Below are 55140 nucleotides of genomic sequence, written 5' to 3'. Positions count from 1 at the left end.
ACCATTTGATCACATGACAAGATGTGCATCTACCTTAAATTTATGATTTTTATCAAAATCATTAGGGGATTCCTCAGGGCTAAGCCCTTAACAGCATTATCAATCTGTCTTGTATAAGGCTGTAACTGATGATACACCGTCAGTTCTTTTTTTAGCTCTGTCACCATAACGCTTTTTGCACCGGCTCGAAGCTGGCTTAAGGAGAGCCCATCTTTGTCATCGATAATAGTATTTAGAAATCCGTGTAGTTCAGATGAAACATGAATACGAAGCTTATTATTTAACGCCTTCTTGACCTGTTGGATAACACGACTGATAAGCTTTTGTAAGACAGTATATTTAGGGATGGCAATTCTATGCGTTGCTAGATATTCAGCGGCTGCATCGAATAGATAACGAGGCTCAAGCCAAGCTTTGCCGACCATAACAAGATGTTCGTACAGCGGCGCAAAGTGCAGACTTTCGTCCCATTTCTGATAGTTTAATAACCTCAGTATTCTTTGATATATACGGTCACGCTGCATCTTATTAATGCTGAAAGGCCTGATCCCTTTGCCTCCTTGAACTTGCGTTGAAATAAACTGCATATCGTCAAAGATGAGGTTAAAGCTAGGTGAAAGAATCACAGGCTTAGACTTAAAATACCCTAATAACGCAATGAAATAGCATCGGTGGTTCCTTAGGCGAATACTTTTCAACTCTGTTAACTCGATCTCGTTTGGCGTAAAATACAATCGTTGTTGTTCAAGTGATAATAGCGGCGGAGAATATAGATCAAGCTGCTCAGCTTTGGTAAGAATTGATAGTTCGTTTTTAATTAAATTAAGTTTAAGGGGTTGTTAACCTCATAATTTGCCATACTTTGGAGAAGTAACCCACCTTTGTATGCCTTTAAATATGGTGAGTATGGCGATTTATGTTACTTTAGAGGGGAAAATCCCTAGAACCCCTATCTGGAACGGCAAGGCCTGCTGGAACGGGATGTCGAAAACAGCTATCTGGCCTCGGATGCGGTGGATGACGACCCGATGACACCCCTGCTGGGGCACTCGATCACTTACCGTATCGCTGTCGGTTCACAGGCGGGGCGAAAGGTGTTCACTTTGCAAACTCTGCCGACCAGTGGTGATCCGTTCGGTGACGGGATTGGCAAGGTAGCCGGGTCCAGCCTGCACGCCGGCGTGGCGGCCAGGGCCGATGAACGCAAGAAGCTCGAACGGCTGTGCCGGTACATCAGCCGCCCGGCGGTATCCGAGAAGCGGCTGTCGTTAACACGAGGCGGCAACGTGCGCTACCAGCTCAAGACGCCGTACCGGGACGGCACCACGCACGTCATTTTCGAACCATTGGATTTCATTGCAAGGCTGGCCGCCCTGGTACCGAAGCCCAGAGTCAACCTAACCCGCTTCCACGGGGTGTTCGCACCCAACAGTCGGCACCGGGCGTTGGTCACGCCGGCAAAACGGGGCAGGGGCAACAAGGTCAGGGTGGCTGATGAACCGGCAACACCAGCACAACGGCGAGCGTCGATGACATGGGCGCAACGGCTCAAGCGTGTTTTCAATATCGACATCGAGACCTGCAGCGGCTGCGGCGGCGCCATGAAAGTCATCGCCTGCATTGAAGACCCTATAGTGATCAAGCAGATCCTTGATCACCTGAAGCACAAAGCCGAAACCAGCGGGACCAGGGCGTTACCCGAAAGCCGGGCGCCACCGGCTGAGCTGCTCCTGGGTCTGTTTGACTGACGAGCCTGAAGGCCAACGATACCAATCAAAATGCTGCGTTCACAGCGCCGCGGCAGGGATCCGCCGTGCTGGTTGTCGGAAAAGGAGCCGCTAGTGGGAAAGAGGAGGGTAAATTTTCAGCGTTGCTGGCTCCCCGTCAGCCGGATTGGGTTGCATCGCAGGGGTGTCGAAAGAGTCAACTGCGGTCCAAAGCTGTTGGACTTGGGTGAAAAGGGCGTTTATTCTTCCTATACGTATGATTCAAACTGCAGATGAGTTACATTTGAAAGAAAAGGTGAAAAAACCAATTGAGAAATTATTGCATGTGCTTAATGCCTCAAATAAAAAATTAATTATTCAATACCGATCATTATGAAACTATCATTAATTGTTGCCATGGATAAAAATTTTGGCATTGGTAAAGACAACGATTTGTTATGGAAATTGCCGGCTGATATGAAATTCTTTAAAGAAACTTCAACAGGTCATGTAGTAATAACCGGACGTAAAAATTATGAATCTATTCCTGAGAAATTTAGACCCTTGCCAAATCGTGAAAATGCCGTTTTAACTCACCAAATCGGCTATCAAGCACCAGGAGCTCATGTCTTTTTTTCACTTACTGAATGTTTAGAGTTCTATAAAAATGAAACCGAAAGAACTGTTTTCATCATTGGTGGGGGACAAATTTATGCAGAAGTTATGCAGCGAAACATCCTTCAAGAAATGTATATCACACAAGTAGATGGAGTGTTTGACGCAGATACTTTTTTTCCTAAATTTTCTGAATCTGAGTGGAATAGTGAAACTGTACTGAAACAGGGTATTGATGAAAAACACGCTTTTGCTTTTGAAATAAAAAAATATACACGTAAATAACTCTAAAACTTACTGTTTTTGTTGAAATGTTTTGTATGTAACGGTTTCAAAACTTCAACGACCTTACTAACTTTGCCTCCTTATGATTTTATGTATAGCTGAAAAACCTTCTGTGGCAAAAGATATTGCCGAAGTAATTGGTGCAAAACAACGCAACAACGGCTTTTATGAAGGAAATGGCTATTGGGTAACCTGGACTTTTGGCCATCTGTGTACATTGAATGAACCCCATGATTACAAAGAAAATTGGAAATACTGGAAATTGGAAGATCTGCCAATTGTACCTAAAAAATTTGGCATTAAACTAATTGATAACGATGGAGTAAAAAGGCAATTTGCTGTTATTGAAAAATTGGTAGCATCTTGTTCTGAAGTCATCAATTGCGGGGATGCCGGGCAGGAAGGGGAGTTGATACAAAGATGGGTATTGGCACCTGGTCAAGAAAGCGGGCCATACCCACCAAGTGGCCAAGACGGGCGCGGTCACCCTGATCCAGCGTTTTGGATCGGCGCTCAATCTGAATGTTCACTTCCACATGCTGTTTCTCGACGGTGTGTATGTCGAGCAATCCCACGGCTCAGCGCGTTTCCGCTGGGTCAAGGCGCCGACCAGCCCAGAGCTCACCCAGCTGACGCACACCATCGCCCACCGGGTGGGTCGCTATCTGGAACGGCAAGGCCTGCTGGAACGGGATGTCGAAAACAGCTATCTGGCCTCGGATGCGGTGGATGACGACCCGATGACACCCCTGCTGGGGCACTCGATCACTTACCGTATCGCTGTCGGTTCACAGGCGGGGCGAAAGGTGTTCACTTTGCAAACTCTGCCGACCAGTGGTGATCCGTTCGGTGACGGGATTGGCAAGGTAGCCGGGTCCAGCCTGCACGCCGGCGTGGCGGCCAGGGCCGATGAACGCAAGAAGCTCGAACGGCTGTGCCGGTACATCAGCCGCCCGGCGGTATCCGAGAAGCGGCTGTCGTTAACACGAGGCGGCAACGTGCGCTACCAGCTCAAGACGCCGTACCGGGACGGCACCACGCACGTCATTTTCGAACCATTGGATTTCATTGCAAGGCTGGCCGCCCTGGTACCGAAGCCCAGAGTCAACCTAACCCGCTTCCACGGGGTGTTCGCACCCAACAGTCGGCACCGGGCGTTGGTCACGCCGGCAAAACGGGGCAGGGGCAACAAGGTCAGGGTGGCTGATGAACCGGCAACACCAGCACAACGGCGAGCGTCGATGACATGGGCGCAACGGCTCAAGCGTGTTTTCAATATCGACATCGAGACCTGCAGCGGCTGCGGCGGCGCCATGAAAGTCATCGCCTGCATTGAAGACCCTATAGTGATCAAGCAGATCCTTGATCACCTGAAGCACAAAGCCGAAACCAGCGGGACCAGGGCGTTACCCGAAAGCCGGGCGCCACCGGCTGAGCTGCTCCTGGGTCTGTTTGACTGACGAGCCTGAAGGCCAACGATACCAATCAAAATGCTGCGTTCACAGCGCCGCGGCAGGGATCCGCCGTGCTGGTTGTCGGAAAAGGAGCCGCTAGTGGGAAAGAGGAGGGTAAATTTTCAGCGTTGCTGGCTCCCCGTCAGCCGGATTGGGTTGCATCGCAGGGGTGTCGAAAGAGTCAACTGCGGTCCAAAGCTGTTGGACTTGGGTGAAAAGGGCGTTTATTCTTCCTATACGTTGTCGGCAGCGGGCCAAAAAGGAATACGTCCATGCCCATCGAGGTGAAACCGGCTGTGAGCGCGGGTTCAAGCATATAGCCCGACAGGCGCGTATCCTTGCCGATCACGACACGATGGCGGTGGTCACCGCGACGAAAGACACGGCCAGCCGCCATGCCGACGCGCAAGGCGGTTTCCGCCGTCATCGCGCCTTCGTTGGCTTTGCCACGAATACCGTCTGTGCCGAAATATTTGCGCACCATAAGGTCGATTATCCTGTCGTCGGGTCGCCCTCAAAGGGGACATGCCTGCTGAACCGCGAATATAGAGAAATATCCCGAATGTGCAGTTAACGAATTCTTGCGGTTTCTTTCAGCGCCGCCAATACCGCCAGCCCGTCGCGCAAGGGGCGCGGCTCGTGTGTGCGGATGAAGTCAGCTCCACCTGCGGCGGCGGCAAGCTCTGCAGCGAGTGTCGCGGCCCCGACATCCCCCGGACCACGGCCTGTGAGCGCGCGCAGAAAGGATTTGCGCGAAACAGACAGAAGCACCGGCAAATCGAAGCGCAGCCGCAATTCATCGAACCGCGCCAGCACCGAGAGCGAGGTTTCGGGAGCAGCCCCCAGAAAAAACCCCATGCCGGGATCAAGGACAAGGCGGTTGCGTTTGATACCGGCACCCGTCAGCGCCGCGATGCGCGCGTCAAAGAACGCCGCAATGTGATCCATGATGTCGCCAGCGGGTGCCTCGCGCCGATCTGCCTGCCCGTCTTGCACCGAATGCATAACGACGAGTTTGGCAGATGATTTCGCCAATTGCGGATAGAACGCAGCGTCTGGAAAACCGCGAATATCATTGAGATAGGCCACACCACGCGACAAGGCATAGGCTTGCGTCGCGGGTTGATAACTGTCGAGCGAGACGGGAATGCCATCTGCCTTGAGCGCGTCCAGCACCGGCGCGATACGCGCGATTTCTGTGTCGGACGAAACAGGCGCGGCGTCGGGATTGCTGGATGCCGGACCGAGGTCGATCACATCTGCCCCCTCGGCCATCAGCTTACGCGCCTGCGCAATGGCTGCGTCTGGCGCCAGATACCGGCCTCCATCGGAGAAACTGTCCGAGGTTATGTTGACGATGCCGAAAATGATGAGCGATTTATTCATGGGGGCTTCTATAATAATAATAATCGAGCATGAGTCTCATACGGATGCTCGGGTCGAAAGGGAATCCCCAGGCGAGTAACCTGTTTGCGGTGATCCATTAGCTGCAGGAGCAGAATAGCATACATCTGGAAGCAAAGCCAGGAAAGCGGCCTATGGAGCTGTGCGGCAGCGCTCAGTAGGCAATTTTTCAAAATATTGTTAAGCCTTTTCTGAGCATGGTATTTTTCATGGTATTACCAATTAGCAGGAAAATAAGCCATTGAATATAAAAGATAAAAATGTCTTGTTTACAATAGAGTGGGATACAGACACGCTTGATATGTTTGGAGATCAGCCATGACAGATCCACTCAAAGCCCTTTTCGGCAAGCCTGATTACTCCCATATCGTAAGGGACACCACGGCCACTATCAGCATCACAGCCGCTGAAATGGCCGCTGTTTTGGAGGCTTACGACAGGGGTATAGACACGCTGGACGGCACCACCAGAACGGCGCTGGATTCCGTTATATCGAAACTCAAGGACGAGGTATGGCCATGAGCATGTATTACATCAAGACAGGTCTGGAGTACTGGAAACCCAAGGGCTACGGGTACACCAAGAGCCGCGAGGAGGCGGGGGTTTTCACCCTCAAGGACATGGAAGAATTGAACCTCGATGGCTGCACCCTGGAACGCGCCGAAGTGGCGTTCCTGGACGAGGACGGCCCCAGTCCCGACCTACCCCACCGCGTCACCCTGCCCCGCGATTGAGCGGGGCGCTGGAGGGTTTCAAAGGGGCACCCTTTGGCACGGGATATGTGTCAAAAACGGAGTTTTTGTAAACATATCCGACGTGCCTGTAAATCCGCGCGATTACTGCCAGCCCTTACACCCCGGTTGCTTAGGGTTGGTTGAAAGTGGTTTAGGGTTGGTTGAAAGTGGTTTAATGTTGGTTAAACAATGGTTTAAGGTTGTTCAAGGTTGGTTAAAGTTGGTTGAAAAGGGTTAACGGCCCCTGCTGCGGTCGCTGCGCTCCCGTTCCCGCTTGGCCTTGAATCGCTCTTTGATCTGCTGGGCGCGCTCCTGCTTCTCCTGCTCGTTCTCCTGCCGCAATTTCACCGCCTGCCGGATCAGTCCCGCTACCTGATCCTTGGATAGCCCCTTAAACGGCTCCTGAAGGGCCTGTAAGCGTTTTTGCTGCTGGGCTAGGGTTTCCCTTAGCTCCTTGGCTCTTCGCTCGTTCTGGGCGCTTACAGCGGCTTTCTCGGCCATCGGCTGCACAGACCCCATTATTTTGGCGTTCAACCTTTGCGCCACCCCTTCGACCGTCTCCACGGCTCCGAACACCTTCTCGGCCAGTGACACCCCCTTGACCTTCTGGGGTTTCAGCTCGTCAGGCGTCAGGTGTGGCACGTCTCGGCCTGCCTGCTGGATCGCCCCATAGTGGGTTTTAACTCGCTGGTGTGTGGCCCTGCTGCCCTCGATGCCCCGTTCAAGCCCCAGATCGGCCACCCGTTCGGCGTAGCTGGTCTGGTCCTGGCTCATCTTCGTCCGGTTGCCAATGAACTCCTTGGCACTCAGGCGCCCGTCAGCCGTCCGAGGCACCACGAACGCCGACAGGTGCGGGGTCAGCTCATCCCGGTGGATCGTGGCCGTGACCACGTTCTCAGCGCCGTACTTGTCGGCCAGCCACTCGGTCGATCGCTTGAAGAACTCCCGCTGCTGGTCGGCGCTTGCGGTCTGCCACCACTCCGGCGAGGCGCTCATCACGTATTCGACCGCCAGCACCGCATCCTTGCGCCGCTTCTCCGGCAACCGCTCCCTGAGCTTGCCCATCGCCTCATCGGTCGATCTGGCCGCCAGGTGATCGTTGTCCGGTGTGCGCTCCTGATCGGCGTTCGGCGTCTCGCGGTCGCGGTAGCAGTGCTGCAACGCAGCCGCCACCGTGCCCATGCTGTTGAGCTTCTTCGCCCTCATGATCGCAAACGCCATCCGTCCCCCTCCGCACTGTCAGATTGCTGCCAGCCCGTCGAGGTACGAATGTGCCTCCGGCGGGCCACTTCTTTGAAGTGTATACTCACTAGACTTTACTCCGTAAAGTACGTGACCGCTACGCGGTTGCAGCGGCCTGCGGCCTTGCTCTACGGGCTTCGCCCTGCGCCTCCCTTCGGTCGTTGCGAACACCTTGGGGCGCTGCCCCAAACCCCGCGTTCGCCACGTGGCAGGGGTGCAGGTGGCCGCGCCGCTTCGCTCTGCTCTACCTGCCCCCTTGCCTGAGCGTGGGGGTCACTCCATCACGTCAAGGGTTCGCTTCGCCGGGTGCTCACCCGATCCCTTCCGCTTCGCTCCAGGGCTGCGGCTTCCGCTCCCGCCCTTGACGCTGCCGGAACGACCCAGCCTCTGGCTCTGGGGTTGGGAACGAAGGGAGCGCAGCGACCGCAGGCCCCAGCCCCCGAGCCTCACGGCGGCGAGTGTGGGGAGTCCAGAGGGGCAAAGCCCCTTTGGGCCTAGCGCAGCGGAAACAAACCCTCTCGCCTCTGGCGAGGCATTAACTCCAAGGGAGCGCAGCGACCGTCAGCAGGGTGCCAAGCGAAGCGCCGGCGGGACGGCAGTCCCTTAGAGGAGAAGGGGAAAAATACTAAATGGGGTTTGTTGCCCATCCCCTCGAAATTAACCTTAAGCCTGTTTCTTAAACAGTAATTTGAGTGTTAAACAATTATCAAAACGTTTTAAATTTTTTGATCTTTACTTAAAATTAGGGGGCGCAAAGTTTTTCAATAACTTACATCAACTGAGGTTTATATCGAGGGGATGGGCGCAAAACCCCAATCTATTTATAGGCGCTTTTGGAGAGCTTCTAAATCAACCGACAACGTGGATGTTGATTTTGGCTGTAACACTATTATTTGTTGCCAAAGTATTTTCACGCCATATCAAAGGGAAAATAGGCGAGTGGGCTTTATCAAAAATATTAAATAAAAAATGTGGTAATAATTGCATAGTACTTGATGATGTTACTCTTGAAGTTTCCGATGGAGATACTACTCAGGTGGACCATGTTGTTATTTCCCCAGCTGGAATATTTGTCGTTGAAACAAAACATTATAAAGGCTGGATTTATGGCAAGGAATCAGATCAATTTTGGACTCAAAAGATATTTAAACGTAGCTACAAGTTTCAAAATCCGTTCAGACAAAACTATAAGCATGTGAAAGCAATTCAATCTCTTTTGCCTAGCATTCCCCAGGAAGCGTTCTACTCGATTGTAGTTATGGTAGGTGAGTGCGAATGGAGGAGTAAAAACACACCAAAGCTACTATTCACATCCGGTTGGAAGGCCGCAGATTATATTTATGAACAATCCAAGGAAAGCTCTTTTATCGACATTAATAGTGTTTATGAGAGTCTAGAGTCTGCACGTTTAGAAAAGGGGCTTAAAACTAACTTTAAGCATGTGAAAAACCTCAAAGCTAAACATCGTGCTTGAACTTAGCACTCAGGGCAGTGTAGTAGCGGTTTGCATCCTACACTGCCATCAGTCACACTCCTTTTCATGTTCTTTGTGAACGGCTCTTTTCATTGCGGCAGGGTGAACATAAAGGTTTGCTTTACTCTCATCACTATCAAGAATCTCAATATAGAAATGACCATGTTCTTCGGCCAACGCTGGTATTTGCTTCCATTTTGAAGAGTTCACAGATAGAGCAATTGGGGCTACTTGCCTCCCATTATCGTCAAAGCCATTATCAATGTGATCAGCTAACAAATAAACTCTATTCGAAACGACAGCAGTATTTTCTTTAAATAACTCACTGTAAATAGCTAACGTACTCTCAATTAAGTTGAGGAATCCGTAAAACTTTTCAACATCATTGCCATAATTATTAACAAGAGATTTGAGCCTCCACAATTGCTCTTCCAACTTGTCACCTTTCTGCCCAGCGTAAATAAGAGCTTTAATATCTTTTCTTGTCTCCTTGTATGCTGCTTTTTTGAGTAAGGATTTCAGATAACGCATAACAATCGCATTTCGCTGGTGGAGAGGCACAAACCGACGTGTATCGCTACATTCCATATAAAGGTGTAACAATGTATTGATTACTAAGTCATTTACCAATTGTGGATAATCACCTCTTTTTCTTCTCATTTATCACACCTCGCACTTAAAGAGTTGGTTTAGAACTGGTGTACCGAAAGTACAGTAATCGGTACACCTTACAACCTGTTCATTCTCGATTTAAACCATAATAACATCCTTAAATATCAGTCTGTTATGATTATTTATCTAGATGCAAAACAATCAAACTGTACCGCCATTCAATTCTAACGTATTAAAGGTACACTTGTTTGTAACTGTACCGTATTTGGCATACTATTGACGGTATACTTGATTTTTTTGAAGAGAAATGATTATGGAAAAGCGGCAACAAAGTCCTGCATTGACTTATTCAGACGTAAAAGGTGTCTGTGACCGTCTACATGCTTCCGGAGAAAAGATAAGCGGCAATCGAGTGATCGCAGAACTTGGCAGAGGTTCCAAAGGAACGGCTCTAGGCTTTGTTAGGCAGTGGCGTGAAGAGCTCGAAGCATCCCAGGCTCATTTAATGGAATCAATGGGATTCAGTGATGCATTTGCTGACTCATTTATGAAAGAGATGGGCAGGTTTCAAACTGCTATTGAATCTCGCTTTGAAGAAACGCTACGTGCTGCTAAAAGTTCCGAAGCAGAGGCTCTTTCTGCCTTAGCTGATGCTGAAAGCAAAATAGAGCGCCTTCAATTTGAAGTTCAAAAGAAAGAACAGTTGGCACAGGAACATAGCGAACAACATGCAGCGGCCAAATCATCTTGGACTACTACTGAACAGACACTGCGTGATCAACTAGAAGAAAAGAGTAGGGTGATTGTTGAACATCGAACTCAGATTGACCGATTAACCACAGACTTAGCCAAAGCGGAGATGCGTCTTGAGGACAGCAGTAAGCTGGTAGAAGAGGCTCAATCTAACCGTGAACAACTACGCTCTGAGTTAAAAGATATCCGCGAAAAACTCACCCAAGCAGAAACACAAAACGCGACTATAAGTGCTCAAAATGAAGCACTCCGTGAATCTTTAAAAGCAGAGAAAGAATCGCATCAAACAACTCAGGATAGAGTTAACCATCTTCAAGAGCGGCTTATGCAATCAGAGAAAGGGTTGGGGCGACTGGAGACAATTAGCGAAGCTCTCGATACCGAAAAAGCAGCTCACGCGGCCACTTCAAAAGCAAAAAGCAAACTTGAATCTGATTTGAATTCCGAACGCAAAGCTCATATCAGTACAAAGAAAAAATTGTCGCAACTTGAGGTGAAAGATTAGTTATGAGCGAAACTAAATTGTTTGGTGAAGCTTTTAAAATCTATAACAAACACCAGCGTGTTGTAGTTCAGTTCCAGTATACAGAGACCCAAAAGGATGAATATCCTTCGGTCACAATCGAGATTGCGCCACTTCTTGGCACTGATGCAAACTGGCAGGAAAAAATTTCCGTCCAGTTGACAAGGTATGAGCTTACCAGCTTTACTCAGGTACTGTTCGGCCTTGCTCGTTTATCTGAGGGGGCTTATCACGGTTCTAAGCGTAACAAAGGTTTCAAATTACAACATAATGGACCCGAAGGGATTTCACTATCCTTATCAGAAGCAGGGCAGGTTAAACAGTGTTTGTTTAATCCGCAAGAACGTACTGAATTAGGTTCGTTTATCATTCGACGTCTTGCTATGGGATGGAAAATGACGGTTGCTGATGTGTTGGCAATACTCCGCCAAAGCGCTTTGCTTGAGAGAACAGCTAAAAAAACAGAGAGCTAGCGTTTTGAAACCATAGCGATCATCAGCAATATTACCCACCAAGGCATAGAAAATACAATTGTGGCAGACATAATAGATACACTGTAAAGCCAATAACCAACCACCATTTCGGTTAGTGGATAATAAGCCTCGAAAATGAAGACAATCCCCGTTAATAACACTCCTACGGCTATCGCTCCCTTCCATGCGCTCTGCATATCAGCTTTGCTTGGTGTCGAGTGAAACGCCACAACGCTGCTGATCAGCATCCAGAGCCAGAACTGAGGCTCCGAGCTCACGGAAAGAATCGCAATACCAGCACCAGAAATGCCGTACTGCACAGCATAGAAAGCATCTTTGACTGGATCGCCCGTTATTCCCATAGGAATTTCTACTATGCGCCAAGCCAGCGTATCCAATAAGCCTGGAAGCATTAGCTTTGTAGTTAAGTATATGACTGCACCAGCTCCTATCAAAGGAGCAATACCAATAAAGAAAAGCCCGACATTTTGCAACGGTGACAACACGTTCCATTGATGCTCGACGTATCCCAAGCGGCCATGCCCAGCTGTGTATTCAAAAAACTTTATTTTGGTTATTCGGTGCCGAAAAAGGAACGCCGCAATAGCATGACTGAGTTCATGAATAGGCACTCCAATAGCTGCTGTAGCTAAGTACACCCCCCGGCTGGCTTTATTGCGAAGCGCAATAGGGGTTAACAACTTTCCAATAAGGTTTTGAATAATGACCACCAGCACAATGGGCTGCAAACCAACTAAAAACCATGTCAGAAATGATACGAGCATGTTAAATTACCAACCTCTTACTTGCATTTCGCATTTGCTCATCTTTGATGCGAATATACCTTTGAGTGGTAGTAACGCTAGCATGTCCCATCATATCCTTTAAGGTCATGATATCAACGCCAGTTTCCAATAAGTCGTTCGCGTAAGTCCGACGCAAATCATGAGGAGAGCAATGCTCTAACCCAGCTTCCATTCGTCGAGTTCTCAAGATTTCGTAGATTGCCTGATCTGTCATTCGACTGTCTTGTACATCATCATGTCGTCGAATTCTTGGAAAAAGAGGCCCAGGCTGTTCACCTCGAACATCATTAACCCACAATTTTAATCTTCTAAGCGTTCCGTCGGGCATAAAGGCCAATCGTTCTTTATTACCTTTACCCATAACTGTAATTGCTTGTTCTCGCCAATTTATATGGCCTAGATCTAGGGCCACTATTTCACCTCTCCTTAAACCGCAGCCTAAAAGCACCCCAAAAATTGCACTATCTCTAACTCCTTTACATCGTGAGTCTTCATCACACACTTTGAAAAGCTGGGCAACTTCATGACGTTCTAGCGCTCTCCCTTTGGGAATTCTTTCGCCACGCACATTCTTTATTTGCTTGATATGGTGATAACTTTCCATATCAATCTGCTTCATTGTCCATGCTTCAAGAGCGACGCCTTTTAACCCAGCAAGATAGGTGTTAATGGTGTCTGGAGCTCTTCCTGCATCAATAAGCAAGTCAATAATACCCTGGACATGGTGGCGTCTCATTGTCCCCCAGTCACAATGAAACATGCTTTGGTTGCCCGTCATTTTGGCTACATTATTCAGGAAGTAACCCATTTTTTGACGGCTAAGCTTTGAGCGGAGACTAAGTAAATAGGCTGATGCCGCGTTAGTTTTTATACTGCTCTTAATCTGTTCTGCGGTGATCAGCTCTCCTTGTTGTTCCGCAGTTATTATGTTGTTAGCGTGATATTCCATGTTGGTTTCTCTTCTTTTCATGCACGTTGTATCGAGAGTAGGGGCCACATTCACTGATTATTTTTTAAGCCCTAAAGCTACCATCAATAAATCTACGAACTTCTGGGATATTGTTGGTTGCTTTTCTTCTTTAGGAGCTTTAGCAGCTTGTTCATATTGCTGGATCAAGGGTTCAAACCGTACTGGATTACATAGCAATTTATATACAGTCATATTTGGGCTCTCAATTGGTTTATTGCTTTCAAAACCGAACTGATCCACCAGGTATTTAGCAACAGCTCCACTGCGTGAACGACCAAAATAGCAGTGAACGTAGATTTTATTCACTCCAGAAGAGATTAGTTGAGATATGAAATTTTTTAGTTTCTCTGCCTGTTCTGAATCAATATAAGAACAATAGCGCATTCGAAACTCATCTTTATGGATGTGGATAGCGTCTTCACTATAGCCTCCATCAAAAAAAGAATCTCTGTATATCAGCTCCCAGGAACCTAGTTCAGCTAAAGGTTTTCCCGGATCGGTGATAGAAATCATTGCTACTCCGGGCTCTGGGTGAATAGTCTCAGCCTCTCTCTGGCTAACAAAAATAACTTTTCCGTTACACATTGGCTTCTCTTCGAGTGTTCTTTTGGGACAATAAAGGGAATTTTGTCTTTGTTTTGTTAGAACAGCTTTGTATCTGGCTGTTTTTTAATTACTTTTACTCTTTGTTCGTTTGGTGCAATCTTGGTTTTGCTCGCTGTTTCACTAGAACAGTCAATACCTGCTTGCGTCTTTGGGGTGGGAATCTAATAGTTCTTTGGCCTGGCGTTCACCTTCTGCTGTATTAACTGGAAGGGTTGTATAAACACCATAATGGCGCATGTCTACAATATAGTCTCTACAGCATAGAGCTACATTATGAACTTTGCCCTCTGCATCGAGACCACCAAAGGTATGACATGGCTGAGTAAACATTCGCTTGCACTTTGAGCAACGAGCGCTGTTTTTGTTGATCACTCTACTTAGAACTTTTTCAAACTTTGTTTTATTTAGCATATGTTACCTCCAGAACCTAAGCATCTTCCGTGACCGCGTAACAAATAAAATCCATAGCTGCTCGTTAACACCGTGCTCAAGAGTATGTTTTTTCATGTCCTCTTTTAGTTTATAGAACTCCCTTTTAAACAAGACATGCCGTATAAGGGTAACTGCAAAACCAAGAGTTGAAAGTACTGCTGCTACTAGTGCCATTTCAGTTAAATCCACGATTTTCCGCCTCCGTACCTTGTTGTGCCGAAATATGAAAATAAAAGTGTGTAGGTAAAATAAAGTTTGCCAACATACAACTCTATGTAGAATAGAGTTCGCCAAAATGGATAACGCCACTGCTAAACCACCCGGTATATCATGGTTTTAGAATAGGACGGCTATCGTTCCTTTTATCCACTCAAAAAGGTGCTTATACGTGACTTTATGCCCCTCGTGCGCGAAAAGTGAGTCGCAAACTATTCGACCTTTAAATTTTACAAGCTCTACTTTGGAAAAGGTACATTTTCGTAAGTAGAGAATTTAAGGTTAATATTACACCAGTTATTGGCTGTCTTGGAACAATAAAGTTTGTGACCACATTAACTGAAGAATGGCGCAAAGAAACCACTTACCCAGATAAAAAATACAAAGACTCCATTTGGGTAAATAAAGCATACCGCTCCAAGCCCCCAACATTGATTACAGGCTGGAATCACCGACTACAGCGTTTTTGTAATCAGTTTAATTTCATTGTAACCGAAGAGGATTTCGTTGAATGCCTTGAGTCGAATCCTCGCTCACCAAGTCGTGTAAAAAAAGATGTAATTGTTGGAAAACCATGGCACATGACACCCCATCAGTTTAGGCGTACCTTGGCTTTTTACTGCATCAAAAACCGTCTAGGTACTTTGGTTGCGCTCAAACAACAATTTAAGCACCTCTACCTCTCGATGACCGAGTGGTACACCAATGGTGGCAAACTTGCGAGCCTACGGGACCTGAAAGTGGACGAGAAAGTGCAAAAGGCACTCGATGAAATCAATGCAGAAACCACCGCGAATAAAATCTTTAGACAGTGGCATTCTGATGAAACGCTATCAGGGACTCATGGCAAAGCAATCATGAAAATGCGAGGGGATGTGCCGACCATTTATAGCTCATGGGACGTTATCTATAAAGCAGTAAAGGATGGCAAATTGACACTGCATGGTTCAATGCACAGCTATTGCAAATCTGGTTATGATTGCGATATGGACGGTGTGGTCACTCCCCAGTTCTGTGTTGATTGTGGCTCTGGAAGTAGCATCATTGACGAGCAGCAGGCTAAGTGGTGGCAGAAAAAGCACCGCAGTCTAGTTGCTTACATGGAATCTGGCGAAGAAATTTCGGTAAGTGAACATAGCCACTATGTCACTCAAGTAAGAGCCGCAGAGAAAGTCATGGCTGACTTTGATATGTCCTTTACCCCTTTTGAACCTGATTTGGAGGTAGCTAACTTATGAGCAAGAGCGAAAATACACTATTAGTATTAGAGGCAGCTCTAGAGCGCATTAAACAAGGAAAACCTAAACGTATTCCCGCTCACCGTAAACTTAGTGTTAGAGCTGTCGAGGAAGAGGCGAATTTGGGTAATGGCAGTGGCTATTACTACCCTGATTTTGTTGAGAAGGTTAAACAGACCAAAGCTGAAATTGCGACAGGCAAAGGTGAAATAGTCCAACCAGAGATCCAGACTGTACGCACCAAGCTAAACGAACAAAAGCGTATCAAGCAAAACTACAAAGAGAAGTATGATACCGTTAGGCAGCAATTAGCAGACTTTGCAGCAGCTCAGCATCATCTGAATGACAGACTCGTTAAAGCTCTTAGTGATAAAGAAGAGTTAGAGTTTGAAAACACCAACCTTAGAGCACAATTGGCTGAACTGAAAAAGACGAAAATTATACAAATAAAGTAGCCTTCATCTGCATGACTTTAATGCTTATGACCTGAACTTCCAAAGGGTTTAGAAGATTTTACTTAGGTTGCGCAGGTCATACAAAAAACATTTACAAATCTAAATTATACTCTTCGCCATTTTGGACTTTTTGAAGCAAATCTACGGCATTTTGCGAGTATTTGTGAGTCATGGACTTTGCTCCCGTTTTTATCGAGAGATGGTAATTATTATCAGAGTTTTTAATGTTGACTCCTTTATCCTCCCATATCTTATTGAGCAGTTGCTCTGCGTGGTTCCAATAACTCCCCCCCAAAGCCTTAGCAACATCAGTCAAAGTGTAATCAAAATTAGCGTTTAATGCCTGAACATCAGTAAGGTGGGTTATTCCAAATAAAGTTGGTAATTTCTCAGAGTTTTCCTCAATATCCTGAAGCATTTTAAAGTTAAAGGGCAATTCCTGCTTAGGTAGATCTGAGTTTGCTAGCTGATACGTCCGAGCAAGCAAGGAACGGATAAGCCGCGGGTTTACCGTTATCTCAGGAGTGCAAGATGACAAAGCATCAAAAATCCACTTGAAGCCAGAAGCATAAATAACCTTTAGTCGAACGCTTCTCGTCGCATCAATAGTAACTAGTTGTTCTGTTGGAAGATCGCGCTTATTCTCTGAATCTGGTTCAAAACACACCATATAGATGTTTGGTATTAACTCACCATTAGGCGCAAGGATCTCGTCGATATCTGACAAAATACCTTTAATGTTGGTATCTGTAGCGCTATAACCAAAGAAAAAGAGTGGGTGTTCTGCGAAGTAAGTCAATAATTTAGCACTTAAATACTTTTTCCGCTTATTGAAGTCAGTATAGTCTTCGGCTGTAAGAACAATCGTTTCATATTGAGATGAACAGCCATGCATTTTGAGAATTTCACCGTAAGAAGTATAATTGGCTCTCACTATCTCTTGTCCAACAACTTTATGATAGTCAGGAAAAATTTTCTCTAAGGCATCATCGTAATTTGTTGTAATAATAGAGTGGGGCTTAACCTTTCTAAGTGATTCAATTTCATCTCTATAAGCATTAGCTTTAACATCAAACTTGTCAGCTAAACCATTGATATAAGAAGCCACTTCATACTTGATATAACTATCTTTAGTTACTTCAGGTTCAAACATCTCATTGGGAAACTTATCTTGCCCATCCTCCCAAGCCCACTCTGAATAAGTGTCAGCAAAAACAGATGCAATTTTTGTATTATCCTTGGCGTACTGCTGCTGATAATAAGCAAAGCGCTTTGTGATAAGAGGGCAACGCTCAGCTAAATCAAGCATTAGAGTATCCCAGCAAGGGGCATCAAAATACCTCTGAGACATGCCTGAGCCAACAAACAAAATGGGCTGCACTTGTAAATTTTCCATACAGGCTTCGATGTCTGCTTTAACAGACTCTTTATATTGCTCGTAAATCATCGATCTCCCTCTCAAATTGCACTTACCTAAGCCCTCTTAGACAGATATGCTTGTAGTTTATATTCAACCATTCTGACGCTATAGACAGTATTTTGACAAGCACATAATCTGTAGATTTAGACAGTCAAATACTAAAAAGAAAAAATAAGCAACATAAGGCATAAAACAGACTCTTTTATATGTCACTAATTATTGCATAGACACAGTTCTGGAAAGTGCTAAGGTAAACTTACTCCCCTCTTACGAAAACCAAAACAATCAATTGATTAAAAGGGGAAAATTGAACCTTGCAAATCGTAACATCTTATCGATTCCAGCGTTGTAAAATCAGACAATCATCAACTTGAAGTTATAGGGGGCGGTTTTGAGCAACACTCAACCCATATCCAAAACAGGTATGCAAGAAAAACTAAAGCAAGCGATCATCAGCGACGGGCCAAATACTCGTTACTTTCAAAGTCGGTTGCATGAATTAGCGTTTTATTATTCGCAACTCTGCGAGTATCAAACCAATATCTACGATACACACTTACAGTTTCGACCCATTCACCAGAAAGATATATCAAGAGCACGCGACCTGAGAAAACTACATTTAGCCTTATTTCATGAGTCTAAAAGCGAAGAGCTTGCCGAGATGGGGATTGATGCAAAGGAAGTAACTCAAAACATCAAGACAGCATTTGCTCAACTGACTTTGGGGAAATTGGGATGAGTTCATTTAATCCACCCGAGATCAGATATCAATACCTGAATTCACTGGGTATCACCTCAGAGGAGTTGCATGAACAGCACCGTTTAGCCTCAGCATTGATCGACAGCTTAGATAAAGGCACATTGACCAGTATTCGAAATGCTTTCTTAGACTCGACAAGAACGAGTAATGCTGGCGAACTTTTCATTAACATCGATAAGATAAATATCTTGTTGCGTACTGGCAATTCTGGAGCAGAACATTCCATGATACGCAATGGCTATGGCAGGTTAGTCTCACCTACCCGAAGTCATACGATAAATGGAGATAGGTGCATATCTGGCTTTGACTTTAAAGCATTGATTGAGGCGAGAATTCACATTTCTTCACGGAGAAATCAACGGCAAAACCTGTACCTCCGATACGTACATCAGTTGGTAGAGTACTTAATTTATCATCCAACGCTACGCGATTATCATAATTTATACGCTGATGAAGTGGAGCGATATCGACCACAACTAAAAAAATCCCGAATTGAACACTATAAAATCACACAGTGCGAATTTACTGGCGAATGCATTGATAACAACGCTAAGGTTGAATTTGCTCACATTGACAGCGTGGTAACTAACCCGCACAAGGCAATTAGCATTGATAATGGAGTAATTATACTCAAAAACATACATTCAGACATGACTCGAAAGCACATCCATACCTTCGAAGATATGTTGGATTATTGCATTGAGAATAATTACAGTATCTTATGGGCTGATAACTATGTCCGATAACGGTATCGCGTAAAAACTGTTAAAGGCAAAAATAATCGTATTCCCTTAGTCAGTTTTCTGGAAAGTGGTATCATCAGTGCTCCATTTTTAGAAAAATGGCCAAGAATCGATATTTTTCTGGAAAAAGCTAACAAGCCTTACCACTCAAACCTTTCCAGATTTATTTCAGAACCCACTTGTGTTGGTAGTTCGTACAGAGGCCAGAAAGTTTGTACACAAAGCCAAGATTGGGATAATAAAGTTTGTACAGTAGTTATTAAGGCCAACTAAAACATGGTGTTAGAGGTATGACTTACCGCAAGGTGCAGACAGAACTAAAGGGTGCAGCAAACCGATTACTCCTATTAGTGTACAAACTATATTGTACCAACTACCGCAACTAACTGATTTACTGTCCCGTTATGTACAAACTTTATTATGCGAGAACATTGGCTTGTGGCGACAAAAAAGTCCTCCCTCAGGTTGCATATTTCACCACCAGCCAATCCGGTTGGTTTTCGGCTAAAGTCTTGCGAATTATTCCACTCGGAATAATTGACCTTTGGGTGTATAATCCTACGGGGTTCTTATGGGTGAAACAGCATGTTCTTGTTAAACAATACAAATTTTGACATTAGCACTGCCGAGGAGATCCCTGAACGCATTCAGTTATTGATTGACTCATCATCTCCGCTAGAGGCAAATCTAATGACAATCGTAACTCAACGGGAAATGTATCTTGCCAACTTTTCCCGGATGAATGATCAAGAGAAATCCAATTTTGTCGCTTCGTTGACGCGCATGTTCATGCGTAACTCGTGGACTAGATAATTTTCAAGGTGTTTTGTGAATTTCTATCAGAAAGGAGGAAGTGAATATTTATTTGTCTGTGACCTGTTTAAGGAGCTTCGGAAAAAAAGCAACTTATCTCAGGCTGACGCGGCCAACCATATCGGTGTTAACCAATCTTTCATTTCCAAGTTCGAAAATGGTCATACTGGGATTGACCTATTTGATGCATTAGCTCTCCTTGACTTGTATGGTATCGATCATGTTGATTTTTTCTATATGCTTGATCAGTTTAAAAAAAAGGAGATTAGAAAAGGTGCTCTACTCGACTACTTTTTATCAAGAAGCTAAACCTAATTACTCCAAATCCCTTTCATTAGATTAAACATCGAGTAGTTTAAATTCTTGCGTTCATCGCCTTGCGGGTAAGGATGCTTGTCATGATGTTCTTTAGGCACATCTGAAAGTAAAGTGTCCATAACAAGCCAATCACAACTTATTCCTTTGCTTATAAGTGAGTCCTGGACAAAAGCTTCAAAAGCCCTGGCTAACATCTCGCTTCTTTCTATCCAGTATTTTCGCGCTCCCTTCTGGCCTGCCAGTTTCTGTGATTGATTGAAATACTTAGTACCAGAGCAAAGTTGCTTAGTAATGATATTCCTCATAAGGAGAATGTTTTTCCTGAACTTATCAGGTGCGTTTTCCATGTCTACGCCAGTAATAAACTCACTGATCAATTTACCCTCATATCCTCTAGACCTTGCCAGAAGAGCATCAACTCCGTGGAACCACTCGTGAGAAATTGCACCAGGTCCACTCCGCCGAGTCAAATTGATGATATTTAGGTCTGGCTCATAATGGGCGCTTGCTTTCCCCTGCCCCCTTGCGCCGAAAGCTATGCCAAGTTGTCCTCCAAGCCCTATCCATCCGTCTGGTATCTCTAATATATGAGCTAATACCTTGAATGCATAAAAGCTATTGTTTACAAACAGTTGACGTTCTTTGTCTGGCATAGAGCTCCCAAACTGAACTCCTCTAAAATTGAACGTGTTTATGAATTGTTCTGGTGTAACATCATAGCTGAGCTGTATGTTTCTTATCGTTTCGATTTTCTTTCTGGGGATATAGGGCGATACATCTAAATTCATGTGACAACGTAATGCATTTATAGCATCCGTTTCACTTTTGAATTTGTTAGGGAACTCTTCTGTTTCTTTATATACAAACCGTTTTCCTTGTATCGAGCACAGTCGGTAGAATCCCCCCTCGAAGGCCACCGGAAATAGGTCAACATTGTATGGCTTGATTGTATAAGGCCACCCTAATTTTGGCAGCAAATGAATTAAAGATGATTGTCGTAGCGTCAAGGCAAACGGAGTTTTGTAGGTTCTATTTTCACCTCTACCAACAGCGTACAATGGGTAAACATCTCTAATATGTTGCCTACCAGTTTTCTTAGGGATACCCATCCGACTCCGAAATCGTTCCGGTAGCAACTTTACATCATCATTGTCAGCTACGTTTTCAAACAACTCTTGCAAAACAAGTAGTGATTTTTCGTATGCGTTTGTCCATTGCTCTTGACTGACAGATGGCTGAGCTGGACGGGGGTTATTCCTCCAACCAGAATAGTAAACCGATAAATATGCGCATACTTCAACTGACAGACCATCATCACACAATTCTTGCCAATTAGGTTCCGGCCAAATTGATTTAAGGCTAATGTTTGTGTCGCCGTTATCTTTCCCTAATACCAAATGCTTCTTTGCAAAAGGTAAATACTCTCCGGTGTCGTCTAACTTGCCCATATAATAAGACTCTTGGTTCTACTATAGAATTACACTTATACACCAGAGAACACTTAGTTAACTAACGCGGAAATGCCCAATCTCGGCAGATTTATAATGCATGAACAAAGCCTTAAAAATCCAGCCTTCTTACCGATGCTTGTTCGCGTACTTGAGTTGGGTTCAATTGAAGTGCTTGGTTCATATGGTGTACTCCTTTCAAATGGGTACACCAACCCCAAGAGGGTGATGTACCCTCGTGGGTTATAAAAAGTGAATTAATGCTGTTTATTTATGGCGACCAGCTATCGCACATCAGCGCTCAAGGCACTTTCCTAAGAAACCTGTTTAGGATGCTTAGGAAAGCGAGGGGTTTCCCCCTGCGCTTTTGAACTATCCCAGGTTAACGACAGGGATACTTGCAACATTGACATTGAATACCCTGTCTATAACACTTTTTGCGAACTCAGCTACGGCGTATCCAATTGCCGAGTCCTTCTTATTTACACATATTTCAATTCGGGAAAAAGGAGTCAGGGGCAATGTTTCGCCTTCATGCTCAGAGCTATATTCAACAAGACATTCCCCATTTTCATCAGTACAAACATAAAGTTTATTGTTTTTAATCAAAAACCAGTCTGTAGCAAAACTATCGTGGTAAGTAAGACTACTAGTTTTTTTTACAACGACAGCCTGATAAAACCTTTGAACCTCTCCACCAGAAGCAATGTGTTCAACAACATTAATATAGTGGTATTGATATCCATCAATATTGCTATCGGTATCAATAATCACTTCCTGCCTTAATGAAGTGTTAAAAATATACTTAATCATTGTTATCTCCTTAGTTTTTAAGGAGAGAGCCCCTAGAGGGCACATCTCCCTCCAGGGTTAAACTGAAAAATTAATATTTATTCATTCAAAGTTAAAAACCATCGCTTCATTGGAACAGTAACTTCAATCATTCCATTACCACAATAAGCTCCCCAAAAGTTATAAGTAGTCTCAAACATATCGAACTCGAATAGTGTTTGAATATGCTTATCAGTAATGGGGTTAAATGGTCCACCGCAGCCAACATGCATCGCTATGCCATAATCTCGCATATCGAAATCATCTAGGTTTTTTCCACCCACAGAAGCTATCAAATTCTCACCTCTGATTTCACCTTCACGTAAAAGCAAGACTGCTTCTTCGTAACTCGCATATTGTGTCGTTAAATTCACAATATGGCCATGCTTAGGTTTGTGTTGTTCCGATAGTGATTTCAGTAGTTGCTTCACACTCTGAAATCTTGCGTAAAGCCCTGGCGTGAATTGTCCTGCGAAAGTTAAGTTCGGACAGATCAACTCAAGCATGTCGTCAGGTATAGAACTAAGCCCCATTTGCTTTGCAAGCGGCTCAGCTTTTTTCATTGCATCTTCAACTACCATTGGGTTTCGAAGATGTTGCGGCATATCCATAGTTATTCTCCTTTGGTGAGACGAACAGACCCATCAGGTTTGGTTCCCCTCAGTAATTAGATGGTCCGGTAGCTAAAATGCTACCGGAGTTTATTAACAATCTGAGCTGCCTGTTCTGCAAACGGCCCAGAGTAATGTATGTCCATTTTTTTTGAACACCAGACAGTTCCAATTATTAATTGGTTGAAGTTTCTGTCTTTGTAACGTTGACGCATCAATTCTAGATAGGCGCTCTCATCACCTTCCCACCCCAAAGGAGGTGAGAAGGGACAAGTAGCTTCGTTACCTGGCTCAGTGTTTACTTCTGCTAGGTTATACACGCCCATAAGCACCTGCCCTACGCGCAATAAACTCGCGGAGTGTACTAATCGGCGGGAATCCCATCTGTCCTTGAGTTACCAGGACATCGTTCCAATCTATACCTTTTGCACGAGGTGGAATGGGCAGCTTAGGTAACAGCACATGAACTGTATATCCTTGCTTTTCAAGCTTAGATTTCAGCACATTTGCGGAGCGTTCCCCTGTTAGCGACTTATCCTTATCTGCAAAGATAACGACAGTGTGGATGTCTAACTCGTCTGGAACTTCAAAGTTTTCCAAAAGAGTAGCATTCACTGTGGACCATGTAGGGATGTGAGTAGCACGGAACCCAGACAATGCTGTTTCCAAGCCTTCTGCCAAACCTAATACTCCTTCTGTTGGCATACCTAAGCGAACTGCACCGCCAGTGACACTCAATCCATCAGGAACAGGCATCATCTTTTTAGCGCATTCTACTTTGGCCTTCTTACCACTTTTGGTCAGATATGTACGATGTAAAGTAACCAAGTTTCCTTTCGCGTCTCGGATGGCTTGTACTGCGGCTGGAAATTTTCCAACCTCATTACCATCTTCATCGTAATAGGACATACTTGGGTGGAATCGCAGGCTGTCTGTCTGTTCTACTACATCATGTGCAAACAAAAGTTTGCGATTGACGAAATAGGCACGTAACGGCTCAGCTGCTGCACAGTTAAAGGGCAAACATTCATTCCAGATCTTCTCAATTTTTTCACAAAGGCGAGCATTGTAAACACGTTCGCGTTGAGCTCTCTTTTGCATTTCCTCTTGAAGTTCCATCAACCAAGGCTTTGACTGCTCAGCAAAGAGCGGAACAACCTTGCTTTCTGAATGTTCTTGTTCAACTACGGCTTCTTGGTGATGCTCAACAGGGCTACATGAAGAATGATTATCCTCATGTTGTTCTGTCGGAACATTTGAATCAGCCCATGACTCTTCGTTATAAGAACCAGGAGCAGAGTGAGAGACATAGCTGCTGTTTGAAACCTTTGCCTGCGCTACAGACTCTGGTTTAGCAGTACGAACACTCTTAGTTTTCACTTCAACCAACCACGTATTGCGATGTGTTTGAACTGGTTTCTCACCAATGATCTCTCCAGTGCCTTCTTCAAATACAGGCTGCATTACGGTAACAGCTTCACGTCCCAAATTTGTGAGAGTGACTTCATCACCATATACAGCACCGCATTCTCCGATTGCTCTTTCTAGATCAACGCCCCAAATCTTACGTTCATTGCCCGTTGATAAACGAATGTAAGCAAAATAGCTTGGTTCATTTATCGGGTCGTCCTGGTAAGGAGCTTGACCGTGAGCAATTAAAGTGCCCTGATACTTAGGGCGACGATTTGGATCGTATTTGGTGTTATTCACTTTTGCCGGAGCAGATTGCTGTGCTCGGCGCGGTGAACTTGTATTATTGGAGCTTTGCTGACGCTTGAAATGCTTTGGAGCCATCAACAAGTCACCAACTTGCTGTAGGCATTCAGTAAAATCCCACCCTCTTGCTTGGTTTAATAGCTCAAAGCCATCATGCCAAGAACCGCAAGAACAAATAGCACCACCTGTTTCGTGAGCATCTTTGAACATACGGAAGTCTTTTTTTCCACCATGAAACGGACATGTAACATGGGACTTTCCCGCTTTTTTGAGTGCTGGTTCCAGTTCAGGCATTAAATGCGCCAAAATGAAAAGCCATTGACCCTTAGCGAGGCTACGAACTTCGTCTGCTTTATAGAAATATGAGTTATCCATAGTGTTTCTCCTTAGCTGAAACCCCGACATCGAGGCTTCCCTAAGTCCCCCCGTATCAGGGGCTTTAGGGAAACCCCGACACCGGGAAAAAATAGCCAAGGAGGCTCCCCTACCGGAGATGCTCTCCCCGGCTGGGGTTTGATTTTGGGCTATTGACCATTAACTCTGCGTATGGCCTTACCCAAGAAGGATTGCATCAGGTGATTACCTGATGATTTGAAGTAAGTTAGCCAGTCGATCCAATTCCACTTAGCGTAATCATCAAGAGATGGAGGGTTAAAAGCTCCCCAAATCTTACTGTTTACGCCTTCGCGGAGAACGTAAGCTACTTTCTCGATTACTTCTTCTTTACTCATTAGAGTAGAGATTTTGCAAGGAGGCATCATAATGAGGCTCTCTGCTTGTTCATGAGTAATCTTCTCTATGGTGCCAGCGTTGATATCCACGACAAACGCTTTGGTTTCTGGTCCTTGTTCTGACCAGATCCAATACGTTATATGAACGGGATTAACGCCAAGTCCGACCGGAACGATTTGAGTTCCAGAAGGACGCAGTAACCAAACGAATTTACCGCTTGGATTGCTTTTGAAACGTTCGAGCTCTTTACCATCAATCTCCAAATTAGATTTGAAATGGAGAGGTAGTTTTTCCGCATTCGAAATTTCAAGCATACGTTGTTGCAGATGTTGCAGAATTGCAATGTTAGACATAGGTGTACTCCTACAGTTTGCAGGTACACCTGGCCCATGTCGGGTTGGTGTACCCGACTGGGTTATGAAGGGTGAAAGAGAACTTTCACTTAAATTGAATGCTGTTTGTTTTTAGCGACCAGCTATCGCGTCTTCACTCTCAATGAGAGTAGAATTCGTCACTTTCCGTTAGGTGCTCTATAACACCTAAGGGAAAGTGGGGGCTTTCGCCCCTCACTGTTAATCATCGTAGAAATATCCTTGCTTGTCACACGACTCTGATGCCGAATAGGCTTCATATCGCGCATTTTCGTTAAACGAAAATTTCAGAGGATAAGCAATTGAAGGCGGAGTTTGCTTTGTTAAACGTCCATTCCATTCATGCTGTTCCATTGTGCCAGATACTCCATCGACGGTGAACATTTCATCATAACCATTTATCTTTACAATCGGGAAGTCAAACAAGCCAAGAGCTTCTATCACCATCACCTTGTCTGAACAAGCATAAACTTGCTTGTTCTTATCTCGGTAAAAATCAAAGCCACAGCTCAGATAAACCCCTATGATCCGCAAAGTTTCGTCATCCATTCCAGATGCAATGTTCTTATCTAAGTTTGCTTTTGCCAGCCAGACATGGGCGTTGACTCCACCAAATATTCCATAGCCCTCGTAAGCATTTTCCTGTAATGGTTTCTGACCATGAGGTTGTAGTAAGTAAACAGTGCGAACTTGACGTCCAGAATATACATTCGAGATGCTTTCTTTTGAATCACACGTTTTCCAGCTAAAAAATCCCATAGTGTTTCTCCTTCAATTATTTAAATCGAAGGGGGTTGCCCCACAAGGGGAGCAAGCCCCCCTCTAGGGTTAAGTAAAAATGTTAGGCCGCTTTACGAACTAACGATTCCTGCATTTGATGATGTTCTGATATAGCATTTTTGAGCTGTATTTTACGAACTTCTGCTATGGCATTACTGACCAATTCGCGGCGGTAACTTCCATAACTTCTGTCATTAACATCTATAACCAGGCCACCTATAGATTCAGATGCTAGTTCCTCTTCCGTCTCTCGGTCGAGGATCTTAGCTTCCAACCTCAGATAGCGCTGCTTACCATCAACAATATCCTGTATTGTTTGTAATGCTAACTCTTCGTCCCAGCATCCAATATCAAAGTCATGCTCGGGATGCTCTTTAAGCTGGACTGTGTAGTCAGCTGTATTAAACTCCCAGGAAACAACTTCTTCGTATGGCGTACCTTCCACCAGCGCATAGCCTTCGGCTTCAAGCTGTTGGGATGTAGATTTGATGTCATGTTCGAGACGACCCACAAAGTCGTTCCAAATGCTTTGCCATCTAGTGATGTGCTCATCAGTCACTTCACCTGTTACCAGACCAGCGGCACGAATCGCTTCAAAATGCTCCTCAGAGAAACTTTCAAAATCGACTTCATGAAAAAGATCCATGCAGTTATAGTGGCTGTACCGATGCCCATGAGAGTTTCGCTCAATCGACATTCTGCAACATCCTATATCTGCTTCCCTTAATATTTCCAACATAGATAATGCTTCTTTACGAACCAAAAGGTTTTTTACGCGAAGTACGGCGTTTTCACCTGCTGTATTTGGGTCATAAATTCGCAGCATAAGCTTCTCTATATCATCCTCATCGAGGTTTCCATAGAAACTCATACCATCACCTTGACAGTAACTAAGGCTGTACTCGATTGTCAGACCTTCTGGGTAGCCAAGTTTTTTCAGTTGGTTATTGAAATGAGTTTTAATCATAGCTATCTCCTTGTTTTTTTTGAGGAGACACCTCCCCCTAAGGGATTGGTGCCCCCTTAGGGTTTTAATGATTTCGGATTTAATAGTTAAGCACAGATGTCCAAAAGACCTTTCCGAGCGATCAACTGATGCTCTTCAAAGTCTTCCGGTGCAGAAGTGTCATAACCTTCACCATCGCTGTAATCTGGAGTACCCAGCACGATGATGTTGCCTACAACAGGTGAATCTGCACCATGTAATATACAACCGAGCTTGATACCGCTACTGAACAGTCCTTCTTCATCAAGATAAAGACTGACTGTTTTTCCATTCGATAGCTCCCAATCAAAGCTCTGGACCATGCTACAGCCGATTAGCTTATACATAGTTTGTAATCCGTCTTCTTTTGGAATATCGACTGGAGTGCAGCCTTCTGCGGTTATTAAATAGCCTTTGTTAGTGGCCTTAGACATTGCTTCATCACAAATTGACATGGAATCCTCCAAATATGTCATTGAGGGACACCAAGGCCCCAAAGGGGCTTTGATGCCCCGTTAGGGTTTAAAGATTGGTTTACTTATACGGTCACAGCGTCGATATCTAGGTATTGGCGGCAACCTGTTTTAGGGTGACAGCGGTGGCGAAAATTGTGCTTACCACCTTGCGTACCCATGTATTGCCAGCACTCTCCAGTAACTGACTCTTCACAAACCGCGTCGCCATTATTTAATGGATGTTGGGCCAATTCGTTCCACATTTTGTCCCATTCATCTGTATTTCTTTGTACTAGTTTGAAGTCATTATTATTCATACTTCGGTACTCCCAACCCACTGCTTTCCAAGGTATGCCTCAACTCCCATACGGGCCCATTCCGAAGAGATGGTTAACATGGAAAGTGTTTCATGAGTCCAAGGTGCAGTTGGCTTGATTCGTTTGAGCTCTTTGCCTTCGAGATCTGTCAGAATAAGATCTGATTGTTCATTTCCAGCAAGAATATCTGGCTCTCCCGGACGCTGATCAGTAACAAATTTGATGTAGCAACCTTCGTCATCGCTACATGACAGCAATTTATCTACTGACAAGTTAAGTCCAGCACCGAACCATTGATCTATTGCTTCGATCTCAGGGAAATCAGATTTCAACTGAGATACAACGCCAATCATCTTGTCGAGAGCATCTTGGAACTCCAGCGCATTGCCAGCTGCCACTTCAAGTTTGCACTTGATATATGCAGCGTAGGTATCGCAGGCTTTCACCAGTTGCTGTTCATAGCCACCTGGGGCAAATGCTTCCGCGACTGCACCTTGAAGCTCCAAAGGTAGCGTGTGAATTAACTGCTCCTCAGCAGCTTTTTCAAGTCGCTCGAACTCCCTCGCCAAAGTGTCATTAGCCTTTTTTACTGGCGTCACAACATCCTGACAGAGAACTTCGGCTACATCATGTAGTGCTGCGTGGGAAAGCATTTTGGCAAGATCGACCTTGTTCCCCTTTTGGTTTGCGACATGACCAGCGAGAAGAGCAAGCAACGTAACGGTAGCACTATGCTCCAAGACTGATTCAGGCTGTACTGAATGCATCAGTGACCAGCGTTTTATCAATCGTTGACGCAAAGCAAGTGCTAGGAATCCATAGTTTGAATTTGACATAGTATCCTCCAATGAAGTTTGAAGGGTACACAGTTACCACATAGGTCCCGTGTACCCATGTGGGTTAAGTTGTGAGAGTCCTTGTGGACTGTTCTTGAGGTGTATTTTCGGCCTGACACCGAAATATTTAATCAGATTTCTGATGGAATGTATTCCATTCAGAATGTAGTTGCTGCTTGTAGGCCAGCTACCTTTCAACGTCAGCAAAGCCGACATTTTTTTTAGTCTATCGCCAATCCAAATGGTTCACGAAACGTCTATTTGCCCTTTTAGGGCGTTTGGTTCTCATAAGTAAAAAAACCCAGCAAAAATGCCGGGGTTTTTGTTTACTAAGCCACTAATCACATCAGGTTGGAGTTTAATGTACCCCCCCTCGTATATAACTTGGTAAGGGGTATTTAGCATCGGCTCCCGAGCTTAATAAAAAATCCCACACATCAGACATCAGCCAGTGTTTGATCACATACAGCTCTCCACCGTGCTTAGTGATCACTACTTTTGCTGCTGAACCGCCAAATTTGGCAATATTTGCAGCGCGAATGAATAACGGGTGTTTCATCAGCACAAACTGACGCAAGCATGTCAAGTTGATGTTGCATAGTATCCTCCGTAAAAAGTATGGAGGGCGCACGCCCCCACAGGGACATACACCCCCGTGGGTTTGATATTGAAATATTAAGGAATGATCGGCAGCCAATTATAAATGCGATATGCAATGTATAAACAAGGCACTCCAAATACGAGCCCCCAGAACTGCGCTACTGCATATTGTTTTGCATTCTCAAACCATGCGGCCATATCGGTAAGTAACGGGGGCCAGTCAAACGAAATGGCGACCAAAAGCGGCACCAAAACACACAAACTACCCACAACAGTCAAAACCGATACAATAATATTTCGTTTTTTATGATCGTATTGATACATAAGCTTATTTCCTTCTAGAGTGGGCTCAGAAGCACCCTTCTGGAGCTTCTGAGCTTTTGGATAGGCGTTAGCCTAAAATGATGGGAGTGATCCCAGTGAAAAAACCAAGAATGCCGAGTAATGCGCCTACCACTCCAAGACGGATTGATAAGCGAATAGAGAAGTCAGGGTGGAACCAGAACCACTGGTAAATTTCCCACCAGCGAGCTCTCCGCATTTCCAGTGATACCTCTTCTTTAAATTTCACTCCAAGAGCATCAACGGCATCGTAATCAAGACCAACAGCATTTTTGGTAATCGACATTGTTCCTGGGTTGCCCATTACATATCGAATTACTTTTGTGCCGTTATCGGGGTTATAGATCACTACTGGCTCACGTCGAAAGAAACGATTAGGATCTTTTCTCTTTGAGTCTACGTTTCGGTTATTTAACCGGACGATATTGTGACCTAAACCTGAATCTTCCATTGGAAGACGAACTACAGATTCAATTTTCATAATTGTCATCTCCATGTTGAATGGAGATAGCCCCCGGCAGGGACTATCCCCACGCGGGTTACAATAAGTACTGTTTGTTTTTGGCGACCAGCTATCGCACATAAGCGCCAAAGGCACTTTCCGAAGAATCCTGCTCTAGGATGCTTGGGAAAGTGCGGGGATATTCCCACACTTACCGCTCATTGAGCATTACTCCTGACGCATCTCATTCTTTGCTCCTTGTAAGGAGATCACATGCGTCGGATCTTCTTTATTTATATCAGCCCAAACCCGCAATTGGAGATTTCCAGCGTTGTTTTCTATCAACAATGGAAATCCAACGTTATCCTCAGAGTTGCAATCTGAGTAGCCTTTAGCACTTAGCAAAAGCTCACCACCGATATTGCCTATCTCAACCGAGGCCGAGACTTTATCACCTAACCCATCGACCAGATCGGTTATATCAGTTTGCAAGGCTGGTTTGTCAAGCGAGTACATCTTTTCGCATAGCGTGTCGATCTCTTCTCCGCTCAACGGCTTTTCGTCAGTAAAATGAGGAAGTCTTGCAAAGAAATCAGACAATTCCTTTGGGTTCGATTGCTCCATCGTCTCCTGCATCCAACGTAACGCGGCCAAAGCCATATTTAGTTCTTGGCTGGTTAATGCTTTCATTTTCCTTCACCTTTTAGTTGTGGGAAAACAAGTACCCAGAGGGCGCTTGTTCCCCCTGGGGTTAATTTACATGCCAGATCAAAGGTACTTGAGCCCGGCTGTTTTGGGATATGTAATGTCAGCAGCTTTGACGTCCGTCAGCAGAGCTTCCAGAGCTTCACCCTGTAGAGTAAATCCAGCAAACACCGCTACGTCGTCGAGCTCGTCACGCCATTGCATTGTGCTATCGAAGTGCTCGATGACACCATGCTCCACCATGATTGGCCGCAGCTTCTCATCTCGTTTCTCACAGCATTCCTTGTACCGGGCATAGCGTAGCTTGTCCTGGTACGCATCCTCAGGCAGGTCTTCGACCGTTCCGAGACAGCTATAAGGAGCTGGGTAGACGATGGTTTTCACACCATTTGAGACGCCTTTCATATCTTTATGAGTGTGCTTCCAGATCAGTTCAATTTGCTCTGGAGTACGCTCTGTTTTATTCACTTCTGTCATGACACTACTCCCTACTTGCGCGAATCTTTACTGGTGAACTGTTCAAACGTTATAGACTCAATCTTTTGAATCTGTTGGCGTAAGGCTGCTAAGCAATCGTGCTTAGCTCGCTCAAAAGCATCAGTCTTGTTGCGCTCGTGTGGGCGGGGCAGATAGTATCCGTCGATCTTCTCTACCGCGCTTCGTAGTGCATATCGGTTTAATTTAGTCATTTCTCTCTCCAGAGTTAGAGAGGGAGCTGTGCCGCACAGGGCGTCAGTTCCCCCTGTGGGTTTGTGTTAATAGGTATCAGACAATTGACATGCCGACTTGTAGTTCACCTTTATAGTCTTTGGGAAGATCTGCAAGCTCCCAAGACATACAAGGCGTTGATACTGGCGTGGTGATCATACAAACATTGTTGCGAACGATGTAATTATAAACACCCCATTCGGCATACTCAGGTTCTCCTTCTTTTGATAAAGCCCATTCGTTACCGAACTGGTCTTCACACAAGTAAACATCGAATTCTGAGTCATGCTCATCAGCTTGTTTAACAACTGTCAGTTTGTGTACGGTTGCAATTTGATCGAATTTTGACATATCTATATCTCCATAAGTTTTTGGAGATAGCCTCCTGCCGGAGAGCTATCCCCGGTAGGGTTATTAGTAATGCTGTTTGTTTTTGGCGACCAGCTATCGCACATCAGCGCACAAGGCACTTTCCAAAAACGTCTCTAACAAACGCCTTTAGAAAATGTCAAGAATGACACCAAGAGGTAAGGATGCAGAGCTATCAAGCTCCGCATCCACCTTAGAGTAAGTTAATTCATAAAGAACAATGAATTAAAATACCATTTTCACTTTTCGCTGCTTCAACTCGCTTGTTTAAACGAAAATCGAAGCAAGCATCCAGAATTTGTCTTTGAAGATACTTAACAAGCTCTCCTGCACTTCGAACTGTTTCTCGTGAACCATTTAATGGCTCAACAAAACAATCATCGTACCAAGAACACGCATCTGGATTATCATGGACATACTTTTTCAACATGCACCAATCTAATGGAGATATAGTTTCTCCCTGCTTAATATTTCCGACGATGCCTTCTATACGTGAATGAATCACCCCGGCTTCGTTATAGCCACTGGGTTCTTGCATTTCGTCATATGGCCCATCATCAATATCGCCACAACCAGCCGGACAGCAATTTGCATCTATGCCGTGGGAGCAATAATGAACGTCATCATTCCAATGCTCTTCATGGCTTTCAGTTTGCTGCTCCGCTGTAATGACTTCGTAACCGTAATTTTCAGCAAGCTTGATAACCTGTTCTTTAACTCCTTTAGGTAAGTCGAGAACAAGGTTATCAATCGCATCTATATACCGGTTTGCGAAGAGTTCATAAATCAGTCCACATCCTTTGTGAGCATCTTGAGCAAGCTTTTCAACCTTCTCAGGGTAATTCTCACAAGGCCACTGGTTTACCTTTTCAAAGTGGTCAATTAACTCATCCAACTCCCAAAAGATATTGTTTATGACTGTACCGAAGACCAAATCGTCTCGGCCAGCTGCGTTGCAAACTGTTTGTATGACAGAATACATATCACTTAAATATGTCACTCTACCAGCTGGACCATCTACAAATTCAGGTTCAAGCTCATCCCCTGTTGAGTGGTAAACAGCTGCACATTTTAGAGCTTCCGTATACGAACCGTGTTCAGCACGATAAATAGATAATTTACACATAGATTTCTCCTGGTAAGGCTGAGGAACCCCTTCTGGGAATCACCTCAGCTATTGGTAGTGTTAAGCGGGCATAACGCGAATTTCATCTCCAGCCATTTGGATTGGAATTGATTTTGCTGGTTGATGACCGCAACTTGTGTCCGGACCATCCGCCGCAGCGAAATAGACCGAATTGTTCATTACATTGATAGGCATACCCAAGGCTTCACCTGCTGGTGCGAGCTTGAGCATTCCTGATCGTTCGATTAAAGCCGGAGCCCAGTGGAAGTCTTCGCCGCCGATATAAGGCTGCTCGGTATCCACCACTTCGACTAGTACCGGAGTCTTGTCCGCCAGCTGCCAGCAGCTTCGGCCTAATTCGTAGGCCAGAGCTTCAAACGCAGGAAAGACAATAAAAGAATCTTGTGAGGTGTGAATGTCGTGTTAAACCATATCGCTTTTCCACTGAAAGCTGAAAAAATCCAGCCCCCCGCTTTAGCTCGATGATTTATAGCTTCTTTTTGTGAATCAAACTCAATAAATTTAGCGGCCATAGGTGTCTCCTTAGATAAAGAGCACACCTGTACCCTACGGGCACAAGTGCGCCCGTGGGCTAGTGTTTGAAATGAACTACCTCATAGGTTTAGGCAGATTCTTGAAGTTTAAGGTTGTCGAGGCAAATTGCATGATATAAGCGATGTCTCTGATCTAGGAGGAAATCCTGATCTGGCCGCCATGTGCTGCGATTGTATTCCTCAGTAAAACCGTTATAAGCGTTTACTTCTGCTGGGGACAATTTCTTACCTGTGTACACACAGGAAAGCCGTCCTACCTCGACAATAGACTGTTTGGGTAGTGGGGTATTAGCCTCTTCAACAGTGTATGAGCGCTTTGTTCGATGGTCGATAATCTTGGACTTTAATTGCTCGTGATTTAGACCTCGTAACGATATATACATGCCTTTCTCCTAAATTAAAGGAGCGGAACTATCCCATAGGACGTTTCCGCCCCTATGGGGTTTATATTTGTTTCTTGATTATGTATTTGTATGGGGGAGAGGTTACTTCGCTTTCCACAAGTTGATGATCCATGTGGCGACAAAAGTCAGGTATATCTCTCGTGGTAGCTGGGTCATCAGCTTTCACTTCGAGTGTTTCTCCTGGCCCCATACGACGAATTGCACGACGAACCACCATTAATGGCTCAGGGCATCGCAATCCCATCACGTCAATAAACTGATCTACATTCATTGGTTATCACCCTTGCCTATAGCAGTCTAATCACGCGACAGAAGACTTACTGTTTTCTTCGTAGCGCATTTTCGCTTGTTCGTTTAAATCAAGTTCACCGTCTTCTAGCTTTAGAATATTTTCTAGAAGATTGGCTTTGTGCATTAAAAGTTCAGCAACAGCCTCATCAATATCCTCGATTATCTGTTTCTGTTTTTTGATGGTGTAGCTATTCAGTTCTTCAACCAGAGGCCACGCTACACTCGAATGAGTATTTAGTGTGGGATATTCTGCTTCAACCTCACAGACAACGCCATTGGCACCTTCTCGACAGTGTGGATAGCCTATACGTAGACCAACGCATCGGTCTAGTTTGGGATAAACACAGAACTCCAAAGGGGTGCGATTAGTAAAAATATCGTTAGTGTTTTTAGACATGATCTTCTCCATGCAATTATTGGTTATTGACGGAGAGCTCCCGACGGGAGGCTCTCCCGTCAGGGTTGATATATTGCTGTTTATTTGCGACGTCCAGCTAACGTACTCAAGCACCAAAGGCACTTTCCAAAAAAGTCTCTATGTACGTACAAACTGCTTTGGAAAGCGAGGGGGCATTTCCCCCTGCGCTTGTTATTTCTACCTTATAGTTTCCTACAAGGCTACATCGTGTGATTCACATTGTTCGATATTCGGCCAATAATAGATTGTACCTTTGCCCATTTGATCTTGACGTGGTGTACCTAGAAATTTGAATAAATTTCCCATGCAACTTGCCACTGCTGAAAGATCTTTTCCTGGGGGGACATCTATCCCAAGACAAGTACGACCATACATAAACCGTCCAGAATATGAACGAACATGGAATTTAGTTTGCTCACTCTCAGGTTCATCTCGATTTACCTTATCTACAGCAAGTACTACCGCTTTGTTTAGAACGATAGTTTGACACTCCTTATCAAGCTCACCGAAGCGTTCAACGTCGATACCACAGAACTTATCAAGTCCCGAGGCAGCATCATGAACAATCAGTTGCTTGGTGTCAGCCAATTCATTTTCCATCGGCTTCCAAATGTTTTCAGCCTCTTTATCAATGAATTGCACTACCTCATGCCATGACCAAAACTCAACATCATCTCTGATGGCACAATGTTCAGGTTCTCGATCTTGCTGCATACATTCCAGCAAAAGCAAATAGCCGTCATACCATGTTCCTTTATATTCATTATTGAATTTAAGGACTTGTGCAGCGGCCAATCCAATTGCTTTCTGTTTCAGTGAAGTAGTCATTGTAATCTCCTCGAACTTGGAGGAGTCCACCAGCAGGTGATCCCCCTCCTGGTGGCTACTTATTTCTTTTAGCTAACTGTCTGAGTGTGTATTGGCAAAGGTTACGCACTTCATCAGGGTCGTAACCAGATAACACACAACAGGTAACAAATGAAAATGGATGAACTTCATCAGAGTTCAACCATTCATAAGCTTCATCTTTTGCTTTTTTACCAGAGCGTCCGTCAGCAAGGACATTTAAGCTATACCGCAAAAATGCCTCTCTTAGCTCTTTAATCTGCCCATCAGTCCAAGTTTCGATTTCAGTTTCAAACTCTTGCTCGACTGTACGATCAGAACATGATGCTACGATTGTTAAGGGAGTAACCTTTTCAATCGGCTCTTCATCATTTTCTAATAGCAGATCATCAAAAATGAAGGGGAGTTGTAATTGTGCATCGTAGGTTAATACGCTTGCAGTATTCACGGGTTGCTCCTAAAAATTTAATTGAGAGGCAACCCACTCCCAAAAGGGCATAGGTATGCCCCTTTGGGGTTAAGTTTCATATGTTAAAATCCAACAATCTGAGAGTTAATTTGCTCTTCCAGCCAAAGCTCCAATGATTCGAGCTCTTTTCTTTCCGACGATGAATTTGCTTTTAAAGCATCACATCTAACGGCCAGCTGCATCGAGCGAACTTCCTCTACAGTTTCCACGTTGTTTCCAGCAAACATAACTAGTTGCGAATTTGGCATGGTCATAACTCACCTCCCTGAGTTTATAAGCCAGTATCTAATGCCTAGATTCAAGGTTGGCGTTAAACCAATCTGCGGGACATTCAATCACCGCATGGGTTACGACATCTCGCTCTGAGTAACCTTGAACCAAAGCATCGGTACACTTCTCAGGAGAAGTACCTTGAGGGACCAACAATTCAAGATGAATTCCATCCGAACCAACCAAATCATCCCCGTAAGGGAAGCCATTGATCGTTTGGTTGTGTCGCTTACACCATTTAATGATATTGGCAATACGACCATGCTCATCTTGACTAGCTATTCGTTTATTCAGCTTCATTGGACACCTCCTGACATGCACCTAGTTCTACCATGCTTTGCATACATAGCTGGTTCATATCCATTGTGAGTGTGTCATTTATGGCCGAATAAACGATCCCCTCTTTCGCAAGTTTTAACACCTGTTTCAACAGAGAAAGAATAGATTGAGCCTCATCGTCTATACGATCTGCTATATCTTTCCATTCCCAATGTTCAAATGGTTGCCATGCAGTTAAATCGGGCTCTTCACCTTTCTCAACGCATTCTATTAGGTACTCGTAAGCCATGAACCAATTGTCAGCACTTCCTAATTCTGACAGGTACTGAGCAGTTGCTTGGGCGTATGCGAGTTCTTCTAATTTTGGCTTGGTGGTTAAGGACATTCTTAAACGCTCTAGAGCTTCTTCTGCATCATTACGAGTTAAGAAGAAGTGTTCTACAGACGAACGGCAACGTTTGCCTTCCGCATAGTAAAGAATGCTTTCCTCTGTACAATCTGGAGTGGCTAAACCGTACTCCTCAATTGTTACAGGCTTGATGGTTAATGACTCGTCACACAATTCATAAACAACAACAGGGAAAGTGCTATTGCGGTAAAAATCGTGATGGTATTGATTGGTCATACATATTTCCTCTTTGTAAAGAGGAGCCCAACCCGTAGGTTAAAGCTCCTCAGGGTTGGGGTTAGATATCGACAGTTACATCTGACGTTGCTGTAGCACAGCAAGGCAAAATTTCACCATCATTAAGATATGCTATAGGTTCAGCACGGTAAGAAATGTTCCCTCTTACCAGCTTGCACCGACATGCTCCGCAATACCCATTTCTGCATTGCGACTCAATAGCGATACCTTTTCTTTCTAGTTGAACCAGTAACGTACTTGTACTGGCTGGTAAGTTGACATGCATTGTCATACTCCTTATTTGAGGAGCATGACTCCCAGCAGGAGAACATGCCCCGCCAGGGTGGTTAATAGATGTGATTTTGCTGTTTATTTGCGACGTCCAGCTAACGTACTCAAGCACCAAAGGCACTTTCCAAAAAAGTCTCTTTGTAAGTTCAAACTGCTTTGGAAAGCGAGGGGGCGTTTCCCCCTGCGCTTATTACCCTGAAACGGTACGTACTCCGATTTCTCGGAGTATTAGAGTATTTCGACATAAATTCGAGAATTTTTCTAATGTGGAACTGCCCTTTCTAGGTGTCAACATTAGCTTTCACTCTGTTAGGGTATAAACCCCAGAATCCACTCGAACAAAATATCGTTCATCTTGCAGCACTTGACGAACCTTGGCTTGCCAGTGTTCGTTTTGTCGGTGTTTCGCGTAAGGTGCAATTTGTTGGTAAATGGCATCTAACGATAAGGTTTTACCCTGTAACACTCGACGCAACACTGCTTTCCATGTAACTCCAACCATATTGGCCGCACGTTTATCTGCTACTGGGATAAGCGAAAGCGATGATGATGCATTTTGCTTTTTGAATACCAGTAACTTTTCATGGGCGATACGAACCAGCTTACTGTTATTGCTGTAGTTGGTCCGGTCAGAGACACAGTTGTGTTGTACCTTGATGATCTCATCAACGAGTTTACCTGGAGCCAAACGCTCAACCAGACTGGACAAGTTATAATACTCGCCTTTACGTCGAAGGTTTCCCATCAAAATACCGTAGTGACCTCCCGGTTCACAGGCATCATGTATATTCATAATGGCTAATTCTAGAGCTTCCACGAACTCTGGCAACGATAGACGGCTCATATCCCATTTATTGGGTTCACCATACATATTGCCAGAAAAAGTGATCATGTCTGCATAAGGGGGGTGCCACCAAATAAGGTGGGCTGGCTCCCCAAGAAATGCAGACAGATCATCTCGCAGCAAATTAAACCCCTGATGCAAGTCTGTACCAATAAAACGAACTTTGAGTTCATTTGCCACATCAGTACTGGTTCCTCCCCCAATACTAGGGTCAACAACTAAGCCATTTGGTTTCATCATATATGACTCAATAAAGTCTTTAATGATGTGTCCGGTGCAATTACCTCGATACTTGTTGTCGCCATAATGACCACGATTCGGGTAAGAGCAAACAGATGTAGTAAACATGGTGTGTCCTCCTTGTGGTGGGCACACCATGCTCCCTATAGGGTTAAAGGTTGTCGGTGTACCATGCATCAAGGTTTTCGTAATCCTTACGATATATCTCCTTATTGGGAGCTGTCATAAAGACCACATCACCTTCACAGTAGGTACACAATTTGAGCTCACGCTCGTTATACCAGAACGCACTATATGACGAGTCTTGATGAGCAATTCTCCAAGAGTCGTTCAGGTAGCAATTCCAAAAGGTTAGTGTATCTCCTAGTGGAAAGTGACTACGTTCGATAATCGAACCATGCTCTGTTTGTTCTGGTTTAACTCGTCCTGTTTTAAGTCGCTTCTTAATGATGCGTTTGGCACGGTTCAGCAGTGCAAATAAGCGAGCATTGTCACTGCTATACCACTGTGGATTACGCTTATTCCAGTAGAATTTTGCGTGAATCTCACCAGATAAGCGCTCCATTTCATTACGGTTTAAAGTATCTAAGAAACGGCGCATTGCCATGTCATGATTAAGCGTTGATTCTAAGGATGCGAGTGTAGTCATTGTGATTCTCCAGTTAATAGAGACCACTGCCCATTCAGGGCAAGTGGCCCCGAAAGGGTTATTTAAGGACAAGTGAAATTTGTGTTGGCGCAACGTTTAACTTGAAATAACGCTTATTAGCTTTATACGCTAAGTCAAACCAACCTACCGGAATGGATACGCTGCCATCATCACCACCAAATATCATTCGAGCAGTTTCGTAAAAGTCGTCATCTTTGTCAGGATTACATCCGTGAGCATAGACAACAGCACCTCTTGAGCGAGGACTTTCTTTTACATCTGCGTTGTTCAGAAGATACAAACCTTGATCTTTTACCAATAGCAACTGCGGTTCGACTAAAGACTTGTCTATCTGGCTGGAGTCCGGCCATCCAAAATCTTTGTGTTCCTCATCGTTTCCATTGGAATCAACAACTTTGCCTGTTTTGTATAGAGCAGGCTTAAAGAGATCATCCATTGTTGGTGAATAACTTTTCGTCTTATTAAGCTCATCCACCAGCAGTTGTACTTCTTTCATGTTAAATTTTACGATTGCCATAATGGCCTCCATTAAAAATTGAGAGGCTAGCAATGCCCTAGAGGCTTTGATGGCCCCTTAGGGTTTAGGATTTAATTTATTCCTACAAATACATTTAGAGCGCGTTTGATATCTAGCTCAAACTCATCCAAGCATGGCATTGATGCATCCATCTCGTCATACCCTTCTCGCTCTATAATTCCCCAAAAACAATCTGAAAGATTATCAACCAAATCAAATAGTTCACTTTCTTTCCACTTATTTGGGGCTCTTTCTATTTCGTCAACACATCACATCTATAGATGAGGTTTGAATATGGATAAAGATCTACAACAAAGTTATCTTCACCATACCCAAAACAATCTCCGATATTGATGTGGTTGTCCTCTGCATGTTTCAGTACAGCGGTCGTGAAATAGAAATGGTATTTTGCTTTATGTGCGTTTTTTGTGCTCATGGCTGTCTCCATAAAATTGAAGAGGCAACCAACGCCTACCAGGGCGTGATTGCCCCGTTAGGGTTAATGTATTAGATCCGGGCTTCCATAATCTGGAATTGCCCTTTTGTCTCTGAGCATAACTCTTTGAGAGAGCTATACAGTTGCTCTGCCGACAACATTGGTTTACCCAAAGCTTTCATTGCCTCAAGTGCATTTTCAGCTCCATGCTCCCCTGTTGCGTCAAAGACGTTGTAGTGGACTTCACCTATTGAAAGAATGTTTCCGCTCGCCTTCACACCAACCTGCATTTTTTCAACAGTTAATGTGAGTCGCTCACTTAAAGAACCTGAATAAAAACTTATTGTCGTATCATCATGGAATACGCCGTTATAGATTTCATCAAAGTTGATCATGATACTTTGGCTGTATTTTTCGCCAAAATAGAGTGTCAAGCAAACCTCCTCTAGTTCCGTATCTGTCACTAATGCACCATTAGCTTTAATCAGATACGGGCCGTCGATTACAGCCTTCATATCGTCATGAATTGAGTCGTATACATCACCTGCCGTCAAAGTACCATTTGGTTCTTTTTGGACAGATTTAGTACGTGTAAACACTTTTTCATCCGACAACTCAGAACTGTTATCAGTGAAGTAGTCAGGTCTCAGATCTTCTTCTTGGATTTGATAGTATCCTTCCGGAACCACCCACTCCTTCCAACCTTCAACCCAATCTGTTTCAGTGTAATCACTCCAATCAGGACTTCTTTCTCGGTTAATAACATCGAGAACCCCATCAATAGTCCAACCATAAACTTTTTGTGTTTCTAGGTCGGTAACGGGGATACGACGCTCCAACGGAGTTTCAATGGACATCAAACTAAGTTTAGTTTCATGGATTCTGAACACATCCCCATCTAATTCAATGAGGCTTTCTGGGTCCGTTAACAAGCTGTGTTTGCCTTGTGCAAGATCCAGAAAATATTCCACCCCTAGACTGATAGTGCTAACCAGATAGTCAACACTATCGACAAGCTCTGCGCAGGTCTTGAGATGAGATGGTAACAGTCGGCCAGAAAGGCTAATTCCCATATCAGAAATTTTCTTCTCTGGATTTTTGATTGCTACGTTTGCGGCCACACGATATGCCTCATAGGCATCTTGTGCAGTAGGATAATCAAAACCCTCTGTCAAAACGCAAAGGAAAGCTGATTGTATTTTCAAGTCAGTATCGGTGTGAGCGATAGTCATGGTTGTTCTCCATAAAAATTGGACACACCTATGCCGTCGAGCAAGATGTGCCCGAGGGCTGTGATAAAAAGTGAATTAATGCTGTTTATTTTTGGCGACCAGCTATCGCACATCAGCGCACAAGGCACTTTCCTTGAATCTCTCGACTTTCACATGTGAAAGTGAAAGGCTCAAGGAAAGCGCCGGGAAACCCGACGCCTATTTCTGGTAGTTGGCCCACCAGGTTCAAAATGTGTGTGAAGTAAAAGCCCAGATAAGAGACTGGGCGTATTAAATGTTATTAAAATATTGGGAACTGGTCATGAACTTGAGCATCAGCATCAATTTCAATCATGCGATACCCAGCTTTAACTGCCGAAACTAAGATATTGTGAAATTCTTCCCCCATACCGTTATATCCAAGATTGTTCTCAGGTTCATCGTACAGTTTGATGAGCCAGCCAGTATTTCGACCCATTATCATATTGCAGTCTGGAGCATAGGATAGCTCATTTAGTGCTTCATGCTCATCTAATGGAATATGACAAATGCTAACACCAAGCGTCTTATACTGATCGTTAGCCGCAGTAAGTGACCATTCAAAAAATGGATACTCAATGTCACCCTCTAATACAGCAATCATTCTAAAGTCGCGTTCAGGTCTGGTTTTTTGCAGTATTTTAAGTTCTTTAATGGCACTTTGCTCACTTAGAACCGTGCAGGGGTTGTCAGCGCGGTCAATGTTGTCATGCCAATTACGACCATGCTTATCTTCAATTTGATACCCAATAATCATGATTAAATACTCCCTAATAATATACAACGCTATCCCCCTATCAGGGAGTTAGACGCCTAAAATGAATAGGCCCCGTCCCTGACGGGATAGGGCCAATACATGGACTGATTAAGCAGCAAAAGCGGTCAACGATCGCTCCATTAACTTAAACAGTGTTTTTTGTAGATCCGCAGCATCCTCGATGACAATGTTCGTATTGAACAGTCGATTAACGGCTGTAGTTTCAATACCAATACCAATCATTTCTATGTCACTGGCTTCGCACAGTCCGATAACTTTGTGACAAGCCAGTGCATTGTTCGGCGCACCATCTGTCACAACAATCATCATTTTACGTTCCTCTCTGGTTTTGGTTAGCTCAAATGCGCTATACCAAATGCCCTCAGCCATCGGTGTACCACCGCGTGAATTGAAGACAAATTTACCAGTTTGGTTTTGTACTTTTTGACCATGCTTTACAACGCTGTACACAGGAACATTGGAGTTGTTACCGAAAAACGTTACTGCTGGATTAACCCCTGGAATGCTTTCTAAAGCTAATGCAATAGCTAAAGAGGCTTCCCTTGCAATATCTTCCCTGCGCTTACCGTTTCCGGCAGGGCTATCCATTGAGGAGCTCATATCGACCAAAATGTGAACCGCTGTATTAGGGCGCTTCTTAGCTTCTGGTCTCTGGAAAATACGAGTATCTCCAATGACAACTTTATGTAGTTGACGAGTGTCTACACGCTTTCCACTTCTTTGGTTCCTATGAGCAGTTCTTTGGCTGGCTTGCACCAATCCATAAAGCTGCTGTCGGATTTTTGAAGTTGTACTTTTCACATCTCCATTGAGACGCTGCCCTGCTTCTTTGTGATCATGGATATCCATTGCTGACCGTACTGTTTGGTAACGATCATCACCTTCTTGCTGGGCTACCAGATTCAGCTCTTGCTTCAAAGCGTCTTGCGCATTTTTAGGCAAATCACTGTTTCCAGCGCTTAGTACTTGTTGTAGCAATTGAGAAGCATTAGGAGGAGAACTGTTACCGCTCGCGTTCTCTTCACTATTATTACCTTGAACTTCGGGGCTATTTTCATTTTGCTCACTTTGCGCTCCACTACTGCCACCCTGTTGTTCTTGGCTATTTTCATCATTGCCATTAGATGACGACTGTTCCTGCCCATTTGGACTTTGAGAGTCGTCACTACTTTTATCCTTCTGCTCAGGTGATTGCTCACGTTGAGATTTCGGATTTTGCTGCTCTTCACTATCTTTCTCTTCTTCGATCATCTTAATGATGTCATCAGCAAGAGATGCAGCGTTTGCAGTTGATTTGGCGTCCACACATTTACGTAGCAAGGCATTAAGCCTTACAACAACACCTTGAGGGAAAACTCTTTCAAACACAGCTTTTGCGCCATCTAAACGCTCTTGCAATGCAGTTTGACCTACACCAACTGTTTGCAACCAATACAAGCAGTATGCAGACAGGATGGATGCCGGGTGGTCTTCATCTCTCACGGGTTCATAATGGCCTGCTTGAAGCATGTATCGAGCCATCTCGTGCAGTGTCAAAGCTGTTCCTGGATAGACCCCAGGCATTGCTCTTTCAATACGACAATCTTCAATGACGTTTGTTAGGTGAGCGTGCAAGGCGCGTCGCCTTTCTACATTGAAGTCCGTAAACCGAACGTGTGCAGCTTCATGTGCCAAGTAGCCCCAAACAGCATCCATATTTGGATAGTCATCTGGAACATTTGGAATAACGATAGTTTGACCATCAGTGCTTGCGGTATCTGACCCCAAGGCAACTTTAACACCAAACTTCTCGCCATAAGCAGCAGCTACGATGGGTAAAGCATTATAAACAGTACGTTTTTTAGACATATTTCTTCTCCAATTTGGACAGAAGAAACAAACCACCCTCGGAAAGGTGGTTGTCCCTTCCGAGGGGGTTAAAAATAACAATCCTGATCATCAAGCTCAGTTGGTTGCTGTTCAGGTTGACTTACAACATGATCATTAGAGTGAGATTGACCAAAGTCCTTGCCAACATAATCTGCTGGGTCTTGGCTATAGTCTTCCACTGGAATATCATCACAATTTAGGTCTGCATCCCACAGAGTCTGAGAAGAGACATCGCTTTTGTCTTCCAAAGCATCATCTTCCTCGTCATCTTGGTTTGCACTGGATGTGCGGTTGGCTAAAAACGCTTCGAAGTCATCCAAAATAGTTTCAGGTTCTAAGTTATTAACTTGTTCACCATCTTCTTGGTTAACTTCTTGGCTTTGCGTTTGAACGTATGGTTGTTCCAGTGCCTCATCACTCTCAACACCTTCACTTTCATCTTCTTGATCAGAAGCTCCAGACTCTAATGAGCTGAGTTCATCTCTGGTCAAGGTTTTGGCTACATCATCAACACTAAGCGAACCACCAGCGTATTCTTGAATACGTTTGCGATCACACATGATTAATACAGCGGCCATAATTTGAAAGACGAACATACCTTCAATATTACGCTTTCCAGCTCCGTGCTTTTCGTACCCTGCTAGTGTTTGATCGAGCAGGCTAACGAGCGGAGTGAATGCGCTGTTCAAAAATGACAGTCCATCCACTTTATCACGTAGGTTTTTTAGCGTTGCGCCTGTAGCTGTTGCTACATGCATCTTCCCAGCTAAACGTTTGTTGTAAAAATCATTGGCATCATTTACCACCTCAGCAATGAGATCATCGCCCAACTCCTCAACCTTACGATTAAGTCTGTGTGCGCTTTGCTCATCTTGAGTAGGTTGAACCATAAACACCTGATATTCAAAACCAATTCGTTTTTCTACTTCTTCACGAGGAAGAGCTCCAGCACGAATAGCAGTCTCGTATTCAGGGTTTTCTCGACACCATTCATCAACGGCATTGTTGTAGCCAGTAACGAACTCGTGTTTTAACTGTTGAACTTCGACGTCAATCTTGTCCAACTTGGCGCAAATCTCATCAGTTTTTGCTACGGGTACAGCATAGCCATTCATGAATGGCATACCATAGCTAAGCAAAAAACGTCGAGTTTCTGTTTTCAAGCGATGAAAGCCTTTCAGCTTCGCTGGATCACAGATTTTTTTCGACCCTAATTGAGCTACTTTCTCTGGTGGAATTTCACCACCAGCACCCAATTTAAAGTCAGATGCAGACAAACGAGTTTGCCCACTCCAGATATCAAAATCAGCATTAATAACGCATAGATTTTCGAGATGTTTAACTTTTGACATGGTTTATTCTCCAGCAAAGTGAAAGCACACCATGTCCCGAACCGGGCATGATGTGCCCGGTTGGGCTATAAAGTTAAAGTGAGTTACGCAGGAATAATCATCCAGGTAAAGGTGGATGGAAATGAATTTCCAACACGTTGAACATTGTCGTACAAGGTGTCATTAAATACTCGGGTCATCCAGTTCGGAGAACCTTTCTTTTTATAACATAGCTTGTAGTTTTTCATGGTTGCCTCCTAGTGCAATAGACAGGAGGCTAACTCCGAACAGGAGAAGCTCCCCTGTTGGGTTAAATTGAAATGAGTTTGATGCTGTTTGTTTTTAGCGACCAGCTATCGCGTCTTCACTCTCGATGAGAGTAGAATTCGTCCTTTTCCGTTGAAGACCGAAAAAGCAATCTTCAATGGAAAAGGGGGGGAATACATTCCCCCTTTCATGTCTACATTTCACATAGGCTCAATGTACCAGGTAACACTTTTTGGGAAAGAGTTTGCCACTCTTTGTACATTGGCATAAATCGTATCTTTGTAGATACGTTCTAGCCAGCGGCCACCATGTAGGTACATGAGCTTGAAGTTCTGTGTTTTCATTGTAGATGCCCTTTGTTGCTTGTTTCTAAAACACACTGACGCGATATGCTTTAGAAACAAGCCCCAAAGGGCTTGTTATTTATGCCTAAAAATAGGCTGACTCTACTTCTAGAGACACATCGTTTAAAGGGGCTAAAACCTCTTCATCTTGAATGTACCTCGGGTTAACAGAGCCTGTAACCGTTACTCGGTAACGCTCTGAGGTCTCCTCTCTATACGAGTTAAGATCCTCAGACTTAATATTCGAACCTTTTTCTTCAAGTAGCTTTTGGTAATTTACCCGACCAGCGGCTTTGTACTTAGTGATCATTACACCGCAATAATCCGCATGGAAATATTCACCCATCAAAGATTTCATTTTATCAAGGTGAGGTTGCCGCTTATCTTTCAACGCTTGCAACCTATCTTCCAACTGCTTAATTTCTGCGTCATAAAGTCGGTACTGCTCCGCTTCGTAAATCCACTCGTTCACTTCCTTACCTTGCGGTATAAAAAGATCTCGCTTGGGGTCTTTCTCAGGCTCTTTACGCTCAGTGACTCTTTTCCAGAAGATTGTGCCCTTAGCCACAATTTCTTTTATCATAGGCTCATCTCGGGTGATAACAAACTCCTTGAGTTGCCCATTTCGGTAGAAAACTAGCCACCCTTGCTTTGCACCAGTAACTAACAACTGATGTTGAACTTGAGGGTAATATAACTGATAAGCCTTGCTGTTTTTTAGTTCAGAACAAACATCGTTCCAGACCGTTTCGCTAGGACATTTCAGTTCAGCAGGTTCACCATTGCCTCGTAGACCATCGAGCGATGCTCTAAACAATGGATATTGAACTGACTCGACACAAACAGGTAAGAGAATATCATTGTACTTCTCCTCAAATGCACGTCTTGCTTTATCTTCGTTTTCAACCCCTTGGCGCACCAGAGGGTTTAGACTTAGATCGACTTCACGAGCATAGCCTGTTTTTTCAGCCCAGAGTCGCCATTCCGTTTTATAAGGAGAACGATTTAGTAGGATGCAGGCGTCAGTAGCAGTAATACCACCTTTACGCCATTCCAACCATTGTTCGCTCCTTTGAGATAGATTGACGATTTTCATAGCTCTCTCCTGTATTTAACAGGAGGAGTCCCCATCGCGGGGGAACTCCCCCGCAAGGGGTTAAAAGTAGTTGCCGTCACCACCCTCTTCCAGTTCAGGATCAGGTTCGTGCAAACCTTCTTCTATAGGATCAGGATCATGCTGAATCGGCTCATCTGGTAACTCAGATTGAACATCGTCAACATTTCCCTTTTCCTGGATAGAAGCTTTTTGGGTTACAGCTGGTTCCATGCTATCAATCTCTGCATCACGCAAATATTGAACCGCATACTCCAACTCGGCACCAGAGAACCGACTTTCAACATACTCGTGAGTTGCTGACCACGCATTTTGCGCAATAGCTCTATCTGCAAGTTGTTTTAAAAGTGGGTCCATTTTCTTTTTATGCTCCAAGGCCAATGGACTTGAGGCTTCAATGACAGCTGGTTGTTTTGTGGTTTGTTCTGACGATACAACATGCGCTTCACCTTCAATTATGCGTTCAGCTTCATCTTGATCGTAAATTCCAGAAAACCCCAAACCGATACGCAGACCTTGGATAAAGCCTTTGTGTCGTAACTGTCGTTTCGTGTGAGTCTGCCAAGGGCCAATAACAGTGTAAGGACCGTACTGACCCGTTGCTTCGACTGGTGGACGATAGACTTCATCAAGATATTCTCGAATACGTATAGACCGTGTACGGTCCTTTCTGTAAACGATACACTCCACCCATTCTGGACATTTCACCTTTGCTCCGGGCATTTCAATAAGATTTTCAGAGTATTCAAACTCCACCCCATCAAATTGCTTGTGCTCGTTGGCAATCCGGCTCCAGCCATCAACACCAACAACAGGTACTATGCCGCCGCTTTTATCGGGGAAAGCGTATATTTCTCGCGTAAACGGATTCAGATTGTACTGCTCCGCTACGATGAGTAATGCCATCATCTGCTCATCAGTTGGTGCGCTTCCGTCTCGCTGCTTAAAGGCTGTTAGCTTTAAAGTTTCAAAAAACTTCTTAGCATCAACCCCAAACCGCTGAGCCATTCTTTCAACTAATGATTTCGTTTCTGGTTTTGTAGACATGGTGTTCTCTCCGTTGAGATGGAAGGGACACCATGACCCCTTAGGGCACAGTGCCCCTCTAGGGGTTAAAAATAGGAATCTTCGGTTTCGCAATCAATGTTATCCAATCGAAATAGTTCGGCGACTAAACCAAGACGTTCTGCCGCTTCTCTAACTTCGTTGTAATTCCATCCGAACTCAAAAAATATTCCTTCCAAAGAATCAAATCCGTCATAAATAAACAGATCACCATCTTCTCCACAGATTTTAACCAAGCGTTTTTCATCATCTTTAAAAAACTCCTGCTCAAATCTGCGTTGTAAATAAATGAACATCAGTAAAGGCTCATAGCCATCCGAAGCAGTTAGCGTCCCAGCACCTTCCAACATCGTTGGACAGATGGTGTTTTCGCTAGCGCCGCTTTTTACAGTTAGCTCATACCCTTTATTGGTTCTCATTAAAACATCAGGTAATTGAGATTGAGATCCTTTCTCTCTGGCAACATCGAAGCCAAGCTTTGATGCACCATCAGTAAAGACCCCGACAATAAACCCTCGGAGTAGAGCATGATTTGAAGCATCAACAGGCGATGACAACAACCAGCTCAGTGAGTAACCATCTTTTGATTCTGTTTCGGCTTCAAGAGAAGACACAGCTTTTGTTGTGGCGTTTACCTGCACTTCATCGAGGAAGGAGTACCCCTCTTTAAGCAGATCATCAACATGCTGATTTTCTTTCTCTTTCACGGTGACAGGAATCGTATCTAAGCTGGTGGCTCTGATTATCTGCCCATCGAGCAAGATAGTCTCTTTCCACCCGTTTAACTCAAAGAACTCTACCAATTGGTATTCAGTTGGCCCATCAGGATCGATGGACCATTGAACTGGCTTGTAACCAAGCATTACCTTGTCGATAGTCGTTCCACGTTCACGGATGTAACGTTTGCAAATCATGTTTTGCGTATCCATGAGATCCCCCTATCGCCACTGCTCACCGAAAACGTCTTTCGCTATGCGAATGACAGCTTCTTTCTCCTCACTTGAGGCTCGGATTAGCAATGATTGTTGTAAGGCATACTCAATGGCATTTGGCGCACCACGAAATTGCAACGTTAGTTTTGCCCAGCGCACAAGTGTCCGCGTAGACATTGTGATGCTGATTTGTCCATCATCCCCGTTTTCACCCATAAATAGTTTACGAATTTCATTAGCAATTCGAACCATACCATTACGAATGTTGTCAGGAAGACGAGGAACTACTCGCTCCAGAACGCCGCGTTCATCTTGCTCTGCCATATATGGCACAACAGAGAAACGATAACGATCCATTGCGGCCAAGTTCTGCATCATTACGCCTTGGTATAATCCTGATGGATCACCTGAGCCTGTACTGTTACCAGTGACAATAACGCGGAACATTGGATGTGGTTTGATGATTTCTCCACCATTCTGAGCGATAACCAGTGGACGACCTTCAAGAATGTCGTTTAAACCGGAAAGCTCTGCTGGGTCAACCAAATCAACCTCGTTAATGAGGAGGACATGGCCTTCACGCATAGCGATTGCTAAAGGGCCATACATGAATTGCATGACGGGAGTTTCTCCAGGCTTTGGTGAAATCAAGGCATGATGTCCAACTAAATCTGTGAACTCTAAACGACCATTAGCCGTAATTTGTTGCACAGGCCAGTTGAGACGCCCTGTAATTTCTGTAATGCCAGAAGTTTTACCAGAACCTGTTGGTCCGGTGACATAGTACGCATCACCGCAGGGATCATTCAAAAATGCTAAGCATTCTCTCAAGAACTCCTTTCGGAAAACGTAATCGGCGTGAGTTTGTGGAATAAAAGGATTGCTGCTATCGGCATAGCCTTTAGCGAGAATCTTTTCCGGAATATCCGGCATACCAAAAACATCACGTACTTTGAAGTTTGCATATTGTTGAGACATAGGTGCGCTCCTAATTGGTTGTGGGCACACCTAGACCCGTACCGGGCTAAGTGTGCCCGGTTGGGCTATTTCAATTAACGTTAATTGCTGTTTGTTTTTAGCGACCAGCTATCGCATCTTCACTCTCAGATGAGAGCAAAAATCTTTTTAGGCATAATTGTCGTATGCCTAAAAAGACTTGGTAAGTTCGGCCCTAAACTGGGCCGAATTTGATTATGAATACGCGGATATAGTGTCATTTTGACCAATAATACCTAAACGCTTAGCCCAGTCAGTAATAACCTCTTGAGCTTCAATAACACTACAAAATTGTCGTGGATTGATAGATATCGTTCGGCCACTGGCTAATTACAACACACCCGCGCAATCATCATACAAGTGAACTCTCATACTATCTTATCCCCAATGCAATAATTCTCCTGACCCAATTTGCTTTGAATGAACATTTACATAATGGAAAACGAAACACACGCTACTCAGAGACAGTGAACTATTGCTGTATAAAAAGGGACGTAATTTGTATTGGATCTTACTTGGCATGAACTGTCCTCCTTAGCCTGTGTCCTTCATTGTGTAACAAAGAGCCAGGTTATGGAGGCTTTGAATTTGAAACGCCAAATACCTGAGTACCGCTAAAAGCAATACCTGATACTGGCATGTTTTTTACCATACATGACTCCTATGACGCTTGTTTTCAAAACACGTACCACTACATGCTTTGAAAACAAGCCCCATTGGAGCTTGTTTATCTTGGCTATAAAGCTAAATCAACACATTCACAACAGGAACAGATACATACCCCGTGGGTAATTGCTGACCTGTGCGTTTAACAATTTTTGCTTCTTCAAGTACATCCAGAATACCAGCCAACTCAGAGTAATCTCTGATCGCTGACTGGTGTGGCTTGAACTTGAAATCAGGCAAACAAACCGTTGCAACACAAACTGGCTCTCCAGGAATAATACCTTGCTGACTATTATTCTTTGTGTCCGAGGCCACCAGCTCTAGAGCTAATTGTTGATTTGGATATTGGATCTTTCTCACATCACAATCATATCCACAAAAGTGTACAGTATTCATATAAGTTACCTTGCTTGTTAAGCAGAGATACCCTATCCCTTCTGGGGTAGGTCCCCCGCCAGGGTTAAATTACTGATCACGATTATCGTGCTTTTTGTTTAACTTTTTTTCTACAATCTTCTTGGTTATCAACCCAATAACAATGATAGCTATCAGGCCCCCCAAGATGAGCGAAAAATATAACAGGCTTCCTGTTGTCATTGTTCTGTCCTCAAAGTGTCATTCAGATCCTAACGAAAATTAAGCTCAAAATTGAGCCTATTTATCCACTGTCACTAAATGCTACCAGAATGATAGAACCAACAACGTAAGCTGCCATGAAAACTAATCCCATAACAACAGCAGCGACATTAGCTCCGAGCACAGCTGCGGGATGTACACCACCAGTCATAAGACCAATACCACCAGTAATAACAGCACCAGTACCTAAGCCCAGCACTACATTCAAGATGGCTTTCCAGAAAGTAAATGTAATTTTGTTCATGATTTGTCTCCTTTTTGAACGTTTTTAAACGACAGAGACAAACTCACCCCTACGGGGTAGTTGCCCCCGTCAGGGTTTTTATTTTTAGAGATGAAAGATGAGATGTACGTGTTGTACATCTCATCAGTCAAGTCTTTTGGTTGAGCTATACCCTTAAAGATCTACTTACCAAACCAGCGTTTTTCCTTTACGGATATACGTTGGAATTTCTAGATAAGCATATTCATCGACAGGTTTAGCCGGAGTCGGTTGTTCTTGAGCAGGCTCAGGAACAACAGCAGTCTGAACAGCTTTCGCTTTTTGTTCAGCTTTTTCTTTGATAACGGCCTGTACAGACCGCGCTTTGTTACTCGCTTTGTTCCAAAAGAACAAACCTAAGTTCTGGAACTGCAACGCAAGAAAAGTAAATGCTTTCGCAAATACCATTGCTCCTACGTACAATGCGCCAAGACTAGCTACGATAACAAAAACGAAAGTGATGATGTGCATGGTGTTACTCCTTATAAAACTAAGGGGAGCAACACCCTTGGTCGGGGTATTGTTCCCCCGATTGGGTTTTGAAATGCCATACGGCATATGATTAATGCTGATTGTTTGTGGAGACCAGCTATCTCACATAAAGCCGCAGAGCGACTAAAGAGTCTTTACTATAGCACTTCTCGTAAAATGTAATAAATCGTTCTATCTGCCCGTTCTGGGCACATTTGTAGCTAAGGATTCGTCAATAGACCTTTTATCCTGTATCTGCGTTTATCTGTATCTGTATTCAATTGAAGGAGAAAGAAATGACAGACTTAGCAGAAACCTCTTTGGAACAACAACCAACCAAAAAAGAGCGCAACAATGCGGACCTTTCTCGCCCTGTATTCAAACGAGTGCTGAAAGTGAACAGTCTGCAAGCTCAACGTGTAGTCGAACGCAGCTTTCAGCGCGTTTCCGATTCACTGTTTTCGATTGATGTTATTTTGCGAATCATTGGTGAACAAGATGAAATTGACCAAGTAGAAAGCATCATCCAGGAGCACATCGAGAAAGTATCCGTTGATCTTGATACCGCCACTAATCAGCTACAAAAGCTGATGGAAGACAACGGAATTGAAGGCGCTCCAGAATATACAAGCCCAAACCAGTACGATATCGAGATCAACTCACCACAAGTAGCTCAATTTGCTCACCTAGTGCGCAAGTTAGATAACTTGATGTTGTTAGTCGATACTCTATGGCTAAATAGTATCCTCACAAGCAAACAGCGCAAAGACGCCACTTATCAATGGCAACAACGCTTAATCAAACTTGCTGGCCGAATTATTGGTATTGAGAAGAGAGCTCGCATCTCAGCGCACTCCAAAGGCAAGAAAGATGAAGTTGAAGCAGCTGCTCCAACTCAAGAAACTACTGATGAAGAAATTGCATCCGAAGCCGACAATGCTGAATCTGGGGAAGATGAAAAGGCAGCTTAACGCTTTATGTCGGTTATCTATTGAGAGCCCTTCTACAACAGAAGGGCTTTTTTGTGTTTCTCACTTTCACATGTGAAAGTCAAAAATGTCATCATTAACTTTAACTATTCGCTATTAGCCACGAGTCATCTGGAATGTGACCATTGCGTACTGCGATTTTATAAAAATCGGTAATCGTTGTTACTCCACGTTGCAAGGCATACTCAAGATAGTCACCCGATTGTCTACTTGGAACATATTTGCTCATTTGTTCTGGAGTTTTAATGTAGTGACTCAGCTTGTAATCGACCCAGCCAGTCTCTGCGTTCGGCGTCAATGTCACTGTAACTACCGTGGACATACCTTTTAATCGGAAAGCATAACCTGATTGAATGGGCTCATAGTGTTCTATCGCTTCATTTTCAAACACACCATCAATTGTCCAGCCTCGCTGGTTATTGCTACCCTTTTCTCCCGAAATCATCTTTAAAATTTCCGATGAGTATTTCAATGTACTGTTGAAGCCATTACCACGACTATCAATTCGTGACGATTCATCATTCATCAATCGTTTGTTAGGGTTTAACAATGCGTACAACAGATTTTTATCTTCTTCACTGTTCAGATCTCCGTACAACTTTTCAAGTGTGTATTCAGGATGACTCTGCGTGTGGAAAGTAATAAATCTATGATCTTTCAATCTCTCAGAGATATGAGTACGGCCAACGAGATTGAATTGCAATAACCAGTCACGGAAAACACACCAGTCATTTAGCACGTCAGCAGGGATCGTTTCCGCTCCCCAAACATCTAGTGAAGCTCTAATTTTCCAATTACTACTAGATGTATCACCTTTGGGCTTGAGATAAATCAATTCTACATCGCGGCGATTAGGATCTACCTTAAATGCTTTTAGGGCAGAATGTTCCATAAGTACTGCGTATACATTGAATGGTGATTCTGAAAAATCGAGCTTTAGAACAGGCACATAATTTTTTCGCGTTGCCGCAGCGTTTATTTCATCTCGTATTTTCTCGAATGACCCAGAAAAATACTTACTCCCTTCATCAAGCATCATAGGCAATTTTGCTTCTGGGTGAGTATTAGACAAAACCACTTCGGCGTCTTTCATTTCTAAACTTGCCCTTTCAATAATTTGAGGAGGTATATCTGGCATCTTTGACGAGAATGTTTGACTGATCGCAGTTCGAATGCTCTCGTGAAGAAAGCACCTTAAAGGTTCGCCTTGGTCGGCCTGCTTTCGAAACTGAGTCGATTGAAGTAAATCTGCGTGTCCTTTATAGCCTAAAGACTGAGCCAGCCAGTCATTACGTTTGAATGCGCTCAGAACTTTGGTTTTGGACTCTTTTGCTATAAGAGATGCAAATGACTTGGCGATATTTTTGAATGCATCCGTTTGAGACGGATAAATTGGGTATGGAGTATCCATAAGTTAATCCCTTCACTTGGCTTAAAATTTTTGCTACGTCCACCTCGCGCAAACACAGCCATTAGTTTCAGGTTAACTGGTTTGCGGTATCACGTTTTGGCACTGGTGGATGCCCACCCCTACGATTCTGAAGAGGGTGACGAACCCTACGACTCTGATGAAGAGTAAAAGTGAGAATT

At 44.2% G+C, this 55140-nt stretch carries 62 protein-coding genes and 6 pseudogenes; 15 read left to right on the top strand and 53 right to left on the bottom strand.

All coding sequences use genetic code 11. The features are described from left to right. Window positions 1-74 precede the first annotated feature (74 nt). Window positions 75-818, bottom strand: a pseudogene (locus R7E51_RS16910) (DUF4158 domain-containing protein); the annotation flags it as partial. 132 nt (window positions 819-950) lie between these two features. On the opposite strand from R7E51_RS16910, the pseudogene R7E51_RS16905 reads away from it, so the two are divergent. The 4 genes and pseudogenes from R7E51_RS16905 to R7E51_RS16895 form a co-directional block, all read left to right on the top strand. Then, window positions 951-1748: pseudogene (locus R7E51_RS16905) on the top strand (IS91-like element ISCR2 family transposase); the annotation flags it as partial. 345 nt (window positions 1749-2093) lie between these two features. Further along, window positions 2094-2606, top strand: coding sequence for a dihydrofolate reductase (locus R7E51_RS16900; RefSeq protein ID WP_086371372.1), 513 nt, complete (start codon window positions 2094-2096; stop codon window positions 2604-2606). An 82-nt stretch (window positions 2607-2688) separates the two neighbouring features. Continuing rightward, window positions 2689-3024, top strand: a pseudogene (locus tag R7E51_RS24130) (toprim domain-containing protein); the annotation flags it as partial. A gap of 13 nt (window positions 3025-3037) precedes the next feature. Beyond that, window positions 3038-4066, top strand: a pseudogene (locus tag R7E51_RS16895) (IS91-like element ISCR2 family transposase); the annotation flags it as partial. 175 nt (window positions 4067-4241) lie between these two features. Here R7E51_RS16895 and R7E51_RS16890 read toward each other — a convergent pair. Together R7E51_RS16890 and sul2 are read right to left on the bottom strand one after the other, a co-directional pair. Continuing rightward, window positions 4242-4544 (bottom strand): phosphoglucosamine mutase, encoded by a 303-nt coding sequence (locus R7E51_RS16890; protein ID WP_000251875.1) that lies wholly within the window; start codon window positions 4542-4544, stop codon window positions 4242-4244. Window positions 4545-4630: 86 nt separating this feature from the next. Further along, the gene (gene sul2 / locus R7E51_RS16885; protein ID WP_001043260.1) at window positions 4631-5446 is read right to left on the bottom strand and encodes a sulfonamide-resistant dihydropteroate synthase Sul2; all 816 of its coding nucleotides are present in this window, start codon (window positions 5444-5446) and stop codon (window positions 4631-4633) included. 336 nt (window positions 5447-5782) lie between these two features. Here sul2 and R7E51_RS16880 point away from each other — a divergent pair, with 336 nt between their 5' ends. Next, window positions 5783-5986 carry a hypothetical protein gene (locus R7E51_RS16880; protein WP_000131876.1) on the top strand — a complete coding sequence of 68 codons (204 nt, stop codon included), beginning with the start codon at window positions 5783-5785 and terminating at the stop codon, window positions 5984-5986. Continuing rightward, on the top strand, window positions 5977-6198 hold the full coding sequence (locus R7E51_RS16875; RefSeq protein ID WP_001251694.1) for a hypothetical protein: 222 nt from the start codon (window positions 5977-5979) through the stop codon (window positions 6196-6198). Before R7E51_RS16880 ends, R7E51_RS16875 begins: the two co-directional genes overlap by 10 nt. Window positions 6199-6432: 234 nt before the next feature. On the opposite strand, the gene mobV is transcribed toward R7E51_RS16875, so the two are convergent. Beyond that, a complete protein-coding gene (mobV, locus tag R7E51_RS16870) occupies window positions 6433-7419 on the bottom strand; it encodes a MobV family relaxase (protein ID WP_000852935.1) in 987 nt (328 codons plus the stop codon). A 709-nt stretch (window positions 7420-8128) separates the two neighbouring features. On the opposite strand from mobV, the gene R7E51_RS16865 reads away from it, so the two are divergent. Beyond that, the gene (locus tag R7E51_RS16865) at window positions 8129-8914 is read left to right on the top strand and encodes a nuclease-related domain-containing protein (RefSeq protein ID WP_101905929.1); all 786 of its coding nucleotides are present in this window, start codon (window positions 8129-8131) and stop codon (window positions 8912-8914) included. 48 nt (window positions 8915-8962) lie between these two features. Here the strand turns inward: R7E51_RS16865 and R7E51_RS16860 are convergent, their stop codons facing one another. Beyond that, complete coding sequence (locus R7E51_RS16860) at window positions 8963-9574, bottom strand: DUF2913 family protein (RefSeq protein ID WP_014386795.1); 612 nt, start codon at window positions 9572-9574, stop codon at window positions 8963-8965. A gap of 259 nt (window positions 9575-9833) precedes the next feature. On the opposite strand from R7E51_RS16860, the gene R7E51_RS16855 reads away from it, so the two are divergent. Together R7E51_RS16855 and R7E51_RS16850 are read left to right on the top strand one after the other, a co-directional pair. Further along, window positions 9834-10784 (top strand): DNA-binding protein, encoded by a 951-nt coding sequence (locus tag R7E51_RS16855; protein WP_032073031.1) that lies wholly within the window; start codon window positions 9834-9836, stop codon window positions 10782-10784. 2 nt (window positions 10785-10786) lie between these two features. After that, window positions 10787-11275 (top strand): hypothetical protein, encoded by a 489-nt coding sequence (locus R7E51_RS16850; RefSeq protein WP_032073030.1) that lies wholly within the window; start codon window positions 10787-10789, stop codon window positions 11273-11275. On the opposite strand, the gene R7E51_RS16845 is transcribed toward R7E51_RS16850, so the two are convergent. From R7E51_RS16845 to R7E51_RS16835, 3 genes are read right to left on the bottom strand one after another with little or no spacing between them, the layout of a single operon-like run. Next, window positions 11272-12060, bottom strand: a complete 789-nt coding sequence (locus R7E51_RS16845; protein ID WP_014386791.1) for a hypothetical protein — start codon at window positions 12058-12060, stop codon at window positions 11272-11274. The genes R7E51_RS16850 and R7E51_RS16845 overlap by 4 nt on opposite strands. 1 nt (window position 12061) lies before the next feature. Then, on the bottom strand, window positions 12062-13030 hold the full coding sequence (locus R7E51_RS16840; protein ID WP_014386790.1) for a tyrosine-type recombinase/integrase: 969 nt from the start codon (window positions 13028-13030) through the stop codon (window positions 12062-12064). 57 nt (window positions 13031-13087) lie between these two features. Further along, window positions 13088-13636: a dual specificity protein phosphatase family protein gene (locus tag R7E51_RS16835; protein ID WP_014386789.1), complete on the bottom strand. Its 549-nt coding sequence runs from the start codon at window positions 13634-13636 to the stop codon at window positions 13088-13090. 986 nt (window positions 13637-14622) lie between these two features. Here R7E51_RS16835 and R7E51_RS16830 point away from each other — a divergent pair. After that, window positions 14623-15543: pseudogene (locus R7E51_RS16830) on the top strand (hypothetical protein); the annotation flags it as partial. After that, window positions 15540-15998, top strand: a complete 459-nt coding sequence (locus R7E51_RS16825) for a hypothetical protein (RefSeq protein WP_014386785.1) — start codon at window positions 15540-15542, stop codon at window positions 15996-15998. The pseudogene R7E51_RS16830 and the gene R7E51_RS16825, both read left to right, overlap by 4 nt. A gap of 91 nt (window positions 15999-16089) precedes the next feature. On the opposite strand, the gene R7E51_RS16820 is transcribed toward R7E51_RS16825, so the two are convergent. Then, complete coding sequence (locus tag R7E51_RS16820; RefSeq protein WP_014386784.1) at window positions 16090-17445, bottom strand: SIR2 family NAD-dependent protein deacylase; 1356 nt, start codon at window positions 17443-17445, stop codon at window positions 16090-16092. Between the two features lie 364 nt (window positions 17446-17809). On the opposite strand from R7E51_RS16820, the gene R7E51_RS16815 reads away from it, so the two are divergent. From R7E51_RS16815 to R7E51_RS16805, 3 genes are all read left to right on the top strand, one after another. Further along, window positions 17810-18157 carry a hypothetical protein gene (locus R7E51_RS16815; RefSeq protein ID WP_014386783.1) on the top strand — a complete coding sequence of 116 codons (348 nt, stop codon included), beginning with the start codon at window positions 17810-17812 and terminating at the stop codon, window positions 18155-18157. Next, the gene (locus tag R7E51_RS16810; RefSeq protein WP_101905927.1) at window positions 18154-18924 is read left to right on the top strand and encodes a hypothetical protein; all 771 of its coding nucleotides are present in this window, start codon (window positions 18154-18156) and stop codon (window positions 18922-18924) included. The genes R7E51_RS16815 and R7E51_RS16810 overlap by 4 nt, the downstream gene beginning before the upstream one ends. An 825-nt stretch (window positions 18925-19749) precedes the next feature. Continuing rightward, on the top strand, window positions 19750-20043 hold the full coding sequence (locus R7E51_RS16805; RefSeq protein ID WP_014386779.1) for a helix-turn-helix domain-containing protein: 294 nt from the start codon (window positions 19750-19752) through the stop codon (window positions 20041-20043). A 2-nt stretch (window positions 20044-20045) separates the two neighbouring features. On the opposite strand, the gene R7E51_RS16800 is transcribed toward R7E51_RS16805, so the two are convergent. The 43 genes and pseudogenes from R7E51_RS16800 to R7E51_RS16590 form a co-directional block, all read right to left on the bottom strand. Continuing rightward, window positions 20046-21500 carry an LPD1 domain-containing protein gene (locus R7E51_RS16800; protein WP_014386778.1) on the bottom strand — a complete coding sequence of 485 codons (1455 nt, stop codon included), beginning with the start codon at window positions 21498-21500 and terminating at the stop codon, window positions 20046-20048. Between the two features lie 372 nt (window positions 21501-21872). Then, complete coding sequence (locus tag R7E51_RS16795) at window positions 21873-22313, bottom strand: hypothetical protein (protein WP_032073026.1); 441 nt, start codon at window positions 22311-22313, stop codon at window positions 21873-21875. A 77-nt stretch (window positions 22314-22390) separates the two neighbouring features. Then, window positions 22391-22942 (bottom strand): hypothetical protein, encoded by a 552-nt coding sequence (locus R7E51_RS16790; RefSeq protein ID WP_032073025.1) that lies wholly within the window; start codon window positions 22940-22942, stop codon window positions 22391-22393. A gap of 312 nt (window positions 22943-23254) precedes the next feature. Further along, window positions 23255-25033 (bottom strand): DUF7146 domain-containing protein, encoded by a 1779-nt coding sequence (locus tag R7E51_RS16785; protein WP_014386774.1) that lies wholly within the window; start codon window positions 25031-25033, stop codon window positions 23255-23257. Between the two features lie 149 nt (window positions 25034-25182). Then, window positions 25183-25743, bottom strand: a complete 561-nt coding sequence (locus R7E51_RS16780; RefSeq protein WP_014386773.1) for a hypothetical protein — start codon at window positions 25741-25743, stop codon at window positions 25183-25185. Window positions 25744-25962: 219 nt separating this feature from the next. Beyond that, the gene (locus tag R7E51_RS16775; RefSeq protein ID WP_014386772.1) at window positions 25963-26520 is read right to left on the bottom strand and encodes a hypothetical protein; all 558 of its coding nucleotides are present in this window, start codon (window positions 26518-26520) and stop codon (window positions 25963-25965) included. A gap of 82 nt (window positions 26521-26602) precedes the next feature. Then, a complete protein-coding gene (locus tag R7E51_RS16770; RefSeq protein ID WP_014386771.1) occupies window positions 26603-27508 on the bottom strand; it encodes a hypothetical protein in 906 nt (301 codons plus the stop codon). Window positions 27509-27594: 86 nt separating this feature from the next. Then, a complete protein-coding gene (locus tag R7E51_RS16765; RefSeq protein ID WP_014386770.1) occupies window positions 27595-27981 on the bottom strand; it encodes a DUF3846 domain-containing protein in 387 nt (128 codons plus the stop codon). 83 nt (window positions 27982-28064) lie between these two features. Continuing rightward, window positions 28065-28298: a hypothetical protein gene (locus R7E51_RS16760; protein ID WP_014386769.1), complete on the bottom strand. Its 234-nt coding sequence runs from the start codon at window positions 28296-28298 to the stop codon at window positions 28065-28067. Further along, window positions 28295-29134, bottom strand: a complete 840-nt coding sequence (gene yfbR / locus R7E51_RS16755; RefSeq protein WP_014386768.1) for a 5'-deoxynucleotidase — start codon at window positions 29132-29134, stop codon at window positions 28295-28297. The genes R7E51_RS16760 and yfbR overlap by 4 nt, the downstream gene beginning before the upstream one ends. A gap of 675 nt (window positions 29135-29809) precedes the next feature. Beyond that, window positions 29810-30058: a hypothetical protein gene (locus R7E51_RS16750; RefSeq protein WP_014386766.1), complete on the bottom strand. Its 249-nt coding sequence runs from the start codon at window positions 30056-30058 to the stop codon at window positions 29810-29812. Between the two features lie 67 nt (window positions 30059-30125). Beyond that, window positions 30126-30557, bottom strand: a complete 432-nt coding sequence (locus tag R7E51_RS16745) for a hypothetical protein (RefSeq protein WP_014386765.1) — start codon at window positions 30555-30557, stop codon at window positions 30126-30128. Between the two features lie 189 nt (window positions 30558-30746). Beyond that, complete coding sequence (locus R7E51_RS16740; protein WP_014386764.1) at window positions 30747-31208, bottom strand: hypothetical protein; 462 nt, start codon at window positions 31206-31208, stop codon at window positions 30747-30749. Window positions 31209-31286: 78 nt separating this feature from the next. Further along, window positions 31287-31700, bottom strand: coding sequence for a hypothetical protein (locus R7E51_RS16735; RefSeq protein ID WP_014386763.1), 414 nt, complete (start codon window positions 31698-31700; stop codon window positions 31287-31289). Window positions 31701-31711: 11 nt separating this feature from the next. Then, entirely contained in the window at window positions 31712-31912 is a 201-nt protein-coding gene (locus R7E51_RS16730; protein WP_014386762.1) for a hypothetical protein, read from the bottom strand. A 76-nt stretch (window positions 31913-31988) separates the two neighbouring features. Next, a complete protein-coding gene (locus tag R7E51_RS16725) occupies window positions 31989-32282 on the bottom strand; it encodes a hypothetical protein (RefSeq protein WP_014386761.1) in 294 nt (97 codons plus the stop codon). A 226-nt stretch (window positions 32283-32508) separates the two neighbouring features. Then, complete coding sequence (locus R7E51_RS16720; protein WP_014386760.1) at window positions 32509-33426, bottom strand: hypothetical protein; 918 nt, start codon at window positions 33424-33426, stop codon at window positions 32509-32511. A 60-nt stretch (window positions 33427-33486) separates the two neighbouring features. After that, window positions 33487-33657, bottom strand: coding sequence for a hypothetical protein (locus R7E51_RS16715; RefSeq protein WP_159066179.1), 171 nt, complete (start codon window positions 33655-33657; stop codon window positions 33487-33489). Between the two features lie 122 nt (window positions 33658-33779). Beyond that, complete coding sequence (locus R7E51_RS16710) at window positions 33780-33959, bottom strand: hypothetical protein (protein WP_014386758.1); 180 nt, start codon at window positions 33957-33959, stop codon at window positions 33780-33782. A 465-nt stretch (window positions 33960-34424) separates the two neighbouring features. After that, the gene (gene tusA / locus R7E51_RS16705) at window positions 34425-34655 is read right to left on the bottom strand and encodes a sulfurtransferase TusA (protein ID WP_014386756.1); all 231 of its coding nucleotides are present in this window, start codon (window positions 34653-34655) and stop codon (window positions 34425-34427) included. 30 nt (window positions 34656-34685) lie between these two features. After that, entirely contained in the window at window positions 34686-35072 is a 387-nt protein-coding gene (locus tag R7E51_RS16700) for a hypothetical protein (RefSeq protein ID WP_014386755.1), read from the bottom strand. A 213-nt stretch (window positions 35073-35285) separates the two neighbouring features. After that, complete coding sequence (locus R7E51_RS16695; RefSeq protein ID WP_101905926.1) at window positions 35286-35921, bottom strand: hypothetical protein; 636 nt, start codon at window positions 35919-35921, stop codon at window positions 35286-35288. Window positions 35922-35976: 55 nt separating this feature from the next. After that, window positions 35977-36387, bottom strand: a complete 411-nt coding sequence (locus R7E51_RS16690) for a hypothetical protein (RefSeq protein WP_014386753.1) — start codon at window positions 36385-36387, stop codon at window positions 35977-35979. 83 nt (window positions 36388-36470) lie between these two features. After that, entirely contained in the window at window positions 36471-36662 is a 192-nt protein-coding gene (locus R7E51_RS16685) for a hypothetical protein (protein ID WP_014386752.1), read from the bottom strand. Window positions 36663-36693: 31 nt separating this feature from the next. After that, entirely contained in the window at window positions 36694-36978 is a 285-nt protein-coding gene (locus tag R7E51_RS16680) for a hypothetical protein (protein ID WP_014386751.1), read from the bottom strand. Beyond that, window positions 36965-37582, bottom strand: coding sequence for a hypothetical protein (locus tag R7E51_RS16675; RefSeq protein ID WP_014386750.1), 618 nt, complete (start codon window positions 37580-37582; stop codon window positions 36965-36967). Before R7E51_RS16675 ends, R7E51_RS16680 begins: the two co-directional genes overlap by 14 nt. A gap of 61 nt (window positions 37583-37643) precedes the next feature. Continuing rightward, window positions 37644-37868: a class I ribonucleotide reductase maintenance protein YfaE gene (gene yfaE / locus R7E51_RS16670; RefSeq protein ID WP_014386749.1), complete on the bottom strand. Its 225-nt coding sequence runs from the start codon at window positions 37866-37868 to the stop codon at window positions 37644-37646. Window positions 37869-38174: 306 nt separating this feature from the next. After that, on the bottom strand, window positions 38175-39065 hold the full coding sequence (locus R7E51_RS16665) for a restriction endonuclease subunit M (protein ID WP_014386748.1): 891 nt from the start codon (window positions 39063-39065) through the stop codon (window positions 38175-38177). 43 nt (window positions 39066-39108) lie between these two features. Further along, window positions 39109-39606 (bottom strand): hypothetical protein, encoded by a 498-nt coding sequence (locus R7E51_RS16660; RefSeq protein WP_014386747.1) that lies wholly within the window; start codon window positions 39604-39606, stop codon window positions 39109-39111. A 58-nt stretch (window positions 39607-39664) separates the two neighbouring features. Then, window positions 39665-40144, bottom strand: a complete 480-nt coding sequence (locus R7E51_RS16655) for a DUF3085 domain-containing protein (protein ID WP_014386746.1) — start codon at window positions 40142-40144, stop codon at window positions 39665-39667. A gap of 253 nt (window positions 40145-40397) precedes the next feature. Continuing rightward, window positions 40398-40580, bottom strand: a complete 183-nt coding sequence (locus R7E51_RS16650; protein ID WP_014386745.1) for a hypothetical protein — start codon at window positions 40578-40580, stop codon at window positions 40398-40400. Between the two features lie 71 nt (window positions 40581-40651). After that, window positions 40652-41812 (bottom strand): hypothetical protein, encoded by a 1161-nt coding sequence (locus R7E51_RS16645; RefSeq protein WP_014386744.1) that lies wholly within the window; start codon window positions 41810-41812, stop codon window positions 40652-40654. Between the two features lie 280 nt (window positions 41813-42092). After that, window positions 42093-42587 carry a DUF5983 family protein gene (locus R7E51_RS16640; protein WP_014386743.1) on the bottom strand — a complete coding sequence of 165 codons (495 nt, stop codon included), beginning with the start codon at window positions 42585-42587 and terminating at the stop codon, window positions 42093-42095. Window positions 42588-42695: 108 nt separating this feature from the next. Further along, complete coding sequence (locus R7E51_RS16635) at window positions 42696-44456, bottom strand: VWA domain-containing protein (RefSeq protein ID WP_014386742.1); 1761 nt, start codon at window positions 44454-44456, stop codon at window positions 42696-42698. Window positions 44457-44524: 68 nt separating this feature from the next. After that, the gene (locus tag R7E51_RS16630; RefSeq protein WP_014386741.1) at window positions 44525-45829 is read right to left on the bottom strand and encodes a DUF3150 domain-containing protein; all 1305 of its coding nucleotides are present in this window, start codon (window positions 45827-45829) and stop codon (window positions 44525-44527) included. A 446-nt stretch (window positions 45830-46275) separates the two neighbouring features. Beyond that, window positions 46276-46419, bottom strand: coding sequence for a hypothetical protein (locus R7E51_RS16625; protein ID WP_164496844.1), 144 nt, complete (start codon window positions 46417-46419; stop codon window positions 46276-46278). Window positions 46420-46504: 85 nt separating this feature from the next. Then, entirely contained in the window at window positions 46505-47515 is a 1011-nt protein-coding gene (locus R7E51_RS16620; RefSeq protein ID WP_014386739.1) for a YqaJ viral recombinase family nuclease, read from the bottom strand. A gap of 240 nt (window positions 47516-47755) precedes the next feature. After that, a pseudogene (gene bet, locus R7E51_RS16615) lies at window positions 47756-48580 on the bottom strand (phage recombination protein Bet); the annotation flags it as partial. Between the two features lie 65 nt (window positions 48581-48645). Then, the gene (locus tag R7E51_RS16610; RefSeq protein WP_014386737.1) at window positions 48646-49527 is read right to left on the bottom strand and encodes a hypothetical protein; all 882 of its coding nucleotides are present in this window, start codon (window positions 49525-49527) and stop codon (window positions 48646-48648) included. 9 nt (window positions 49528-49536) lie between these two features. Next, window positions 49537-50508 (bottom strand): AAA family ATPase, encoded by a 972-nt coding sequence (locus R7E51_RS16605; RefSeq protein ID WP_014386736.1) that lies wholly within the window; start codon window positions 50506-50508, stop codon window positions 49537-49539. Window positions 50509-51270: 762 nt separating this feature from the next. Then, window positions 51271-51588, bottom strand: coding sequence for a hypothetical protein (locus R7E51_RS16600; RefSeq protein WP_014386734.1), 318 nt, complete (start codon window positions 51586-51588; stop codon window positions 51271-51273). A 262-nt stretch (window positions 51589-51850) separates the two neighbouring features. After that, window positions 51851-52072 carry a hypothetical protein gene (locus R7E51_RS16595; RefSeq protein WP_014386733.1) on the bottom strand — a complete coding sequence of 74 codons (222 nt, stop codon included), beginning with the start codon at window positions 52070-52072 and terminating at the stop codon, window positions 51851-51853. A gap of 165 nt (window positions 52073-52237) precedes the next feature. After that, entirely contained in the window at window positions 52238-52561 is a 324-nt protein-coding gene (locus R7E51_RS16590) for a hypothetical protein (protein WP_014386732.1), read from the bottom strand. A gap of 296 nt (window positions 52562-52857) precedes the next feature. On the opposite strand from R7E51_RS16590, the gene R7E51_RS16585 reads away from it, so the two are divergent. Further along, window positions 52858-53532: a DUF1845 domain-containing protein gene (locus R7E51_RS16585; RefSeq protein ID WP_014386731.1), complete on the top strand. Its 675-nt coding sequence runs from the start codon at window positions 52858-52860 to the stop codon at window positions 53530-53532. Between the two features lie 100 nt (window positions 53533-53632). Here the strand turns inward: R7E51_RS16585 and R7E51_RS16580 are convergent, their stop codons facing one another. After that, complete coding sequence (locus R7E51_RS16580; RefSeq protein WP_014386730.1) at window positions 53633-54961, bottom strand: hypothetical protein; 1329 nt, start codon at window positions 54959-54961, stop codon at window positions 53633-53635. Between the last annotated feature and the right edge of the window lie 179 nt (window positions 54962-55140).

It is taken from the genome of Vibrio sp. Vb1166, from assembly GCF_033338695.1.
In the GTDB taxonomy this organism is placed as follows: Bacteria; Pseudomonadota; Gammaproteobacteria; order Enterobacterales; family Vibrionaceae; genus Vibrio; species Vibrio alginolyticus.
Note: the sequence above shows the minus strand (reverse complement) of the source record. Positions and strands in the feature narration are given on the sequence as shown.

Excerpts from the sequence above, each read along its gene's own strand:
- R7E51_RS16665 (WP_014386748.1), bottom strand. The coding sequence starts at position 39,065 with ATGTTTACTACATCTGTTTGCTCTTACCCGAATCGTGGTCATTATGGC.
- R7E51_RS16775 (WP_014386772.1), bottom strand. The coding sequence starts at position 26,520 with ATGGGATTTTTTAGCTGGAAAACGTGTGATTCAAAAGAAAGCATCTCG.
- R7E51_RS16605 (WP_014386736.1), bottom strand. The coding sequence starts at position 50,508 with ATGTCTCAACAATATGCAAACTTCAAAGTACGTGATGTTTTTGGTATG.
- R7E51_RS16860 (WP_014386795.1), bottom strand. The coding sequence starts at position 9,574 with ATGAGAAGAAAAAGAGGTGATTATCCACAATTGGTAAATGACTTAGTA.
- R7E51_RS16770 (WP_014386771.1), bottom strand. The coding sequence starts at position 27,508 with ATGATTAAAACTCATTTCAATAACCAACTGAAAAAACTTGGCTACCCA.
- R7E51_RS16635 (WP_014386742.1), bottom strand. The coding sequence starts at position 44,456 with ATGTCTAAAAAACGTACTGTTTATAATGCTTTACCCATCGTAGCTGCT.
- R7E51_RS16610 (WP_014386737.1), bottom strand. The coding sequence starts at position 49,527 with ATGGATACGCAAAACATGATTTGCAAACGTTACATCCGTGAACGTGGA.
- R7E51_RS16595 (WP_014386733.1), bottom strand. The coding sequence starts at position 52,072 with ATGAACAAAATTACATTTACTTTCTGGAAAGCCATCTTGAATGTAGTG.
- R7E51_RS16785 (WP_014386774.1), bottom strand. The coding sequence starts at position 25,033 with ATGGATAACTCATATTTCTATAAAGCAGACGAAGTTCGTAGCCTCGCT.
- R7E51_RS16875 (WP_001251694.1), top strand. The coding sequence starts at position 5,977 with ATGGCCATGAGCATGTATTACATCAAGACAGGTCTGGAGTACTGGAAA.
- R7E51_RS16800 (WP_014386778.1), bottom strand. The coding sequence starts at position 21,500 with ATGGGCAAGTTAGACGACACCGGAGAGTATTTACCTTTTGCAAAGAAG.
- R7E51_RS16735 (WP_014386763.1), bottom strand. The coding sequence starts at position 31,700 with ATGACAGAAGTGAATAAAACAGAGCGTACTCCAGAGCAAATTGAACTG.
- R7E51_RS16795 (WP_032073026.1), bottom strand. The coding sequence starts at position 22,313 with ATGATTAAGTATATTTTTAACACTTCATTAAGGCAGGAAGTGATTATT.
- R7E51_RS16580 (WP_014386730.1), bottom strand. The coding sequence starts at position 54,961 with ATGGATACTCCATACCCAATTTATCCGTCTCAAACGGATGCATTCAAA.
- R7E51_RS16620 (WP_014386739.1), bottom strand. The coding sequence starts at position 47,515 with ATGAAAATCGTCAATCTATCTCAAAGGAGCGAACAATGGTTGGAATGG.
- R7E51_RS16680 (WP_014386751.1), bottom strand. The coding sequence starts at position 36,978 with ATGAAGCTGAATAAACGAATAGCTAGTCAAGATGAGCATGGTCGTATT.
- R7E51_RS16840 (WP_014386790.1), bottom strand. The coding sequence starts at position 13,030 with ATGGAATATCACGCTAACAACATAATAACTGCGGAACAACAAGGAGAG.
- R7E51_RS16880 (WP_000131876.1), top strand. The coding sequence starts at position 5,783 with ATGACAGATCCACTCAAAGCCCTTTTCGGCAAGCCTGATTACTCCCAT.
- tusA (WP_014386756.1), bottom strand. The coding sequence starts at position 34,655 with ATGAATGTAGATCAGTTTATTGACGTGATGGGATTGCGATGCCCTGAG.
- R7E51_RS16855 (WP_032073031.1), top strand. The coding sequence starts at position 9,834 with ATGATTATGGAAAAGCGGCAACAAAGTCCTGCATTGACTTATTCAGAC.
- R7E51_RS16745 (WP_014386765.1), bottom strand. The coding sequence starts at position 30,557 with ATGAAAATTGAATCTGTAGTTCGTCTTCCAATGGAAGATTCAGGTTTA.
- R7E51_RS16760 (WP_014386769.1), bottom strand. The coding sequence starts at position 28,298 with ATGAATAATAATGACTTCAAACTAGTACAAAGAAATACAGATGAATGG.
- sul2 (WP_001043260.1), bottom strand. The coding sequence starts at position 5,446 with ATGAATAAATCGCTCATCATTTTCGGCATCGTCAACATAACCTCGGAC.
- R7E51_RS16585 (WP_014386731.1), top strand. The coding sequence starts at position 52,858 with ATGACAGACTTAGCAGAAACCTCTTTGGAACAACAACCAACCAAAAAA.
- R7E51_RS16780 (WP_014386773.1), bottom strand. The coding sequence starts at position 25,743 with ATGTCTAACATTGCAATTCTGCAACATCTGCAACAACGTATGCTTGAA.
- R7E51_RS16650 (WP_014386745.1), bottom strand. The coding sequence starts at position 40,580 with ATGAGCACAAAAAACGCACATAAAGCAAAATACCATTTCTATTTCACG.
- mobV (WP_000852935.1), bottom strand. The coding sequence starts at position 7,419 with ATGGCGTTTGCGATCATGAGGGCGAAGAAGCTCAACAGCATGGGCACG.
- R7E51_RS16645 (WP_014386744.1), bottom strand. The coding sequence starts at position 41,812 with ATGACTATCGCTCACACCGATACTGACTTGAAAATACAATCAGCTTTC.
- R7E51_RS16890 (WP_000251875.1), bottom strand. The coding sequence starts at position 4,544 with ATGGTGCGCAAATATTTCGGCACAGACGGTATTCGTGGCAAAGCCAAC.
- R7E51_RS16825 (WP_014386785.1), top strand. The coding sequence starts at position 15,540 with ATGAGCAAGAGCGAAAATACACTATTAGTATTAGAGGCAGCTCTAGAG.
- R7E51_RS16700 (WP_014386755.1), bottom strand. The coding sequence starts at position 35,072 with ATGTCTAAAAACACTAACGATATTTTTACTAATCGCACCCCTTTGGAG.
- R7E51_RS16725 (WP_014386761.1), bottom strand. The coding sequence starts at position 32,282 with ATGTCAAAATTCGATCAAATTGCAACCGTACACAAACTGACAGTTGTT.
- R7E51_RS16600 (WP_014386734.1), bottom strand. The coding sequence starts at position 51,588 with ATGAATACTGTACACTTTTGTGGATATGATTGTGATGTGAGAAAGATC.
- R7E51_RS16695 (WP_101905926.1), bottom strand. The coding sequence starts at position 35,921 with ATGACTACTTCACTGAAACAGAAAGCAATTGGATTGGCCGCTGCACAA.
- R7E51_RS16720 (WP_014386760.1), bottom strand. The coding sequence starts at position 33,426 with ATGTGTAAATTATCTATTTATCGTGCTGAACACGGTTCGTATACGGAA.
- R7E51_RS16835 (WP_014386789.1), bottom strand. The coding sequence starts at position 13,636 with ATGTGTAACGGAAAAGTTATTTTTGTTAGCCAGAGAGAGGCTGAGACT.
- R7E51_RS16850 (WP_032073030.1), top strand. The coding sequence starts at position 10,787 with ATGAGCGAAACTAAATTGTTTGGTGAAGCTTTTAAAATCTATAACAAA.
- R7E51_RS16765 (WP_014386770.1), bottom strand. The coding sequence starts at position 27,981 with ATGTCAATTTGTGATGAAGCAATGTCTAAGGCCACTAACAAAGGCTAT.
- R7E51_RS16810 (WP_101905927.1), top strand. The coding sequence starts at position 18,154 with ATGAGTTCATTTAATCCACCCGAGATCAGATATCAATACCTGAATTCA.
- R7E51_RS16715 (WP_159066179.1), bottom strand. The coding sequence starts at position 33,657 with ATGCTCAAGCTCGCACCAGCAGGTGAAGCCTTGGGTATGCCTATCAAT.
- R7E51_RS16625 (WP_164496844.1), bottom strand. The coding sequence starts at position 46,419 with ATGAAAACACAGAACTTCAAGCTCATGTACCTACATGGTGGCCGCTGG.
- R7E51_RS16710 (WP_014386758.1), bottom strand. The coding sequence starts at position 33,959 with ATGGCCGCTAAATTTATTGAGTTTGATTCACAAAAAGAAGCTATAAAT.
- yfaE (WP_014386749.1), bottom strand. The coding sequence starts at position 37,868 with ATGCATGTCAACTTACCAGCCAGTACAAGTACGTTACTGGTTCAACTA.
- R7E51_RS16820 (WP_014386784.1), bottom strand. The coding sequence starts at position 17,445 with ATGATTTACGAGCAATATAAAGAGTCTGTTAAAGCAGACATCGAAGCC.
- R7E51_RS16660 (WP_014386747.1), bottom strand. The coding sequence starts at position 39,606 with ATGACTACACTCGCATCCTTAGAATCAACGCTTAATCATGACATGGCA.
- R7E51_RS16675 (WP_014386750.1), bottom strand. The coding sequence starts at position 37,582 with ATGACCAATCAATACCATCACGATTTTTACCGCAATAGCACTTTCCCT.
- R7E51_RS16750 (WP_014386766.1), bottom strand. The coding sequence starts at position 30,058 with ATGTATCAATACGATCATAAAAAACGAAATATTATTGTATCGGTTTTG.
- yfbR (WP_014386768.1), bottom strand. The coding sequence starts at position 29,134 with ATGTCAAATTCAAACTATGGATTCCTAGCACTTGCTTTGCGTCAACGA.
- R7E51_RS16630 (WP_014386741.1), bottom strand. The coding sequence starts at position 45,829 with ATGTCAAAAGTTAAACATCTCGAAAATCTATGCGTTATTAATGCTGAT.
- R7E51_RS16790 (WP_032073025.1), bottom strand. The coding sequence starts at position 22,942 with ATGGATATGCCGCAACATCTTCGAAACCCAATGGTAGTTGAAGATGCA.
- R7E51_RS16655 (WP_014386746.1), bottom strand. The coding sequence starts at position 40,144 with ATGGCAATCGTAAAATTTAACATGAAAGAAGTACAACTGCTGGTGGAT.
- R7E51_RS16845 (WP_014386791.1), bottom strand. The coding sequence starts at position 12,060 with ATGCTCGTATCATTTCTGACATGGTTTTTAGTTGGTTTGCAGCCCATT.
- R7E51_RS16590 (WP_014386732.1), bottom strand. The coding sequence starts at position 52,561 with ATGCACATCATCACTTTCGTTTTTGTTATCGTAGCTAGTCTTGGCGCA.
- R7E51_RS16730 (WP_014386762.1), bottom strand. The coding sequence starts at position 31,912 with ATGACTAAATTAAACCGATATGCACTACGAAGCGCGGTAGAGAAGATC.
- R7E51_RS16740 (WP_014386764.1), bottom strand. The coding sequence starts at position 31,208 with ATGAAAGCATTAACCAGCCAAGAACTAAATATGGCTTTGGCCGCGTTA.
- R7E51_RS16685 (WP_014386752.1), bottom strand. The coding sequence starts at position 36,662 with ATGACCATGCCAAATTCGCAACTAGTTATGTTTGCTGGAAACAACGTG.
- R7E51_RS16640 (WP_014386743.1), bottom strand. The coding sequence starts at position 42,587 with ATGATTATTGGGTATCAAATTGAAGATAAGCATGGTCGTAATTGGCAT.